This is a genomic window from Sphingomonas sp. GW821-FHT02B09, assembly GCF_059421875.1.
This window is the reverse complement of record NZ_JBWKVV010000002.1, coordinates 109235-165168: the sequence shown is the minus strand read 5'-3', so window position 1 is coordinate 165168 and position 55934 is coordinate 109235. Positions and strand designations below refer to the sequence as shown.

Sequence of the window (55934 nt, the reverse complement as noted above, 5' to 3'; positions counted from 1 at the left end):
AGCCGGCACGCGACCAGGGCGTCGGCGTCTATATCGACGGCGTATATCTGGGCCGCGCGCAGGGGCTCGGTACCGCGCTGTTCGACATCGAGAATATCGAGGTGCTCAAGGGGCCGCAGGGCACCTTGTTCGGCCGCAACACCGAAGGCGGCGCGGTCAACATCATCACCAAGCGGCCGAGCGGCGAATACCACCTCAACACGATCGCCGGCATCGGCAATTACGGCGCCTATAAGGGCGAAGTGCATCTCGACCTGCCCGCGATCCAGGATATCGCGGTCAAGATCGATGCGGTCGTCAGCCACCGCGGCCCGCTGGTGCGCAATCCGCTCACCGGCGCCGACGGCTTCAACGCCTATGACAAGCGCGGTCTGCATTACGAATTGCTGTGGAAGCCGACCGCGGACTTCAGCGCCGATTATTCGTTCGACACCTCCTACGACGCCTCGACCCCGCTTTATCTGCAATTGCTCGCGCCCGGCACCTACAAGCAGGCGCCGCTCGGCACCGTCCAGCCGCAGCGCGCGCGCGACGCCAACGTCGGCGTGCCGCAGCAGCCCAGCGTCGGCAAGGTCCGCGGCAACCAGCTGACGCTCGCCTATCACCCGGCGTCGGCGCTGACCGTCAAGTCGATCACCGCCTATCGCGCGATGACCCAGACCCAATATGACAACGGCTCCGCCGCCAGCACGCTGTCGGCGTCGACCACCACTTTCGTCAGCAAGGATTTCGCCGGCAATACCATTCCGCTGCCGTTCTCACGCTACAGCCTCGCCGATTTCCGCCAGAACCAGTTCAGCCAGGAGGTGCAGCTGATCGGCGACGTGGCGGAGGTGCAGTTCGTCGCCGGCGCGCTCTATTATCAGGAGCATGTCGAGGACAATGCCCGCGCCTTCTACACCAACCAATGCACCACCTCGGCCTGCACCGCCTATACGATCCTGCCGCCCAACTTCCGCACCGATGTGGCGAACTATGCGGCGCTACCGCTCGATTACACCGCGCAGCGGATCGACCGCGCCAGCTATGTGAAGACCAGCAGCGTCGGCGCCTTCGGCCAGGCGACCTGGACGCCCGCCGCGCTCGACGACCGCCTCCACCTGACCGGTGGCCTGCGCTGGAGCCGCGACGCCAAGCAGGGCACGCTGCTGACGGTCAACGGCAAGCTGCCGGTCGACCGTCGCGGCGTGTCGCGCGAACTGCCGCTCGACGCGCGCTGGTCGCGGGTCGATCCGATGGTCAATCTCGCCGTCGACGCCACCCGCGACGTGCATCTCTACGGCAAATGGAGCACCGGCTATAAATCCGGCGGCGCCAATTCGCGCTCGCAGGAATATGACGCGTTCAATCCGGAAACGGTCTCGGTGTTCGAGATCGGCGCCAAGACCGAATTCTTCGATCGCCACGCCCGCTTCAACATCGCGGCCTATGCCGGCACATACAAAGACATCCAGATCGACTTCCAGCGCCCCTATGTCGACGGCAAGAACGGCGCGACGACGCGGACGACGATCTCGACCCTCAACGCGCCCGGCACCGGCGGCATCCACGGCGTCGAGGCCGAACTGACGGTGATGCCGGTGCGCGGAGTAACGCTCCACGGCTCCTACGCGCATACCTATGTCCACATCCCGCCGGCGGTGAATCCCTATCCCAATGCCAAGGGCGATCTGAGCACGCTCGCCGTGCCGATCTACCAGACCTACACGCCGAGCGACTCGGCCAGTGCCGCCGCCGATTTCGAGGTGCCGCTGACCGGTGCGACGCTGCGTGCGCATATCGACGGCAATTACGATTCGGGCTTCTACGCCAGTTCCAACGACCCGGTGTATGTCGGCGCGAACAATCCGGGCAACGTCTACCAGCCGAAGGGCGATGCCGCGTTCATCGTCAACACGTCGCTGGCGCTCGCCGATATCGCGATGGGGCAGGGCGACGCGAAGGTGACGCTATCGGTCTGGGCACGCAATCTGTTCGACGAACAGCACGTCTTCTACAAGGCATTGTATGTCACCACCGGCCTGCAGGGCTTCTACAACGAGCCGCGTACGCTGGGCGGCCAGGTGCAGGTGACCTTCTGATGCGCATCATCCCAACCGCCGTGGCGCTGACGCTGCTCGCCTCGCTGCCGGGCAGCGCCGTCGTCGCCCGGTCTCAGCCCAGCGCGACCGCAACCGCGTCCGCGCACCAACGGCTGCTGCCGTTGCAGGGCGGACGCAACTTCCGCGATCTCGGCGGCTATGCCACCGGTGATGGCCGGCACGTCAAATGGGGGCTGTTGTACCGCTCCGGTTCGATGCACGGGCTTACCGCGGCCGATTACGCCGAATTGCAGCGGCGCGGCCTCCGCGTCGTCTGCGACCTGCGCGACACGCGCGAGCGTGCCGCCGAGCCGGTCGATTGGCCCGCGCAGGGCGCGCCGCGGGTGCTGAGCGACGACTATCTGCTCGACACCCGCGACTTTCTGCCCGCCGGTGCGATGAAAGACTGGACCGCCGCCGCCGCGCAAGCGGCGATGACCGCGAGCTATCCCAAAATGCTCGTCCAGTTCCGCGGTCAGTATCGCCGGATGTTCGCCGAGCTGCTCGCCGGCCATGCTCCGCTCGCGTTCAACTGCTCGGCGGGCAAGGATCGCACCGGCATCGCCGCCGCCTTGCTGCTCACCGCGCTCGGCGTGCCGCGCGCGACGGTGATCGACGATTATCTGCTGACCAACCGCTACCTCGATGCCGCCAAGCTCCTCACCAGCCCGGCGCAGGCCGACACGCCCTGGGCGCATCTGCCGCCCGGCGTCGCCGCGGCGCTGGCGGCGGCGGACCGGCGTTATATCGAGGCGGCGCTGGCGGTGCTCGACCGGCATCCCGGCGGTGCAACCGGCTGGTTGCGCGACGAAATGGGGCTGTCGGCGGCGGACATCGCCCGGCTGCGCACCGCCTATCTGGATTGACCGGGGCGCCGACGGCGTAGAGAAATCGCCCCACTGACGCAGGCCAATCGCCGCCCAACCCCCGCCCGTCACCTATACGGGGCAGGCGGCGCGCGCCGGGCGGCGGGCGGCGAGCAGCAGCACGAGCGCCGCAGCTGCCATCGCCGCGCCGGCGAGCGACACCGCGGGCAGGCCGAGCCCTGCGCCGATCACTCCGCCGCCGAGCGCCGCGCCGATCGCATTGCCAAGGTTGAACGCCCCGATGTTCATCGCCGAGGCGAGGTTGGGCGCGTCCGCGGCCGCCTGCATCACGCGCATCTGCAACGGCGGCACGATCGCGAAGCTCGCCACGCCCCAGATCAGGATCGCGACGGCGGCGGGAAGCGGCCAGTGCATCAGCCCGGCGAAGGCGATCAACACCGCGACGATGGCGACAAAGCTGGCGATCAGCGTCCGCTCGATCGACCGGTCGGCAAGCCGGCCGCCGATCGTATTGCCGATCGTCAGCCCGATCCCGTAGAGAACGAGCATTGCGGTCACGAACCCGGTCGAGCCGTGCGTCACCTCGCGCAGGATCGGGACGATATAGGTGAAGACGGTGAACATCGCGCTCGCCCCCACCACGGTCAGCGCCAGCGCCGCCAGCACCGGTCCGCGCGTCAACACGCGCAGCTCGTCGCGCATGTCGCCGCCGTCCGGGGCGGGCAGCGGCGGCAGCGCGAAGCGCAGCGACACCATCGCCACCGCGCCGATCACCGCGATCCCTGCGAAAGCGGTGCGCCAGCCAAGCACTTCGCCGGCCCAGGTGGCGAGCGGCACGCCGCCGATCGTCGCGATCGTCAGACCGGAGAACATCGCCGCGACCGCCCCGGCACGGCGCTCGGGGGGAACGAGGCTCGCCGCGACGACCGATCCGACGCCGAAGAAGGCGCCATGGTTGAACGAGGTGACGACCCGCGCCGCCATCAGCAGCCAATAGCCGCCGGCCAGCGCCGACAGCGCATTGCCGAGCGTGAAGATGCCCATCAGGCCGATCAGCAGCGTGCGCCGGTCGATCCGCCCGGTGGTCAGCGTCATCAGCGGCGCGCCGATCAGCACGCCCATCGCATAGGCGCTGACCAACATGCCCGCGGCGGGGATCGACACGCCGAGACTGCCGGCGATGACGGGCAGCATGCCCATCGGCGCGAACTCGGTCACGCCGATGCCAAAGGCGCCGACCGCCAGCGCAATCAGTCCGATATCCGGTTTCATGATTGGATGTCCTTCAAACGAGCGGCGGGTTGAGGCGGGCGAAGCCTTCCTGCTGGCGATAGGGGGTGTGCGGATAGGGCGGCAGCACATCGCTCGCCGCATCGAGCGCGGCGATCTGCGCAGGGGTCAGCGCCCCGCCGACCGCACCCAGATTGTCGCGCAACTGCGCCTCGTTGCGCGCGCCGATGATGACGGAGGACACGGTCGGACGCTGCAACAGCCAGTTGATCGCGACCTGCGGCACGCTGCGCCCGGTCTCGGCGGCGACCGCCTCCAGCGCGTCGACGACGCGGTAGAGATGCTCGGGCTCGACCGGCGGCGCGAAGTGCTCGGTGTCGTGCAGGCGGCTGCCCGCGGGGACCGGGCGGTCGCGGCCGATCCTGCCGGTGAGGCGGCCCCAGCCGAGCGGGCTCCAGACGAGCGCGCCGACGCCCTGGTCGCGGCCGAGCGGCATCAGATCGGCCTCATAGGCGCGGCCGATCAGCGAATAATAGACCTGATGCGCGACCAGCCGCGGCCAGCCGTGGCGATCGGCGATCGCCTGCGCCTTCATCAGCTGCCAGCCCGGATAGTTGGAGACGCCGGCATAGCGCACCTTGCCCGCCGCGATCAGCGCGTCGAGCGTCGCCATCAGCTCCTCGGTCGGCGTCGAGGCGTCATAAGCGTGAAGCTGGAGCAGATCGATGCGATCGGTGCCGAGCCGCCGCAGCGACGCCTCGACCGCGCGGATCAGCCGCGCGCGCGACACGCCCCAGTCCTGCGGCCCGTCGCCCATCGGCAGGCCGGTCTTGGTCGAGAGCAGCACCGCGTCGCGCCGGCCCTCGATCGCCGCGCCGAGCACCTCCTCCGACGCACCGTCCGAATAGACGTCGGCGGTGTCGAACAAGGTGACGCCGGCGTCGAGGCAGATGTCAATGAGCCGCCGCGCCTCGGCCGCGTCGGTCTGGCCCCAGGCCGAGAAGAGCGGACCCGTGCCGCCGAAGGTGCCGGTGCCGAGCGCCAGCACCGGCACGCGCAATCCCGATCCACCCAATTGCCGGTATTCCATCATCAACCCTTTCGCGGTTCGGCGTCACGTGCATAGATGCGGGGCGGATCGTCAGGGCGGAACCGCCCGATCAGGCGAAGGATCTGTGCAATGGAAGCAAAGATAGCAGGCAACGGCGATCGCGCACGCTCGCTCGCCCTGTTCGTCGCGGTCATCGACGGCGGCAGTTTCTCCGCCGCCGCGAGGGGCTTGGACCTGACCCCGTCGGCCGTCGCACGGGCGATCGACCGGATTGAGGCGCGGCTCGGCGTCCGGTTGCTGCTGCGCTCCACCCGCGGGCTTGCGCTGACCGCGGAGGGGCAGGCCTATCTGCTCGCCGCCCGGCGCATCCTCGCCGACCTCGACGATGCCGAACAGCAGATCGCCGATCAGGGCAGTCCCCGCGGCCGGTTGCGGGTGAGCGCGGCGCTCGCCCACGGCCGGCTGTGCGTCGTGCCGCTGCTCGGCGATTTCGCGGCGGCCTATCCGCATATTCTCGTTGATATCGCACTGACCGATACGCTGATCGATGTCGCGGGCGGGCAGGCGGATGTCGCGATCCGCTTCGGCCCGCTCGCCGACAGCGCGCTCACCGCGCGCAAGCTGGGCGAGAGCGGCCGGGTGATCGTCGCCTCGCCCGACTATCTCGCGCGCCACGGCACGCCGACGGTGCCGGAGGATCTGCACGCGCACAATTGCCTCAATTTCAGCTTCCGCCGCGCCGAGCCGACCTGGCCGTTCCGTCGCGATGGCCGGGATATCTCGCTCTGCGTCGAAGGCGGCATCGTCGCCAACAACGGCGAGACGCTGGGGCAGCTCGCCACCGCCGGCGTCGGCGTCACCCGCGTCGGTCGGTTCAGCGTCGCCGCCGAGATCGCCGATGGCCGTCTGGTGCCGCTGCTGGAAGCGTATAATCCCGGTGACGTGGAGCTGATCCATGCGGTGTTCGTCGGCGGCGCGCATCTGCCCGCGCGGGTGCGGGTGTTTGTCGATTTCCTCGCCGAGCGGCTCGCCTCGCCCGCGTAACCGCCGCTCCGGCTTGGTTTGGTGCTAAGTCGATGAATTATTTATACCAAATCTGACGCCAATCGATGCATCGCAACGCCATCCGTGCGTTGTTGGCGGATGGACGACCCAGCAACGATCGCCGATCTGCGCCAGCGCCTCGCCCGCGCCGAGGCGGCGCTCGCCGAAAGCGAGGCCCGATTGGCCGCCACGCTCGACAGCGTGCCCGTCGGCGTTGCGATGCTCGACACGGCGGGCCGGATTCTCGTCTCCAACGCGCAATATCAGCGGTTCTGCCCGACCGGGACGATGCCGTCCAACGATCCGGAGCGAGTCTGGCGCTGGCGCGGCTGGGACAAGGATAGAAAGCCGCTCGACCCGACGGATTTCCCCGGTGCCCGCGCGGCGCGTGGCGAAAGCGTCGTTCCCGGTCAGGAGCTGCTCTACTCCAACGACGATGGCGAGGACATCTGGGTCCGGGTGGCGACGACGCCGCTGCGCGATGCCGAGGGCCAGATCATCGGGCAGGCGAGCGTGGTCAGCGACATCGACACGCTCAAACGCACCTCCGAAACGTTGCGCGACGCCGAGCGGCGGCAGACGTTCCTGCTCACCCTCAGCGACGCGATCCAGTCGATCGACGACGCCGCCGGCATCCGCGACCGGGTCACCGCGATGGTCGCGGCGTGGCTGGCGGTCGACCGCTGCCGCTGGACCGACGCCAGCGACGAGAAAGGCATCGGGCGCGACCCCGGGGATGCGGCGGCGCTGCACGCCGGCCGAACAGTCGTCGCGCCCGACGGCGCCGGGGGGCGTGCGCGGATCGTCGTGCCGGTGATGCGCCGCGGCCGGCTGGTCGCGACGCTCGGCGTCGAGGACGACCACGCCCGGACGTGGCAGCCGGCCGAGCTTGCGGTGCTGCACGACGTGGCGGAACGCGCCTGGGTGGCGATCGACCACGCCCGTACCGCCGCCAGCTTCCGTCAACGCGACGCCGAGTTCCGCGAGGTGCAGGCGCGCGCGCAGCAATTGATCGACGGTATCGCGACGACGATCTGGGAAACGCCGCCCGACGGCGCGATCGACACCGACAGTCCGAGCTGGCGCGCCTATACCGGGCAGAGCTACGCCGACTATCGCGGCTTCGGCTGGCTCGACGTGCTGCATCCCGACGATCGCGCCGCCACGATGCAAGTCTGGCTGGAGGCGCTGCGCCGGTGCGAGCCGATCGACCTCGAATATCGCCTGCGCGGGCGCGACGGCGCCTATCGCTGGATGAATGCGCGGGCGATCCCGCTGCGCGATGCGACCGGCGTGGTGCAGAAGTGGCTCGGCATGAACATCGACATCGACGTCCGCAAGCATCTGGAAGAAGCGGTCTTCGATAACGAACGCCGTATGCGTGTGCTGGTCGAGGGCGTGCCGCAGCTGTTGTGGCGGGCGCGGCTGGCGGGCGACTGGTTCTGGGCGAGCCCGCAATGGTCGGCGGTCACCGGGCGGCCGGAGCACGAGGGCCATGGCAGCGGCTGGCTCGACTTCGTCCATCCCGACGATGTCGCCGCGGTCACCGATGCCTGGGCGCTGGCGCAGGACAGCGGCGGATTCGACGTCGAGCATCGCCTGCGCCATCAGGACGGCGCCTATCGCTGGTTCAGCACCCGCGCGCTGCCGATCCGCGACGGGTGCGGGCGGATCGTCGAATGGCTCGGCACCTCCAACGACATCGACGCGCTGCGCCAGGCGCAGGATCGGCAGGAGGTGATGGTCGCCGAGCTGCAGCATCGCACCCGCAACATCATCGCCATCGTCCAGTCGGTCGCCGAGAAGACGCTCGAGGGGGCGGGCTCGCTGGAGGCGTTCGAACAGCGTTTCAACGACCGGCTGCATGCGCTCGCGCGGGTACAGAGCCTGTTGTCGCACGCCGCCGCCGGCCAGCGGGTGACGTTCGGCGACCTGCTCGATTCGGAACTGGCCGCGCTCGGCGCCTTCCATCGCGAAGGCGTCGCCGGGTCGCTGGTCCTCGACGGTCCGCACGACGTGCCGCTCCGGTCGGGGGCGGTGCAGAGCCTCGCGCTGGCGCTGCACGAACTCGCCACCAACGCGGTCAAATATGGCGCGCTGAAGGGACGCGACGGCAAGCTCAGCGTGCTGTGGGACGTCGAGCGCGCCGACGACGGGATCCTGTGGCTGAACGTCGACTGGCGCGAAAGCGGCGTGACGCTGCCGCCGGTCACCGCGAGGGCGCGATCGGGCGGCTACGGCCGGCAATTGATCGAACGCGCCTTGCCCTATCAATTGGGGGCGAAAACGAGCTATGCCTTCACCGATGATGGCGTCCACTGCCGCATCGCGGTGGCGATGGTGTCGGATCGGGCGGGTGGGGAGTTTGGATGATGGCTGAGACGCTGCTGCAAAACCGCCGGGTGCTGGTCGTCGAGGACGAATATATGGTCGCCGATGCGATGGAGCGGAAGCTGCGCCGCGCCGGCGCGGTGGTGCTCGGCCCGGTTCCCTCGGTCGCGCAGGCGCTGGATTTGCTCGCGCTGGAGGGGGATATCGACGGCGCGGTCCTCGATATCAATCTCGGCGACCAGAAGGTCTATCCGGTCGTCGATCTGCTGCTGGCGCGCGGCACGCCCTGCGTCTTCGCCACCGGCAACGATCGCGCCGACGTACCGCCGGCCTATGCGCATCTGATCCGGTGCGAGAAGCCGATCGACGGTGCCTGCCTCGTTTCGGCGCTGGCCGGTGGTGCGCGGCCCGCGCCGGTCGCCGACGTCCGGCCGGCGGCGTTGCGGCAGATGCGCTACCAGTTGCTCGACCACGTCGAGCGCGCCTCCGACCTCGGCCATACGTTGCTCGCGGCGAAATTGTGCGAGGCGCTTGACGCCCTCGATTCGCTCGACGTGGCATCGGAGGCCTGAGTCGATGGCGGCGCGGGATGTGGACGGCCCGGCGGCGACCGGCCATGGCGACCGGCTGAGCGAGGCGGCGCGCGCGATTCTCGTCAACCGGCGGTCGCGACTTGATCTGCTGCCCGCCGAATTGTTCGGCGAATGGCCGTGGGAGGTGCTGCTCGTCTTGTTCGTCGCCGATGCCGAGGGGCGGCGGCTGACCGGGCGGACGATCACCGCCGAGCTTGCCTGCACGCCGCTGACCATGGCGCGCTGGATGCAGCATCTGGCGCGTACCGGCCTGGTCGTCGGCGACACCAGCGACGATCCCGACGCGCCGCTCACCCTGTCGCCGGCGGGGATCACCGCGCTCGAAGCCTATCTCGACACCACCTTGCAGACCGCGCACCTGCTCGGCGTGTGACCGCGGTCAGCGGGCGAAGCGCCAATAGTCGATGTCGAGCAGCGAGCCGGGGCTCCTGCCGCGGAACACCAGATACAGATCGTGTTCCCCGCGCGCGCCGGCGACATCGGTGGTCCGCTGCTGCCATCGTCCGGCCGCGCCGGTCATCCCGACCGGCAGCGTGCCGAGCAGCGGACCGTCGACGGCGTCGGCATGCAGCTCGATCCGGGCCTCCGGCGTGCCCCCGACGACCGTGGCGGTGAAGCGTTTCGCCCCCGCCGTGCCGAAATCGACCCCGGCGACCTTGATGTAGCTGCGATCCGTCGCGCGGGTGACGTAGACGCGCGCCGCGTCCTGCGCGGTGGTGACGCCCGGCGCCCAGTCATAAGCGCGATCGATCGGGCGCTTGATCCGCCCGGTCCAGGCGATCGTCTCCGCCTCGACGCGCGCATAGGGATCGAGCGTGCCGATCTGTGGCGCGCGCGTCCTGTCCCACCAGCCGAGGTTCGGGATCGTCCCGTCGGGATTGTAGGTGAATTTGGCGACCGCGACCGAGCGTCGCTCGTGATGGATCGGGGTGAGCGCGAAGTTCAGTTCGTAATGGAAGCCGAAGACGTAGGAGCCGCCCTTATAGTCGATGATGCCGGGATGGTTGCCGGTCGAGCGCGCATCGTGGCGCATGATCTCGCCCTTGTAGACCCACGGGCCGGTCGGCCGGTCGCTCATCGCATAGCCGATCCCCTCGGAACAGCAGGTCGAGGCGAACGCCATATAATAGCGGCCGTTGCGCCCGTAGAACCACGGTCCCTCCTGATAATCCCTGATCCGCGGCAGCTTGGTGATAGGCCCGCTATAGGACACCATGTCCTCGTTGAGCTTGACGTACCACAAATCGGGGTTGCCCCAGTAGAGATAGGCCTGGCCGTCGCGGTCGATCCACACCGTCGGATCGAAATAGCCTTCGCCGGGTGCGATCAGCGGCTTGCCGAGCGCGTCGCGGAACGGCCCCGCCGGCGTGTCGGCGACCGCCACCGCGATGACGTTGCGCGGCGACCCGGCGACGGTGATCGGCGCATAGAGATAGAATTTGCCGCCGCGCGCGATCACCTGCGGCGCCCAGGCGTCGTTGGTCTGCAACGCCCAGGGAAAGGTTTTGAGCGAGGCGACGACGCCGCGGTCGGTCCAGTTCGCCATGTCGGTGGAACTGTAGAGTCGCCAGTCGAGCATCTTGAAGCCGTCGGCGTCGTCCTCGTCGTGGCTGGTGTAGAGATAGACGACGCCGTCGTGGACCAGCGGCGCGGGATCGGCGGTGAAGCGGGTCTGCACGATCGGCCGTTCGACGCCGGCATCGGGCGCGGCGGCGCCCAGCAGCGCGAGCGGCGCGATGATGCGGAGCAGGGCGGCGGTCGTCGTCATGGCGCGGGTCCTCTCGCTGGCGCCGCTTCGCCGCGGCTCGTCGTGGTATCGGCTTAGCGCAAGGCGGCCGGGTCGCAACCGGCCGATGGTCGCGGTTGCGGAACATCGCCGCGCGCCCATCTTGGCACCATGGAAGATGATCTCATTCGCCTTGGCCTGCTCGACGACGAGGACATCATCCTCGATCACGCGGCGCTCGCGCTCGCCCTGCTCGACCACGAGGCGGGCGACGACGAACCCGGCCGTGCGCTGATCGACGCGATCGCCGACCGGCTCGACGAAGTGGCGCCGGGCGTGACCGGTGCGCGGGCGCAGGCCGAGCGGCTCGCACAGGTGTTCGGCGCCGAGTTCGGCTTCGTCGGCGACGCCGCGACCTATGACGATCCCGCCAACGCCGACCTCATCCGCGTGATCGAGCGCCGCCGCGGCCTGCCGGTCAGCCTGTCGATCCTCTACGTGGCGGCGGCGCGGCGGCTCGGCTGGATCGCGCATGTCCTCGACGTGCCCGGTCATGTGCTGGTGCTGATCGGCGACGACGTCGCGCCGGTGATGATCGACCCGTTCCGCGGCGGCCGTCCGGTCGGCGCCGAGGAACTGGCGACGATGGTGCAGGCGATGACGCCGGGGCAGACGCCCGCGGTCAGCCACGTCGCCGCGATGCCCAATCGCGCGGTGCTGGTGCGGCTGCTGCTCAACCAGGCGACGCGTGCCGAGGCGGCGGGGCACGGCCGGCGCGCGCTGACGCTCTATCAGCGGATGACGGCGATGGCGCCGGCCTATGGCCATGGCTGGTGGGAGCGGGCGCGGCTCGAACTGGTCGACGGCGATGTCGCGGCGGCGCGGCGCAGCCTCACCGCGATGCTGGAGATCACCCGCGAACCGGGCCTGCGCGCGCGCATCTCCGGCCTGTTGTCCTCGCTGGCCGCGGCCGCCTAGGACCGATCGACGTTCAGGCTTGCTAAGAAAACGCTAACCCTTGGGGGCCATTTTGTCGAAGGGCGTATCCGCCTAGCGTTCCCGCCGCGCCGCCATCATCGCCAGCCAGCGGCGGCGCAGCGTCGCCCGATGTTCCGGATAGCGCGTCTCGAGGAAGTCGATCGCGACCAGCCGATCGGTGCGGAACATGCGGAAATCGCCGCGCAGCTCGCACCAGGCGATCAGCATCCGGACGCTGTCGAGATAGCCGACGAGGAGCGGCCACACCGTGCGCTCGCTCTCCCGACCGTCGGCATCGCTATAGCGGATCGTCAGCTTGCGGCCCTGCAGGCTCCAGGCGCGCAACCGGGCGACATCGACGCCGGCATCGCCGCGTTCGTGCCATGCCGGCGGGGTGATCACCGCCGGATCCTCGATCGCGGCGCGGAGGTGCGGCGGGATGACCGTCGCGATCTTGGCGAGCACGTCGGCGGCGGCCCGCGCGAGGCCATCGTCGGCATGGACCAGCACCCATTGCGCGCCGAGCACCACCGCCTCGACCTCGTCCGAGGTCAGCATCAACGGCGGCATGTCGAACCCGCGTTCGAGCACGTAGCCGATCCCCGCCTCGCCGCGGATCGGCACGCGCTGCGCGATCAGCGCGGCGATGTCGCGATATACCGACCGCCGGCTCGTCTCCAGTTCCGCGGCGATCGCCTCCCCGGTCAGCGGACCGCGGGCGCGGCGCAGGAGCTGGACGATCTCAAACAGGCGGTCGGCACGACGCATGGATGCAGCCTAGACGCGGGCGAGCAGCGGGACGAGCAGGATCGGCACCGCGGCGACCACGAAGCCGCTCAGCCCCAGCCACAGGTCGCGCGCGGTCACGCCGCCACCTGCGGTGCCGCATCACGCGCCATGGCCCGCACGAAGGCGGGGCGGGCGGCGAGCCTCTCGCCATAAGCCGCGATCGCGCCGGTATCCGGCAGCACCTGTCGCGCCCAGCCGAGCGTGCCGCCGAGCATCACGTCGGCGGCGCTGAACCGCGACCCGAGCAGGAACGGCCCGCGCGCCAGGGCATCGTCGATCCGGCGCAGCGCTGCGCCGAAAGCGGCGGGCTCGGGCGCGCCGGGCGCCGCGGCGAGACGCTGGAACAGCGCAGGACCGAATTCGCCCTCTACCCAGCTCAGCCACGTCAGATACGGGCCGCGGTCCGCATCGCCGATCGCCGGCGCCAGTCCGGCCTGTGGCGCGAGGTCGGCGAGATACAGTGCGACCGCGGCACTCTCCGTGACCAGAGCGTCGTCGTGGCACAGCGCCGGCACCTTGCGGTCGGGGTGCGGGTTGGCGGGATCGGGGCCGTCGCCGCTGCCGTCGCGATAGCGGATCGAGACATAGCGGAGATCATGCGGCAAGCCGAGTTCCTCGATCAGCCAGAGGATGCGCGTCGAGCGTGAATGCGGGGCGTGGAACAGGGTCAGCATCATCCGTTTCTCCGCGGCCGGAATGGCCGTCGGCACCCGCATTAGCGAGGGGCTGTGGCCACCGTGGTGGCAGCAGTCGAGCCTTGCCTTTTTCGGTATGATGTAACATCGCGCAATGCGAAAGGAGTTCATTCTGCCAGACCCGATGTCTTCGCGCGCTGACGCCACGACGGTACGACTGCCCCGCATTGTGTCGATCGACGCGCTGCGTGGGCTGGTGATCCTGCTGATGCTGGTCGACCACAGCCGCGAATTCTTCTTCCTGCACGCGCAGGTCGCCGATCCCATGGATCTGCGCACGACCGCGCCGGCGCTGGTCGCGACGCGCCTCGCCGCGCATCTCTGCGCGCCGGTGTTCGTCGCGCTGACCGGACTTGCCGCCTGGCTCTATGCCGCACCGCGCGGCGGCCAGAAGGCGGCATCCGCCTTCCTCGCCAAGCGCGGGCTGTTCCTGGTCGCGCTCGAATGGACCGTCGTCAATTTCGCCTGGACCTTCGACGTCACGCCGGCGACCGTCTTCCTGCAGGTGATCTGGGCGATCGGCCTGTCGATGATCGCGCTCGCGGCGCTCGTCCATCTGCCGCGTGCGGCGCTGGTCGCGGTCGGCCTCGTCATCCTGCTCGGCCACAATCTGCTCGATCCGATCACCATCGCGCCGGGCCAGCCGGGGCATGACCTGTGGGCGATCCTGCACGATCGCGGCTTCATCGATCTGCCGTGGGGCGGGCGGGCGCGCACCTCCTATCCGGTGCTGCCGTGGATCGGGGTGATCGCGCTCGGCTATGCGATCGGGCCGTGGTTCGCGCGCGACGTCGCGCCGGCGTGGCGGCGGCGGCGCCTGCTGACGACGGGGCTGGCGATGCTGACCGGCTTCGTCGCGCTGCGGTTGGTCAACGGCTATGGCGAGCCGGTGCCATGGCAGGCGGGCGACGACGCGCTCGTCACCGCGCTGGGCTTCCTCAATCTGACCAAATATCCGCCGTCCGCCGACTTCCTGCTGCTCACGCTCGGCCTCGGCGCGGGGCTGCTCGCCGGGCTGGAGGCGCTGCCGCGGCGACCGGCTGCGATCTTGGCGGTCTTCGGGGGTGCGCCATTGTTCTTCTACCTGCTGCACCTCTACCTGCTCCACGCCGGCAACCGCATCGTCGCGGCCGCGATCGGGCAGGAGGGGCTGGTCAGCGTGCCCGCGGTCGGCTGGCTGTGGCTGATCGCCGCCGCGGTCGCCGTGCCCTGCTGGTTCGCCTGCCGCCGCTTCGCCGCGGCAAAGCGGGCGAGCGACGCCTGGTGGCTGCGCTACCTCTGACCGGTCAGCGCAGCGGACCGTTCGCCACCGGCGGGTCGAACACCGGCGTGCCGTCGCCGCGATAGGTGATCGGCTGGATGCGGGTGTGGCGGTTGGGGTCGAACAAGGGATCGCCCTCGATCGCCGCATAGTCGCGCGCATGGAACACCAGCATGTCGCGGCCCTGCGCGTCGACGGTGAAGCTGTTGTGCCCCGGCCCATAGACGTTGTGCTCGGGCGACGAGGTCATCACCGGCACCGGGCTCTTGCTCCACGCCTTGGCATCCATCAGATCGGCGTCGGCGCGGGCGGTCAACATGCCGAGGCAATAGCGTGCGTCGGTGGCGCTCGCCGAATAGGTCATGAACAGCCGCCCGTGCCGCGCCAGCACCGCCGGTGCCTCGTTGACCTTGTAGCCGCGCGTTTCCCAGTCGAGGTCCGGCACCGACAGGCGCACCGGTTTCGCCGCCAGCGTCAGCGGCGTGGCGAGCGGCGCCAGATAGAGGTTGGAATTGGTCGCGATCCCTGGCTCCTGCTGCGCCCACGCCAGATAACGCGTGCCGCGATGGACGAAGCTGGTCGAATCGAGATTGAACGTATCCCACGGCGTCTCGAGCTGACCCAGCACCGACCAGCCGCCGGTCATCGGATCGGCGCCGTCGCAGACGATCGCATAGGTGCGGATATGGAAGACGTCGGCGCCGCCGCCGCTCGGTCCGGCGGCGAAGTACATGATCCACGTCCCGTCGATCCGATGCAGTTCGGGCGCCCACAGGAAGCCGGAGAGCGCCCCGCTCGCCTGATGCCGCCACAGCACCTTTTCGCTCGCCGTCGACAGGCCCGCCAGCGTGCGCGACCGGCGCAGCACCAGCCGGTCGTATTCGGGTACCGAACCGGTCATGTAATACCAGCCGTCGCTGTGCCGGAAGACCTGTGCATCGGCACGCTGGCGGACGAGCGGGTTGACGATCGGCACCGCCGCCGTCTTCGCCAGCACCGGCGCGGCGACCGCCAGTGCGGCACCGGAGAGGAACAGGCGGCGGGACGGTTCGGTCATCGGTGACGCTCCTGACGGCGGACGGCCCTGACGGCCACGTCCGTTACGGACGGATCGTCGGCACCTGCTCCGTCCAAGTCAAGGCGGGGCACCCGGTCATCCCGCCGCGCGCGTCCAGGCGTCGCGTTCGGCGAAGACGCGTGCCACCTCCGCCATATTCTCCGAACCCCAGACGCATAAGGGCGCCAGCGCCGCCGCCAGGCTGTGGCCGAGCGGGGTCAGCGTATAATCGACGCGCGGCGGCACCTCCTGATGATCGTGGCGAGCGACGATGCCGTCCGCCTCCAGTTCCTTGAGATGCTGGATCAGCATCTTGTCGCTGACCCCGCGGACCGCGCGGCGCAACTCGCCGTAGCGGCTCGGCGACAGGCACAGGAAATAGACGATCAGCGGCTTCCACTTGCCGGCGATGATACGCAGCGTCGCGTCGAGGCCGCAGGAAAACACAGGGGGTGAAGCAATATCGTCCATATTCCGGTACTTACCAAAAGGTGCATACTTGTCGATAGGTTTGCACGCCGCCAGCTCTGCCGCTCCTCGAATGGAGATAGGCTATGAACAGATTGCAGGGCAGGACGGCAGTGGTGACCGGTGGCGGCAGCGGCATCGGTCTGGCATCCGCCAAACGGTTCATCGACGAAGGCGCGTTCGTCTATATCTTCGGGCGGCGGCAGGCGGCGCTCGATGCCGCACTGGCGACGCTCGGCGACAAGGCGCGCGCGGTGCGCGGGTCGGTCGACGACCTCGCCGATCTCGACACGCTTTACGACACGGTCCGGGCGGAGCGCGGCCAGCTCGACATCCTGCTCGCCAATGCCGGCACCGGTGCCTTCGCCGCGCTCGGCACCATCACCCCGGAGCATTACGACCAGATTTTCGACGTCAACGTGAAGGGCCTGCTGTTCACCGTGCAGAAGGGCCTGCCGCTGATGCGGGCCGGCGGGTCGATCATCCTGACCGGATCGACCACCGGGGTGATGGGGACGCCGCAGTTCAGCGTCTACAGCGCCACCAAGGCGGCGGTGCGTAATTTCGCCCGCAGCTGGGCGCAGGACCTGCGCGGCACCGGCATCCGCGTCAACGTGCTCTCGCCGGGACCGACGCGCACCGACCTCGCGCTCGAGGTCGTCGGCACGGAGGCGTTCGAGGCGATGGGCGCGACGACCCCGCTCGGCCGGCTCGGCGACCCCGCCGAGACCGCGGGTGCTGCGGCGTTCCTGGCGTCGGACGACAGCAGCTTCATGACCGGCAGCGAGCTGTTCGTCGACGGCGGCATGGCGCAGATCTAACGGCACGCGGCCCGGAGGCGCCGCGTCCGGGCCGCGACAGCCGTGCGATCGAAGGGCGGGCGGCATGTCACACCTGCCGCGCCTGTCTCGTCTTCTCGCCGGGCGCGATCCTGCGCCGAGGGAGATCGACGATGACGCCACGTATCCGCAATCCCCATGCGCTCGCCCCCGAAGCCGTCAGGGCGATGGCCGCGCTGGAACAGAGTTTCATGCACAGCGGGCTCGACCATAATCTGCTCGAGCTGGTCAAATTCCGGGTGTCGCAGATCAATGGCTGCGCCTTTTGCCTCCACATGCACTCGGGCGATCTGCGCCGCCACGGCGAAACCGAATTGCGCCTCTCCATGCTGACGGCCTGGCGGGAGTCGACGCTCTACACCGATCGCGAACGCGCGGCGCTTGGCTGGGCGGAGGCGTTGACGCGCTTGCCCGAGACGCAGGCGCCCGATGTCGACTATGACGCGCTGGCGGCGGCATTCACGCCCGGCGAGCAGGTCTGGCTGACGATGGCGATCGGGGCGATCAATATCTGGAACCGCGTACAGGTCGGCTTCCGCGTGCCGCATCCGGTGGACGATGGCTGACGCGGCGGCGTTCGAGGCGGAGCGGCCGCGGCTGCTCCGCCTCGCCTATCGGATGACCGGCTCGTTCGCCGAGGCGGAGGACGTGGTGCAGGACGCCTGGCTGCGCTGGGCGCGGGCGGACGCGGTGGCGTCGCCGGCGGCATGGCTGACGCGGGTCGTCACGCGCCTGTGCCTCGATCATCTCAAATCGGCGCGGGTACGCCGCGAGACCTATGTCGGCGCGTGGCTGCCCGAGCCGCTGCTCGTCATCGACGGGGCGGAGGAGATGGCGGACGATCTCACGCTGACGCTGATGCTGGCGCTCGAACGCCTGTCACCGCTGGAGCGCGCCGCCTTCCTGCTCCACGACGTGTTCGACGTCGCTTTGCCCGAGGTGGCGGCGGCGCTCGACCGTGCGCCGGCCGCGGTGCGGCAACTCGCGGCGCGGGCGCGTCGTCACGTCGGCGAGGCGCGGCAACGCTATCCGGTGGGGCGCAGCGAGGCGGCGCGGATCGCCGGTGCCTTCTTCACGGCGGCGCGCGACGGCGACGCGACGGCGCTGTCGGCCTTGCTCGCCGAGGATGTGGTGATCCATGCCGACGGTGGCGGCCGCGTCCTCGCCTTCCGCAATGCGATCCGCGGCTTGGACCGCGTCCTGCGGCTGTTCGCCGGCCTGCACCGCAAATATCGCGGCGAGCCGGCCAGGCTGCTGCATGTCGGATCGATCGACGGCCTGCCGGGCTATGTCAGCCGCGAACGCGGCGACGTGCTCCAGACCACGGCGCTGGCGGTGCGCGATGGGCGCATCACCGCGATCTACATCGTCCGCAATCCCGACAAGCTGCGCCATGTCGCCGAGCTGCTCCGCCAAGCGGCGGGAATGTCAGGAAAAAGTGGTGCTGCCGGTGAGGATTGAGCTCACGACCTCAGCCTTACCAATTTGGGAAATATAGTTCGCTAGTCTACGCTATATTTCGATAAAATGCGGACATTAAACAGTTTTCCCGAATTGCACCTACGCCATTGATCTCTACAAAACGCTGCGTTTTTATCGAATCTGCTGACAATATGCTTACAATTTCGGCCATCCGCGCTATTGTCAGCAGAACACGCGGAGGTTTTGCTTATGGCGAGGCTCACCAGAACCCGGATCGAGGCGTTGCCCGTTCCGGCATCCGGACAGGAAACACACTGGGACAGCGAGTTGCGCGGCTTCGGCGTGCGCGTCCTCCCGTCCGGGCTCAAGACGTTCGTCCTCCAATATCGCAATGCCGATGGCCGCAGCCGCCGCCTGACGCTCGCCCGCTATGGCGTGCTGACGGTCGAGCAGGCACGGGTCGAGGCGAAGAAGCGGCTGGGGGACGTAGCGCGCGGCGACGATCCGATCGAGACGCGCGATGCTGCGCGGGCAGCCCCCACCGTGGCAGACATCTGCGACTGGTATCTGGAGGAGGCGGAGAGCGGTCGGTTGCTGGGGCGGCGCCGGCGGCCGATCAAGATGTCGACGCTGCGGATGGATCGCAGCCGGATCGAACGGCACATCAAGCCGCTGATCGGCACCCGCAAGGTAAAGTCGCTGGCACCTCCCGATATCGTGGCCTTCCAGGCTGATGTGGCGCAGGGCAAATCGTCCCGGTCACGCGGGGCCGGGCGCGGTCGCGATACGATCGGCGGCGTTGGCGCCGGATCAAGGAGCATCTCGACGCTTCATGCCGTGTTCGAGCACGCGCTGCGGCTCGGCAAGATCGACAACAATCCGGCACGGGGCGTCCGTCGGCTGGCCAGTGGCCAGCGGACGCGCCGCCTGTCAGTCGCAGAGCTGGCCGCGCTGGGCCAGGCGATGCGTACTGCCGCAGAGCAGGGCGAGCATCCCGTGGGCCTCGCTGCGGTGCGGCTGATCCTGTTGACCGGCTTCCGCCGCAACGAGGCGCAGGCGCTCCAGCGCGGCTGGGTCGACTTCGACGCCGACTGCGTCATGTTTCCTGACACCAAGAGCGGCGCGCAGGTCCGCGTCGTCGGCGCGGCGGCGATGGAGCTGATCGAGGCGCAGGCGGAGCAGCCGGGCAATCCTTACGTCTTCCCCTCGGACTGGACGGGCACCTGGTACAAGCAGGTGCCCGATCTGGTCGAACGCCTCTGCAAGGCCGCGCAGATCGAGGGCGTCACCCCCCACGTCTTCCGCCACACCTTCGCAAGCATCGCAGGCGAGCTGGGCTATTCCGAGCTGACGATCGCGGGTCTGCTCGGGCACGGCAAGCGCGGTGTGACGCAAGGCTACATCCATATCGATGATCTGCTCCGCTCGGCAGCAGATGCGGTCGCGGCGAAGATCGCGGCCGTGCTGGATGGCAAAGAGCGGCGGATCGCGCCGAGGCGGCGGACTGTGTCCCAAGTGCCAGCTCGGCCGGTAAGCCGGCCAATGCCGGCCGAGGTGGATGACAACATGCTGATCGCCACGTTGGCCGCGCAGTTCGCGAACGGCGGCATAGACGCGGATCAACTCCGGACTGCCGTTGCGCGACTTTCCACCGGGTAGCGCGATATCTTTCCCGAGCGGGAAAGATTGGGTCTGGAGTTCCCCAGTCGGCACCAATCTTTCCCGAACGGGAAAAGACCACTTGATTTTGCAATCCTGTTGGGGGACCTTTCCCGCTCGGGAAAGGTCGCTTCGATGGATCAGGCTGACACGGAAAACGACGCTGCTTGGTTTTCGCGCCGCTTCGGTGCGCTCGTCCGCGCCCGCCGACAGCAGATGGGGCTCAGCCTCGAGGATCTGGCCACCGTCGCAGGCGTGGGTATCCGGTTCGTCCACGAGTTGGAGAAGGGCAAGCCGACTTGCCAGATCGGCCGTGCCTTGGTCGTCGCAGGGCTGGTCGGGCTGGACCCGGTCACCCTGCTTGAACAGCATAGCGCCTCATGACCCTTCCGGTCTATTTCGAGGAGCATCTGGTCGGCGACGTCCATGGAAGCCCGGCCCACGCGACAGCTACTGGCCGCCGCATAGCACGGGCATGGATCCGGAAGATGTCGTGCGGGTGAAGTCGCGCGACTTCCACTGATCGGTGTCGCGCCATCAGCGGATCATCATCGACCTGTCGCTTCATATCCTCCGCGCCGCTGCCGCGCGGTCGGACAAGGGGAAGGTCGACACGATCGAGGTTCGCCTCGCGCTGCGTTGCCTCGTCACGCATTGCCCCGAACGCTGGCCACTCGACATGTTCTGGAATTCGGCCGGGACGGATCGCGATATCGGGCGGGCGCAGGGCTGTACCGCGGCACTGAATGGGATAGTTCGTCAGATCGAAGGCGGCAGTCGCCTGTCTTGACCCAGATCCGGTCACTTAATGACCTGCGACCCGCTCCCTGCTCCGGACATTCGTTCACCAAGGCGATCGGCCATAGGTAGCTTGGATGATCACGATCCAGTTGCCAGTGATCGGACGCAGGTTCGGATCATCTCGGATCACGTGCGCGATCTCCACCGCATATGGGTTTGAGGCGCCGGATCATGATCCAGCGCCTCAGATCTGCGCTCAATCGATCGTCATGCCCTGAGCTGGCAAATCGCCAATCGTCCGAAGCTCGTGAACCGGACAGCCCTTTCGCTCGCCCCTGAACTGCACTGAGCGCTCGTAGGTCGGTTTGCGAGCCCGGTTGACGCCGCCGATCGGCTGATGAGCCGTCAGGCCGTGCCACGGGCTATATGCGACCGCCTGCTCCTGATGCTCGCTAAGGCCCCGCTCCCAGCCGAGCTGCGCCAACACAGTGAGCCGTGCGACGGCCACGTAAGGGCTCACCTTCTCGTCCCAGACCACCGAGGTATCCTCAACCGGCATCTTCTCTAGATCAGTGCAGAGCTGGACGCGCACCTCCCAGACGCTGTCCTGCTCGATCAGCACCTCTCCCATGTCCTCGCGCAGGGCATCGGGACGGCCGGAAGTATCGACCTTGCTGCCGGCGAGCTCGGTCAGGTTGATCGAGATGGGCGCGACCGACAGCTTGGCGATGTAGCCACCATGCCGCAACGGCACCTGTGTGTAGTAGGTCTCGCCGAGCGGATGGGTGTTAGGTGCGCCGCCCAGCGTTTGGATCGTCGGGCTCTGGATGCCAACCGTCTCCAATGCCGCATCAAGCGTCTGCATCGTCGCCGACAGCCCCTTCTTCAGGCCCTCGCCAACATCAGTGGTCTTAGCGAGCATCTTGAGGTTGGCGAGGAACGCCTTGGGCGTCGGCGACGCGAATGCCGGGCCGTTGACCAGGATGAAATCCTGGGTGGTGTCGTTCTCCGATCCAGGCAGCCGCTCGCCGGGTACATCGAACAGCTTGATGGCAAGACCCCGCGGCACGCTGACGCTGTCGTCGAGGATGTCGCCGGGCAAAGTCGAGAAGCGCAGCAGGGCGTCATAGCTGCCGGGCGTCGAGAACAGCCCCTGGGCGAGTTCCGGCGCAATTCCTGGCAGCACCTCAAGCTTGCCTTTTACGATTGCGTGGCCCTTGGCATGAACGCCGCGAACCGCGGTGCCATAATCCTTGGCGGTCGTTTCCTGGATAAGGCGGATCTGCTCGTTCAACCCCTGGATCGTCTCGGCCTCGTCTTCAGCGCGGACTTCGACATTGGGGGTAAATGGAACAGGCGCGTGTTTGATGTCGTCAGGCATGGCGGAATCTCCAATTTTAAAACGGAGCTGATGGGGGAGGTCTCCTCCGGCGAAGAGGAGACCGGTCTTCTCGTCAGACGCGGAGTTCGTGCGCGATACGCTGCGTGATCATCGTATGCTCCTTGAACGTCGCCAGCGCGAGCGTCGCGAGATGGCGTCCGTGCATCTCCATCATGTCGCTCGTATTCGCCGCGCTGGCCAGGTAGGCGGTGGCGAGATCGCGCAGAAACACGTGGTTTTCGTACTGGGCGTCGATGTACGCGCGGTCGAACGCCGCACCGGGTGCCGCCGAGCGAATCTTGTCCAGCGTCGCCTGCGCCTTGGCGTCCAACGGCGGCGGCGTATTGCCTAGCTGCTTCAGCACGGTCGTGACGGCGACCGCCTCGGTCAGCTCGAAACCGGCAAACTCGCGCGCGTCGGCCTTCCGCGCCCGGTCAACTGCGATCTGGCTGGTCGCCAGTGACAGCATTGCGGGGCCGAACACGCCCATTTCGAATTGAGTGTGCGTGCGCGTGCCGGAGACATCAGGCATCGGCATCATGGCCGGGTCCGTTTCCACTCGGCGCTGCTGCGCCATCGCCATGACGGGAGCGGCGACTAGGGCAGCGGCGGCCCCGGTCAGAATGGTGCGGCGATCGGTAATCATGGGCAATCCTCTCATGGTGACCAAAGGCACACATGCGCGAGGGTCTCTGGCAGGACGGCTCGTCGATTGACCCGTTCCCTAGTCGCTCAAGGATTGGACAGCGAGGCGGTCAATCTGGACGATCGGTGACTTGCAGACGATTGATCTGCGTCGTCTGGATGTATCGGCGACGGGAGCGGTGCCAGCCGGTACGCCGATGGCAACATGGCATAGGTCGCTTCGAACGCGCGAGAGAACGGCCGCGATCCGCCATAGCCTACGCTTTGAGCAATGGCCTTGATCGGAAGGTCGGTAACCCTGAGCAACCGCGCCGCCACCCGCAACCGCGCCTTTTGCACGAAGTCGATCGGGCCCTGGCCGAAGGTGCGCGAGAAATGATCGGAGAACGACGCCCGGCTCATGCCGGCGAGATCGGCAAGGCTGCCCACACTGTGGTTTGCCCCGGGTTGCTCGATGATGGCGGCGATCGCGCGGGCAAGCCGGGGGTGATGGAGCGCATCGAGGACGCTGGACCTGTCCGCCTGCGACCAGTGCCGGCGCAGAAGCGTGATGAGCGCCTGCTTCATCAGCGCCTGACACATCGCCTGAGTCCCCAGCCCGGCGTTGGTGACCTCGTGGCGCATGGCATCGATGATCGCAGCCGGCACGCCGCTTGCCGCGCGGTCGTCGGCCACCGGCCAGCGCATCAGGTCGAACAGACCGAGCGCCGCCTGGTCCGGCGCGGACAGCGCGGCGCACAGCAGCAGTGTGTCGTCGGCGCCGTTGCCCGCGGTGAACTCGACAAGGCCGTCACCGATCAGCTCGCACTTGTCGGCCGCAGCGCCGGTCGCGGCGGTTACATCAGCGTCCCCGACCCAGTGTGGCTGCAACGCCGGCACGACCAGGACACTCGATGGAGCAAATGGAACCGGCGCCCTCTCGCCAGCCTGGACATGTCCCGATCCGCGCAGCACGAAATGGACCGTGACCGCCTTGAACACCGGAAAGCTCATTCGCCAACCGGACTGGATCCGGCACACTGAAAAGGCATGCGGCGCCACCTCGAGGGCGGTCAGCAGACGATTGAGGGTCGGATCGATTGGCATGGACCCTCAAGACGCTTCAGCACACCGCAACGTTGCCGCGACAAAGGCTGACCGGTCCGATCGAAGCGGCACATCTGCCGTAGTCGAGATTTCCACACGGCATCTAACTCGATTTATCAGGCCAAAGAAATCCAGAGGCGACGTCCAGGTCACCTCCAGCGCCTTCGAGCAGTGAACGCTTGTAATTGGACATTTCAAAGGGGCGATCTCGCCGCTGCGAAAACTTCTCCCTTGAGTCAGCAGTTTCGTGATGGCCGCTGGCCCCACGCACCGGCCGTGATCGTTGAGCTGTTTCAATAAGACAGGTGATCCGAGATGAACCATATCCAGCGCGGCACCGGTCGCAAGCTGTTACTGATCCACGGCTTGGGAGGTAGCTGGCAATCGTGGAGCACCGTTCTGGATGGGCTCAGCGTCAGCCGCACAGTAATCGCGGTCGACCTCCCTGGGCATGGCGCGACGCCGGTCGAGCACGATAGCGGTACCTTTGACGGCTTGGTCAGCAGCGTGCAGCGTTACATTGAGAGCAACGAGCTGACGGGGATCGATGTCGTCGGCAGTTCGATGGGCGCGCGATTGGTGCTCGAACTCGCTCGGCGCGGTGTCGTCGGAAACGTCGTCGCGCTCGATCCGGGCGGGTTCTGGCGCGGCTGGGAGCGTGCCTTCTTCAAAATCACCATAGGCCTTTCGGGCCGCTTGTTGCGGGCGATCCGGCCCGGTCTGCCGATGCTCAGCCAGAATGCTGCGTCACGCACCGCACTGCTGGCCCAGCTGTCCGCGCATCCGTGGGCGCTCGATCCGGAGATTGTGGGAACTGAGCTGAAGGGTCTTAGCCTGACCCCGACGTTCGATGCGCTGGTCGATAGCCTTGCGTCAGGTCCCGAGCAGATCGGACCCGCGGCCGATAGCACTGGCCATATCGTGATCGGGTGGGGCAAGCATGACAGGCTCTGCCTGCCAAGGCAGGCGGCGCGGGCAATGGCGGCGTTTCCCTCCGCGCAACTGCACTGGTTTGAGTCAAGCGGCCACTTTCCCATGTGGGACATGCCCGCAGAAACCATCCGAGTTATCCTTGCCGCTACACAAGCAACAACGAATGACGATGCCGCCAAATGATCGGCTCGCATGACCCACTTCCAGCCGCTCAGGGACTACCAACGCCACCCGAAACCGGCCGCTTGTTCAGCATCACCGACGGCCGACGAACCGCATTTACGAACCGCAGGTTTACCGCGCCTGCGTACGCTCGATCGGCCGATCCGGCCCGATTAAGACGATCGATGGGTCACTCGCCGATGGACCCCGCCTTTCACGAACTTCGACCTTAGAACGAAGGCCGGCTTATCGGTGCGAAGCAAGCGCTCAAACAGCAACAGGTCTGGGCCATTCGCTTCTGGCTCGACAAGCATAGACGACTGCGCGACCGAGCGCTGTTCGATCTTGCCATCGACAGCAAGCTGCGCGGCTGTGATGTGGTCAGGGTACGGATCGGCGATGTAGTTTCCGGCGGGCGCGTTCGTGACCGCGCCGTTGTGGTTCAGCAGAAGACCAAACGTCCGGTGCAGTTCGAGCTGATGGATACGGCACGAAAGACGATGCGGGCATGGTTGGAGCGACGCCGCGGGACGTTGAACGACTTCATCTTCCCGAGCCGAAACGACTACATGGCTCACATGAGTACGCGGCAATATGCCCGCCTCGTGCACGAGTGGGTGGTCGGTATCGGCCTTCCGGCTCAGGATTATGGGACGCACTAGCTTCGGCGCACGAAAGCATCGATCATCTACAAAGCAACTGGCAATCTCCGCGCCGTTCAGATCCTTCTCGGCCATGCCAACATCGACAGCAGGGTCCGCTATTTAGGCGTAGACGTGGAGGACGCTCTGGAATTGACCGAACGCACAGAGGTCTGAGCGGACCAGTTGCGGGCGCTCCGGCGTCGCTGATCGCTGCTCAAACCGGAAGTTTGTTAACATGGAAGAATGGGTACGAGCCCGTTCCGTGCTCAGAGACGTTGAGTCGGTTCAGTCGCTTTTCCAATCCTGGTGGAGCTCCTGCCTCGACGGAGAAGACACATGCGCGCACTATGCTGGCACGGTAAGGGCGACGTCCGCGTCGACACGGTCGCGGATCCCGAGATCAAGCATCCGCGCGATGCGATCATCAAGGTTACCGCCTGCGCGATCTGCGGGTCGGACCTCCATCTGCTCGACGGCTACCAGCCCACGATGGAGGCCGGCGACATTCTCGGTCACGAGAATATGGGCGAGGTCGTGGCGCTCGGCTCCGAGATTACCAACCTGCAAATCGGCGACCGTGTGGTCGTGCCGTTCACGATTAGCTGCGGTGACTGCTGGTTCTGCCGGAAAGGCCTGTTTGCGGCCTGCGACCGGACCAACCCGAACGCCGAGATGGCGGCCAAGGCGATGGGCCACTCGCCCGCCGGCCTGTTCGGCTTCAGTCACATGCTGGGCGGCTATTGTGGCGGTCAGGCGGAATACCTGCGCGTACCGATGGCCGACATCGGCCCGATCAAGATCCCCGACAGCGTCACCGACGATCAGGCGCTGTTCCTCTCGGACATCTTCCCGACCGGCTACATGGCCGCGGAGAACGCGCAGATCGAACCGGGCGACACGGTTGCGATCTGGGGCTGCGGCCCGGTCGGGCAGTTCGCCATCCGCTCCGCGCTGATGATGGGTGCCGGCCGCGTGATCGCGATCGATGAGGTACCCGAGCGTCTCGCCATGGCGGAAGCCGGCGGTGCCGAGACGATCAACTTCGCCGAGACGGACGTGTTCGACGAGCTGCAGTCGCGGACCAAGGGGCGCGGGCCCGACAGCTGCATCGATGCGGTAGGTTGCGAGGCATCCGGACATGGCGCGGCGGACGCCGTCATGGACAAGGTCAAGGCAAGCATGATGCTCGCTACCGACCGGGTTCACGTGCTGCGGCAGGCGATAATGAGCTGCCGCAAGGGCGGCACTGTCTCGGTACCCGGCGTCTACGTCGGCATGGGCGACAAGCTGCCGATCGGCGCGGCGATGAACAAGGGGCTGACCATCAAGCTCGGCCAGACCCACGTCCAGCGCTACACCAAGCCGCTGCTAGAAAAGATCGTGGCCGGGGAAATCGACCCCAGCTTCGTCATCACCCATCCTGCCAGCCTCGAGGACGCTCCCGAAATGTACGCTAGGTTCCGCGATAAGGAGGACGGCGTCATCAAGGTGGTCATGCGCCCGCACGGCTGAGCTGCGCATCCCTCATCGTCGTGGCGGCGTGCGATCCCCTTTTTGAGGATCGAGCGCCGCGATGACCGGCGCACGGCAGCTTGCCGATCAACCGGTGCCATGCACGAACGATGCTCGTTGAGCCGTTCCAGATAACCGAAATGAAATGAGATGCACCAGATCAACCGCGGCTCCGGCCGCAAACTGCTGTTTGTCCACGGTCTGGGCGGAAGCTCGCGATCATGGAGCCCCATTCTAGACTCACTCGGCGCCAGTCGAACGATGATCGCGATCGACCTGCCCGGACATGGCGCGACCCCGGCGGAACACGATAGCGGAACGTTCGACGGCCTAGTCGGCAGCATGCAGCGCTACATCGTGGAGAACGAGCTGACCGGGATCGACGTCGTCGGCAGCTCGATGGGTGCGCGGATAGTGCTCGAACTTGCCAGGCGTGGCGTCGTCGGCAACGTCGTCGCACTTGACCCGGGCGGGTTCTGGCGTGGTTGGGAACGCACCTTCTTCAAGACTACGATCGGCGTGTCGGGCCGCTTGTTGCGGGCGATCCGGCCCGCCCTGCCGACGTTGAGCCGTAACGCAGCCTCGCGCACTGCCCTGCTCGCCCAATTGTCCGCGCATCCTTGGGCGCTTGATCCCCAGATGGTGGCGACTGAGCTCACCGATCTTAGTACGACACAGACGTTCGACGCGCTGGTCCATGACCTCGCGACCGGACCTGAGCAGACCGGCCCTGCCGCCAAAAGCACCGGCCGGATCGTGATCGGATGGGGCAGGCATGACAGGCTCTGCCTGCCGCGGCAGGCGGCGCGCGCAAAAGCTGCGTTCCCGTCCGCAGAGCTGCACTGGTTCGAGTCCAGCGGTCACTTTCCAATGTGGGACATGCCGGAGGAGACGGTCGAGGTCATCCTCAAAGCTACGCAGTGAAAATAGCGGGCTGTAACGCCGAACCAGAAGGCGACATTCATGGCGGTTTATTAGTCCCCAACTCCCGCTATTAATTAATTCATCTCAGCGAGGCGGTGACGCTCGGCGGAGCGAAAGTGCACTGTTCCGGCAGACACACGGAGACAGGAACGTGGGCACCGGAAGCGCGGCATCCAGCTTGCTTTCGGTCTTCGGGCGTGCAGCTATCCGTTTGTGCGATCCAAGGGGGAACACTGGATGAAACTGAGCCGATCGATAATGGTGGCTGCTGCGGGTATGTTGGCCTGCGCGGCACCTTGCGCCGCAAACCCAACGGCGGAAGTCACCCTACAAGTCACCGCACAGCGCACCACGTTGATGGACACGTGGGTGCCGGACAAGGTGAAGGGCGTGGTGCTGTTCTCGACCGGGCATGGATAATGGCCGGAGAAGTATGACGCCATTGCTTCGGCATGGAAGGCGGCGGGCTTCGCGGTCATCGCGCCGGTCCACGTCGACTCCTTACACTACCCCGATCGCAACAAGTTTACCCGTGAGGCGAGCTTCGGCGAGCGCATTGCCGACATGAAGGCAGCGAGCGCCTATGCTGCCCGCATTTGGCCGGGTAAGCCAGTAATTGTAGCTGGGCACAGCTTCGGAACGCTGACTGCGCTCTGCCTTGGTGGCGGTTTGGCGAACCTCGGCAACTTCAAAGACCCGACTGTGAAAGCGGTGCTGGGCTTCTCCTCGCCCGGACGCATCCCCGGCCTGATCGGCCCGGATGCCTACGCCGGCGACACCCTCCCGGTGATCATCGTGACGGGCGATCAGGACACCGTGCCCGGTCTGGTGACCGACTGGCACGATCACCTTCTACCAATTCAAACCTCACCTGCGGGCAACAAGCTCGCGGTCACCTACTCTGGTGCCGCACACGAGCTGATCGGGCACCCAGAGGATGCAAACTATGCTTCCGCCGTTGCGGTCAGCACCCACTTTCTGAAAGCGTACGGACTCGGCGATCGGAAGGCGATCGAAACACTGTCTCAAAGCAAAGATGCGCAAGGCGTAGTCTGGCTGAAACGCTGATTGCGTTGCCGCGAGTGACCCAAACCCGGCCGTTCCGGCGCATCTGGTGGTTCACCTACTCCAGACATTCGTTCAGCCGCAGAGCGGTGCTTCAGGTGCTGGCCCGGTTGCCGGCACTGGATCGCTTCGGTTTAAACAACCCGCCAACGTCATCATGCGATTGACTCGCGTTAGCCGCACGGCCAAAGGCGCGCGCATCGTGGGGGACACAATGCGTCACATTCATTTCTCGGTGCTGGCATGCGCAATGGTCTGGTCCAATGCGGCGAGCGCGCAGCAGGTGACGGACGAGCAGCCGGGCGCCGACATCATTGTCACCGGTGAAAAGTCGAACCGTACCTTACAGGACACGCCGACCAGCGTTGCGGTAACCACGCCCGAGCGGATCCAGCAGGAGAATATCCTGACGATCCAGGACATCTACAGTCGCACCGCCAATGTTGCAGAGACGTATGGCGCGGCCGGCTTCACGATCCGCGGCATCAACAACCAAGGCGTGGGTGCCGGCGGCAGCGCCGATACCGCGACAGTCTATGTCGACGGCGCGCCGATCCCGCGCGAGGCGCTGTTTGGCGGCCCGACCGATCTGTGGGACATTCAGCAAGTCGAGATCCTGCGCGGCCCGCAGTCAACGATCCAGGGCCTGAATGCCCTCGCCGGCGCGATTGTCCTGACGACGCGCGATGCCTCGACCACCGCATACAGCGGCGACGCGCGCGTGCTGTGGAGCGAGTATAACGACCGCACTTTCTCCGCGGCGGTCGGTGGTCCGTTGGTGAAGGACGAACTGGGCATCCGCATCTCGGCCGAGCGGCGCAACGACCGCGGGCTGATCCGCAACGTCACGCGCGGCGGCTATGACGATGCGCTGGAGTCGCTCAACCTGCGTGGCAAGCTGAAATGGACCCCAAGCGCGCTGCCGGGGCTGGTGGTGCAGGCGAGCTACAATCGCGTGCGGCGAGACGGCGGCTATCTCTACGAATACACCCGCACCGACACCCCGGATTTCTACAACAATCGCATCTCGACCGGCGACGCGCCGAGCCGCGGGCATATCAAGACCGACATCGCCGTGCTCAATGCCGGCTACGAGATCACGCCGCAGTTGCGCCTTTCGAGCATCACCTCGTTCAACAAGACGCACACGCGCGCGGTGATCGATACCGATGGCACCGCGGCGAATTTGCAGATCGTCGACAACACCAACGACTTCCGCACCTGGACGCAGGAATTGCGCCTTAATTACGACGGCGAGCGTCTGAGCGGCGTGCTAGGCGCGTGGGCCTATCGTCGCTCGGGCGGGCTGATCGCGGCCAACCGGCTCAATATCAACACGCCGACCGGCACGATTGCCGCACTGCTGCAGGGCGGCGGCTTCCCGGCCGCGGCAGCGACGCAGATCGCCAATCTCTATACCGCGGCACTGCCGGTGATCCCGGTGGCGTATGCGGCGGATTTCCCGCAACGCGTCCGCACCGCCGCCTTGTTCGGCGATGCGCGCTACAAGTTGACCGACCGGCTCTCGCTGATCGGCGGGTTCCGTTACGATCACGAAGCGAACCGCTACACGGCAGAGACGGTTGCGAGCTTCACCGGCACGTTGCCCAGCCCCACCGCATTCGGCGCGCCGGGGACGCCGCTGTTCCTCGCCGTCTCGGCGGTGAACCAGGGCGTGCTAGGGCTGGTGCAGGGCGCTAACTCCGCCCGTGCGACGAACGCACGCAGCTTCGAGGCCTTCCTGCCCAAGGCGGGGATCAGCATGGAATGGACGCCCGACGTCACCACCGCTGTCACCGTGCAGCGCGCCTATCGCTCGGGCGGATCGAGCCAGAACCCGGCGCGCGCGCTGCTGGTCCCCTATGACCCGGAATATAGCTGGAATTACGAGGGGTCACTGCGCTCGCGCTGGCTCGACGGCAGGCTGACACTGAACGCCAACGTCTTCTACATCGACTGGAAGAACCAGCAGACCAACGCGTTCTTCGGGCTGAACGAATTCGACTATAACACCGTCAACGCTGGCAAATCGCACCTCTACGGGTTCGAGGTGGAGGCTCAGGGGCGGATCAGCCGCGCGGTCGACGCTTATGCCTCGGTCGGCCACGTCCGCACGAAGTTCGACGATTTCACGCTGCCGAACGGCTCAACCAGCGCGATCGACCTCGCCGGGTCGGAATTTCCTTATGCCGCGCGCTGGACGATCTCCGGCGGCGTGAACGCGCGGGTAGGGCCAGTGGTCGGCAATCTCAATGCGAATTATCGTGGTCCGGTGTTCAGCGACGTCGGCGTGACGCAGGCGCAGGGGCGGCTGCCGGGGCGCACCGTCGTAAACGCGCGGTTAGGCTGGGAGATGGAGCGCTTCACAATCTTCGCGTTCGCGCGCAACCTGCTGAACGAAGAATACAAGCAATATGATTTCGCGAGCAGCAGCCGTGCGATCCTCGGCGATCCGCAGACGTTCGGCGGCGGCGTTGAAGTGCATTTCTGATGCTGGCGATGTCCTTGGCCGGCGTGGCGGGCGGTGCCGGCGGCGCCGTGCTGCTGCGCCGCGCCTGGGCCGATCGCGCGCGGACGCGCCCGGCGCTGGTCGCGGCGGGCTGGGGAATACTTCTCGCGTCCGTCCTGCTCGGCGCATATTGGGTCGGACCGGTGAAGGGCGTGGCGATCGGCATCGCGGCAGTCGGCGTCGGTTCGCTCGCCGTGATTGCGCAGGGCCGCGTCATGCGCGCGGCGCGGGTCGCGCGAGACAGCCTTGCGCCCGAGCCGCTGGAGGGGCCGTCGAAGGCGTGGCGCGGATGGCTCAAGTTCCTGCTTGCCGGGCCGCTCGGCATGACCGCGGCGATGGGGGTCGCCTTCTGCTACGCCGCCTGGTCGCCGGGTGACCCGCGCACGCGGATCATCATCGGCGGGCTCCTGATGCCGGTCGCATGGGCGCTGGCGATGACGTGGACGCTGGCCGACCAGCGCCTGCTGCGCGCGTTTGCGGTGCTGGTGGGAACGACGGTCGCCGGCTTCGCGCTGGCGGCGATGCGGGGGCTGGCGTGAAAGCGACGACGAAAGCGAAAGGCCGCTGGCCGCTGTCGCCGGCGACGGTGCGCGCGGTGCTCAGCGGGCATGGCTTTCTCGGCCTGGCGTTCGCGGCGGTGATCTATCTGGTCTGCCTGTCGGGCACGCTGGCAGTGTTCGTCCACGATCTCGAACGCTGGGAGCAGCCCGCCGCGCCGGTCGTGTCCCAGATCAACGATGCGGCGATGACGCGCGCGCTCGATGCAGCGCGAACGCAGGCACCAGCCGGCACGACGCTCTACGCCTCGCTGCCGTCAGCCGACGAACCCGGCGCGGCGATCATCGCGTATTCGCCTACGTTCGAACGCGAATGGTCGATCGATACGCAGGGCGCGCTGGTTGAAAAGGCGACCGCGTTTTCAGAGTTTATCCTCAATCTCCACATCGCGCTGCATCTGCCGCGCAGCTGGGGTGAGTTCATCGTCGGGCTGACGGGCGTGGCGCTGCTGTCCTCGTTGGTATCGGGCACACTTGCGCATCCGCGCGTGATCAAGGACGCCTTTCACCTGCGGCTCGGCGGATCGCGGCGGTTGCAGGAGGCGGACCTGCACAACCGGCTCGGCATCTGGGCGCTCCCGTTCCACGTCGTCATCGCGCTGACCGGGGCATTGCTCGGGCTCAGCACGCTGATCGTCGGCGTGCTGGCGATGCTGCTGTACCGTGGCGACACTACAAAAGTGTATGGCCTGTTCATCGACGCGCCGCCCGTGGTGAATGCCGCGCCTGCGCCGCTGCCACCGCTCGCCTCCCTGCTCGCCGAGGCACGCCATCTTGCCCCGGGGGCCGAGCCGCACCAATTGATCATCGAGAATGCCGGGCGTGCCGACGCGCGCATCACCGTCACCTCGGAGCGCGATCGCCTGCTCGTGCCGCAGGACACGACCAGCTTCGATGCGAACGGCCGAGTGCTGAAGGACCAGCATCCGCGCGACCTCGTCGCCGGCACGCGCATTCTCGGCGGGATCGGTCAATTACATTTCGGCTGGTATGGCGGATTGCCGGTGCGGATCATCTACGGCCTGCTCGGCCTCGCGCTGTGCGTGCTCACGTCGAGTGGCGTGACGATCTGGCTCGCGCGCCGACGCGACAAGGGTCGCGCGGTGCCGCAATGGGAACGGCTATGGGCGGCGGTCGCTTGGGGCCAGCCGCTCGCCCTCGCACTAGCCGCGCTCGCAGCGATCGTCATACCGGCCGGCGGGGCGGTGCTATGGGTGTGGCTCGGGATGACCGTTGCTCTGCTGCTGGGTTTTGGCATAGCGCAGTTTCCCGCGACTTCGGGCGGGAAGGCGCTTCGACACGCATTGGGCGTTGCGCTGGTAGTGCTGTCGGGGTGCCGTCTGGCGAATTCAACGATCACCGCGACCGGCGTCACCATAGATGCCATAATACTTGTGGTCGCCGCCGGAAGCCTGTTGTCGAAACGATACGCTCGCCTTTTGGCCTGACGCCGCCTTCCAGACCGAAGCCGGCGGGGGTATCGTGGCAATCGTTGCGCAGAAAGACCAATTGCGGACGTTCAGCGCCGCTTGGTTGCTCCTCCAGAACAGACGCTCGTTCCTGTGAGCGCGGATAGCTAAACGACTTGCTGAAGCGGTCGCTCGTAGCGGGGAACCGAGACACCTGCCCTCCTATTAATAAACGACCCAGGGGCAGGGGCAGTCATCGGGATGTCAGAGGTCAGGCGCGCAGCATCTCCACAAGCGCGCGTAGGCCCGCCGACATGTGCTTTCGCGTCGGATAATAGATGTAGAGCCAGTCCTCAGGCACAATCCACTCTTCGAGGCAGGCGACCAAGCGTCCGTCCGCGAGGTAGGGCAGCGCCCGGTTCTCCCAGACATAGGCAAGCGCAATGCCTGCCAAGGCAGCCTCGATCATCAGCTCGTGGTCATGGAGCGCAAGCGGCCCGTTCGGCTCGAACTCGACCTCCTCCTCATTGTGGCTGAAGAACCATGGATAGCGGGTCATGTTGGGGTACATATTCTGGATACAGACATGGTCCTTCAGGTCGGCCGGGATCTGCGGAATACGCCGCCGGGTGAAATAGTCAGGCGAACCGACAACCAATAGTCGCAGCCGCGGCTTGATCTTCACCGCCGTCATGCCCTCGCGCAGGCTTTCGCCCAGCCGGATGCCGGCATCGAACCCTTCCTCGACGATGTCGACAAGCCGATCGGTCGCGACGATCTCGATCGCAAGGTTCGGGTTGCGCTGGAGTAGCGGCCCCAGGATCGGCCCGAGCACGAACGGCGCGATCGAGTTGGGCGCGTTGATCCGCACCGTGCCGAACGGCGTGTCGCGAAACTGGTTGAGCGCGTCCAGCGCCGAGCCGATCTCGCCGAACGCCGGCGAGAGCTGCGAAAGCAGCATGGCGCCAGCGTCGGTCAGCGATACGCTTCGTGTCGTCCGGTTGAGCAGGCGGATACCGACCCGCGCTTCCAGGTTGCTCACCGCATGGCTGATCGCGGAAGCCGTCACGCCGCGCTCCTCGCTGGCACGCCGAAAGCTGCGATGGCGCGCGACTGCATCGAAGGCGGCAAGCTCAGACAGGTCGGTCGTGCGCATTGCTGATCCTCACTCAGCATTGACGCGAAAACAAGTCGGCTAATCCGAACAAACGATCGCGCGCACAACGTCCCCGGCAGCCGATCACCGGCTCCTGGAAAGGACGGACGATGACCATCACCGCAGACAGTATCAGCAGCGCGTCGGCGGCGACCGCGATTGCCGCCGCACAGGACAAGGCGGCGGAGATCGGCGTCGCCGCGACCATCGCGGTGATCGACGCCGGCACGCATCTCAAAGGCCTCGTACGGATGGATGGCACCGTGCTCGGCACGATCGACGTCGCGACGGCGAAGGCGCGCACGTCCGTTCTGTTCGGCATCGGCAGCGCCGACGTCTGGGCCTACTGCCAGCCCGGCGCCGCTGCGCCCAACCTTCAGGCGAGCAACGGCGGGCTCATGCCCTTCCCCGGCGGCCTGCCGATCATCGCTCACGGCACGCTGATCGGCGCCGTCGGCGTCTCGGGCGGCGCCCCCTCCCAGGATCTCGAGATCGCCGAAGCCGCCGTCGCCGCGCTCGTCGACTGATCCCTCTCAACCACCCCCAGCACGAAAGGACATCATCATGACCAAGACCATTCTCATCACCGGCGCCGGCTCCGGTTTCGCCGAGGCCGCCGCGATCGGCATGGCGCAGGCCGGCCACACTATCATCGCCACCGCGCAGATCAGCCCGCAGGTCGCCGCGTTGCGCAACAAGGTCGCCGAACTCGGCCTCGACAACATTCGCGTCGAGAAGTTCGACCTCACCGACCCTTACGACATGGCGTTCATCCAGACGCTCGACGCCGACGTGCTGTGGAACAACGCCGGCTATGGGGAGAGCGGCCCGGTGAGCGAGATCCCGCTCGACCTCGTCCGCCGCAACTACGAGATCAACGTCTTCAAGCCGCTGGAGCTGACGCAAGGCTTCATCGCCAAGTGGGTGAAGCAGGGGACGAAGGGCAAGATCGTCTTCACCTCCTCGATGGGTGGCCTGTTCACCCCGGCCGGCTGGGGCACCTATGTCTCCACAAAGCACGCGCTGGAGTCGGTCGCCGAGGCGATCGCGCAGGAAGTCGCAGCCTTCGGCATCAAGGTGCAGACGATCAACCCGGGCGCGTACCTGACCGGCTATAACGAAACCATGGCGGACACCGCGTTCCGCTGGCTCGACGACACAAAGAACTTCACCAGGCGCGACGAACTGCGCGCCACGTTCGACGCGCTGCTCGCCTCGCCACAGGGCCATCTCGATCCGCAGGAGATGATCGACCGCATGATTGCGATCGTACCCGCCGACACCGGCCGTGTCCGCAACGTCTGCCCGCAGTTCGTCGAGGACATGCTGAAGGAGGCGCAGGCCGCCGCCTGGACCGCCGAGATCTGATCCCCCGAGCGGCGGTAGCCCCTGCCGCTCCCCTCATCACCGGAGACTAGCCATGACCAGCAACCGATCCTGGGCACCTTTTGCCGCGCGCGCCGGCCTCGCCTTCGCCGCAACCAGCCTCAGCTTCCTGGCAGTTGCCGCCAGCGCCAGCGCACAGACGCCGGCGCAGAACAAGGCGGCCGTCACCGCCAAGTTCGACGCGTGGAAGGCCGGCACTGGCAACCCGTTTGAACTGCTTGCCGACCAGGCGAGCTGGACAATCGAGGGCAGGTCCGTCTCATCCCGGACCTACCCCACCAAGGAAGCCTTCCTGCGCGAGGTAATCCGCCCTTTCAACGCCCGCATGAGTGTCGGCATCAAGCCGACGGTGAAGAGCATCACCGCGGAAGCCGATCGCGTCGTCATCCACTTCGACGCCGCCGGCACCGCCCGCGACGGCAAGCCCTACGTCAACACCTACGCCTGGTTCTTCCAGATGAAGAACGGCCGCGTGATCCGCGCCGCCGCTTTCTTCGACGCGCTCACCTTCAACGATCTGTGGGCGCGCGTCTCGCCCGCCGAGTGAGCTTCTCCCACTTCGCTACAAAAGGACTGTTCCCATGAAGACCTGGTTCATCACTGGCGCCTCGCGCGGGTTTGGCGCACTGGTGGTCGAGCGCGCGCTTGCACGGGGCGACGCCGTGGTCGCCACTGCCCGCAATCCGCAGGCCGTGACCGATCGCTTCGGAGCGCACCCCAATCTGCTGGCGGTGGCACTCGACGTTATCGACGAAGAACAGGCTCAAGCGGCAGCGCAGGCGACGATCGACCGCTTCGGCCGCATCGACGTGCTCCTCAACAACGCCGGCTATGGCCTGATGGGCGCTGTCGAGGAGGCGAGCGCAGCCGAGATCGAGGCGGTCTATCGGACCAACGTCTTCGGCCTGCTCACCGTCACGCGTGCGGTGCTGCCGCACATGCGCCGCCAGCGCGCCGGCCGCATCCTCAACATCTCGTCGATCGGCGGCTACCGCGGCGCGGCCGGGTTCGGAATCTATTCCTCCACCAAGTTCGCCGTTGAGGGGCTCAGTGAGGCATTGCACGCCGAACTCGCGCCGCTTGGCATCCATGTGACGGTGGTCGAGCCCGGGTATTTCCGCACCGACTTCCTCGACGCCTCGTCGCTGAGCGTAAGCCCCACGATCATCGAGGACTATGCGACCACGGCCGGCAAGGTCCGTTCGGTCGCGACCCGGCTCAACCATGCCCAGCCCGGGGATCCGACGAAGCTGGCCGAGGTGCTGGTCGGCCTGGCAGACGCACCTAACCCACCCGTCCGCCTACCGCTCGGGAGCGACACCGTCGCCGCGATCAGGGCCAAGCACGCCGCTGACGCCGCAATCCTTGCGCAGTGGGACACGGTATCCGTGTCGACAGATTTTTAGATCAGGCGGGATGCCGCTGTCGTGTCCGCGCTCGGCGCGTGCACCCAACAGACGCGCTTCGGCAGAAGCTGTCGCCAAGGTTCATGCAGGAAGACCCAATAGTCGACATTCAGCGGCGTTGAATGGCCTCCTGAAAGCAGCCGTTCATTCAGGTGATTTGGGCCAATTCGAGTCCTTGCGGCTCGCTGTGTTCCCGCATGCCCGCGACGATGCTGGCCCCGCGACTGACGGCGCAAGCGTCGCTGGCGGTACTGATAGGAGCTATGTTCGCCTTCGCGCCGAAACGCCCGCTCCGACGTTGTGCCGGTAATCGCCGTCGCGGCCATGGAGATCCGATGAAGACAGTCACGCTGAAGGATGGGGAAAGCGTGCCGGCCATGGGTCAGGGCACGTGGATGATGGGTGAGCGCCCCGACCAACGCGCCGACGAAATCGCGGCCCTCCGTCTTGGTATGGAGCTCGGCATGACGCTCATCGACACCGCAGAGATGTATGGCGACGGGGCGGCGGAGAGACTCATCGGCGACGCACTGGGTGATGTGCGCAACGAGGTGTTCCTCGTCAGCAAGGCCTATCCGCAGAACGCGTCGCGTAGGCGGCTGGCGGAGGCTTGCGAGGCGAGCCTGAGGCGGCTCAGGACCGACCGGCTCGACCTCTATCTACTCCACTGGCGCGGATCAGTCCCGCTCGCCGAGACGGTCGAGGCGATGGAGGCGCTGAGGTCGGCGGGCAAGATCCGCCATTGGGGCGTGAGCAACCTGGACACGGCCGACATGGCTGAACTTGTCGGCGCCGGCGGTGATGGCTGCGTCACCGACCAGATCCTCTACAACCTCACCCGCCGCGGGCCGGAGCACGACCTGCTGCCATGGCTGGCGGATCATGCCATGCCCGTGATGGCCTATAGCCCGGTCGAGCAGGGCCGGCTGATCGCCTACCCCGCGCTCGCCCGTGTCGCGGAGACGATCGGCGCCACGCCGGCGCAGGTGGCGCTCGCCTGGGCCCTGCGCCGCGATGGCACGATCGCGATCCCGAAGGCCGGCACGGAGGCGCACGTCCGCGAGAATCGCGCCACCGCCGACCTGATCCTGTCCGACGCCGATCTCGCGGCGCTTGACGCCGCGTTCCCGCGCCCGCGCGGTCGCGGTCCGCTCGAGATGCTGTGACGGGCCGCAATGACGCTGTTCTTCACCGCAGACACGCACTTCGGCGACCACCGCACGATCAACATCCAGCGTCGTCCGTTCGCGAGCGTCGCCGAAATGGACGAGATGCTCGTCGCCGGTTGGAACGAGGCGGTGGCGCCAACCGACGAGGTCTGGCACCTCGGCGACGTCGCGCGCCGATCGTCCGACGTGGCGAGCCTGCTCACGAGGCTGAACGGCACCAAGCACCTGGTGCGCGGCAACAACGACGAGCCCGCGACGGGGGAAGCGGCGGGCTGGTCGAGCGTTCGGGATTATGCCGAGCTGACGGTCGACGGGACCCTGCTAGTGCTCTGCCACTATCCGTTCAGGAGCTGGAACGGCCAGCACCGGCGCTCGATCAATCTGCATGGTCACAGCCATGGCAAGCTCAAGCCGATGCCGCGCCAGTTCGACGTTGGCGTAGACGCGCGGGGCTTTCGCCCGACGACGCTGGAGGCACTGCTTCCGTCCGGCACGGGATCGTCGAGCATTAGGGGTGGCGCATGAACATAGACCCGCTCCCCGAGCTGCCGGCTGGCGCCTTTGCCAAGCAGGACGCAGACGACGATCTCGCCTTCTACGCGCCGCCGCGGCTCGTAACGCACATCGATGAGGTCGCGGTCGCCGCGCTGACCGCGCGATATGGTGACGTGATCCCGCAACGCGCTCGCGTGCTGGACCTGATGTCGAGCTGGATCAGCCATCTGCCGTCCGACCGCGTGTATGCCGAAGTCGTGGGCCAAGGGATGAACGCCGAGGAGCTCGCCGCCAATGCGCAGCTCGACCGATGGTTTGTGCAGGACCTGAACCGCGATGCCGGGTTGCCACTGACCGACGGATCGTTCGACGCGGCGCTGTGCTGCGTCGGCGTGCAGTATCTCCAGCAGCCCGTAGCTGTATTTGCCGAGGTACGCCGCGTGCTGGTAGCCGACGCTCCGTTCGTCGTCAGCTTCTCCAATCGCTGCTTTCCGACCAAGGCGGTCGCGATCTGGCGCTCCCTCGACACGGCAGGACACGCCGCCCTAGTACGGCTCTATCTCGAGCGGGCGGGCTTCGGAAGCGTAGCGGTCGAGATGCTCGCGGACGGCAGAACGGGTGATCCGTTGATCGCCGTCATCGGCCGGGCCTAGTCGGACGCGCGGCGCGTCACAGCGCGATCTGGTCGAGCGCCTTCGCGAGTTCGTCCGACATCGCAGGTCCGTCATCCTTCGGCGTGTACCGGTTCAGGACGGTCCGCACCCGCGTCTGCGCGACCTGCAGCGTCTTGTGCCGCACCTCGCGGGTCGCATTGGTGCGCCACGACGGGCTCTCGCCGAGTAGCGCCGTCCACTTCGCCTCTTCCGCCGCCAGGACCGCGAGCGCGAGCCGCAAGCCGTCTCGCCGGCCATGCGCATAGTCCTCCGCCATCAAGCTGCCTTCACACGATGCGGCAGTCGCCAATTCGGTCGCACGAAATGGCAGGTGTAGCCGTTCGGCCTGCGCTCGAGATAGTCCTGATGCTCCGGCTCCGCTTCCCAGAAGTCGCCGACCGGGGAGAGTTCGGTGACGACCTTGCCGGGCCACAGTCCCGATGCCTCGACGTCGGCGATCGTGTCCTCTGCGACGGCCTTCTGCGCTTCGTTGGTGTAGAAGATCGCCGATCGGTAGCTCTTGCCGCGATCGTTGCCCTGCCGGTCCCGCGTCGTCGGATCGTGAATCTGGAAGAAGAACTCGAGGAGCACGCGGAAATCGGTGCGCGCTGGATCGAACACGATCTCGATGGCCTCCGCATGGGTGCCGTGGTTGCGGTAGGTGGCGTTCGCGTTGGTCCCACCCGAATAGCCGACGCGCGTGGAGACGACGCCCGGCAGCTTGCGGATCAGGTCCTGCATTCCCCAGAAGCAGCCGCCGGCGAGGACGGCCCGCTCTGTGCGGGCTGGAACGGCGACCTCCTCGATCTGATGGAGATAGGCGCCATACCCCTGATCGGCCATGTCCGCACGGGCGACGAAGCGAAGCGACGCCGAGTTGATGCAGTAGCGCAGACCCCCGCGATCGCGCGGTCCGTCCTTGAACACGTGGCCGAGATGGCTGTCACCGTGTGCGGATCGCACCTCGGTGCGGGGGATCAGCATCGACCAGTCGCGCGTCGCCTTCACGTTCGCTGGCTCGATCGGCCTGGTGAAGCTCGGCCAGCCGCAGCCGGACTCGTACTTATCGGTGCTGGCGAACAGCGGCTCGCCGGACACCACGTCCACATAGATGCCGGCGTCCTTGTTTCGCAGCAGCGGACCGGTACCGGGACGCTCGGTCCCATTCTTCTGCGTCACGCGGAACTGCTCCGGCGTGAGCGCGGCAATCGCGTCCTCGGTCTTGCGGTAGGTGATCATGTCGAAACCCTCGTGGTCACCAGCCGATATGGTGTCTACCGCCGTCGACTTCGAGATGATGACCGAGTGCTTCCCTGTTTGGCTCGGCCGCGCGACGAATTATCGACGTGACGAACGGCGGCGACCAAGCTGTGGAAACCAAAGCACGGTCATACCGGAGATGACTCAGATACCGACGGTGGCAGGCCTAACTACAAGTATCGGGATTACGACTGATCATTTTCCGCATTGCCGCGCTGCGGTTAATCGACCGCTGGGCGGCCGTGTAGACCCACATCCGGTCATTCAGCGCTGCGTTACGATTTCCCGTTTTCTGCCGTTCGTTCAGCTTATAAAAGGCGCATCGTTCACAGCCCACCCAGATAACTGAACCTCCGGCACTGGGAGGTAAGCGGACCGGCTGCTTAATGACGCCCAAGTTCGGTAAGAAGAAAATTATTCAAGAAAACGCTCGTCGGCAGTCATGCGCCCCTATTTTAGTCAGTCCATCTAGGTGTCAGATGCTTCAAAACTGCCGTTCGTTTCTCCTGCCGGAGTACGTCTTCACCTCCACCGCCAATGACTTAGGCTTTGGGTTTTCGCAGAATATGGCGGCGGCTATCTGTTTTAAATTTACGCCTGGCGGTCCAAGGCCGGACGGTACGTTGAACCACGATATTCATGGGCTTTTACATAGTTCAAAGTCGTCGATGCCGACACCAAATTGGGCTTTGAACGTTCGCTTCACCCAATCGGTTAGTTCATCATGCGAACTTCGGCCCGTAAGCCAACGGTACTCAAACTGAAAGGTGCCGTCCCGCAGAGCCCACTGATGCGCGAGGTCGTAGAGCATCAATGATCCGAAGAATCCATCAAGCGTTGCTTTGATTGCGCCTGGTGACTTCCCCGGGAAATCACGCGGAAAAACTTGTTCTGTATCACCCCGATCTGAGAACAGCGAGAGGTGATTGGTGAAGAAACGCTGATGCTGGGGCGCGATATCGCCTCCTGCTGCGTAGACGCCTGGCCAACAGGCAAATTCTGGCGTCGATAGCTTGTCCTCCGAGAATGCCAGAAAGCCAGCCATCATAACTCGAACTGGCATATTTTGTTGACTGAACTCGAAAGTACTCCGCTCTTTCAAAAGAAGTCGAGCGCCCGGATCATTTTCGGCAAGATCGCGAATAGCCTTCAGCCCGGCCAGCGGTGTGATGTAACCACAGGACGTAGCGAGGCGTCCGGAGACGTCCCAATATTCATCGGCTGAGAAGCTTTTTATCGTAACGAATAACTCCGGCTCGGCTGCAGCAGCTTCGGAAAGGTATGTAAAACGCGCACCGGGGTCGAGGTCGCGAATTAGGTTCTCGTGGTAGTCAATATCGAAAGGCAGACCGCCGTACGGATTGATGGACATATCGCAAATCAGCAGGAAGAGTGCGACGACCGAGTCATTGACTTTAGAGGGTCTCGATACCCCTGTGAGGCGGGCAAATTCATCGAATGCCGTAATGTACGGTCCGGCGAAGAATCCTTCCTTTTCGTAGCTTTCCCATTCCGAGGGACCGCCGGATGCCGCAAGAAATTGGACCTGCGTTAGTCGAGCTTGCCCTTCAAAGATGTCGCGAAGGCCCACTCGAGCACGGCGGATTGGCGACTCCGGGTAGAACCCCTCATGTCGTGCGTCGCGTAGCGCTTCGTAACGATCGTTCCATTTGCTCAAATCCGCGAGCGCGTTGCTAGCCAGCCCGCAGGAATCCTTGATCGCTTCCAGCACCGTCATGTAGGCAATATGATATATGTGGCCGACCGACTCAAAATAAGGACTTTGGTAAAGGGACTGCACCTTCAGCGGATTAAACTGAAATTTCTTGTAGAAGTCGAGGTCGACCATGTTGTTGATCGCCTCGTTGGCTGCCCCCAAGGCAATGATGTCGCCTTTTTCTATACCGGACTCTACCCTAACAGCCCAGTGCTTTAGCGGCTTTCGCGCGCCTAAGCGTTCCAAAGTCGTCTTAAGTGCACCCATGCTGGACAAGCATTGTGTCGGCAGAGCTAGGCTGAGAATAAGGCCTGACGTCGAACCAACATGCTGCCACCAATGAATTGTTTCGTGGAGATAGGTTGAATAAGCGCGGACGAGATCAGCGCGGTCGTAGCCATCGGTTTCGCCACAGGTGATCGCATCAACTAATTCGTGAACGCGCGGGCTAAGCCTGAGCACGAACTCCTCGGTTGTGTAGAGCCCGTGCGCATTGAGCGTTGCCTCGAACGATAAATTTTCCGGCTGAAAATCCCCCAGTGGCGTCAGGAGTTCAGGCGCATCAATCGAAAATTTCGCCAAATCAATTACTCCGCTACATCGAGCTACGCGCGCTATCGTAGCCGCCGTCACTACCCTGTATCAATTTCTTTGGACGGATAGCGCAGCTTTGCGCGGGCGTGCATCTGGCACAGGTTTTTCTGATTGAGCCAACGAAGTCGCCTCGACAGGCACCTGAACCAACGGTCGTTTGAGGAAAGCGTATAAATGTCCTGAGTGACCAGCTCTGGGCGGATGCGGACTGTCCCACCCTTCCGTCACGACAAGACCCACTACCGGTCATTCAGAGCGCCTCGTCGGCTTCCCACCTTTTGCCGTTCGTTCATCTCGATCTCCGAGGCCGCTGGCAGTTAGAATAGGCTCCCTCGGCGGGGTGGAGGGCGGATTGCGCCCACCCCCTCGACATTTAAGGGCCTGCCCGCTCAAAGTTCACGGCCAGCAGCTTGGATAGCGGGTCGCGATTGCACCGCTCGAGAATTGTCGCGCGACACCGCTGAAACGCGTTACTGACCATGGGTGGCCACCGAACAGCAGGAGAACACTTCCCTTCGATGGTCCGCATGCTAGCCTGCCATTCCTCCCCACCAGTCGCAGGACATCTGATCATCGTCGACACGCCAGCACCCGCAACGCCGCGAACCACCATCTTGATCACGCACGCAAATCCGGAGGACAACCGGTTCGCGCGGTGGCTCGCCGCGCGGCTCACGAGCGCAGGTTACAGGACCTGGGTCGATGTGCGGGCACTCCGTGGAGGGGAGGACTTCTGGGACAGCATCGAACACGTTCTGCGTCATGAGGCGGTCAAGCAGATCGTGCTGGTGTCCCAGCATATCGGAAAGCAGGGCGTTAAGAAGGAGCTCGCGCTTGGCGACCTGATGGGCCGGAAACTCGGCGATGCCGGATTCATGATCCCCGTTCGAGTTGCCGACGTCGACTTCGGCGACTTCCCGACCGAGATTTTGAGACTTAACGCGATCAATGCCCACCCGAACTGGGCTGCATCCCTTGCTCCGCTCTTCGAAACCCTCGAGGACGCCAACGTCCCACGGGTCGCCACTGCCGACGCCGCTTCGCTGGAAGCCATCATCACGGCACAGGAGGAGGGCCGTAAGCGCATCGTCGAGGAGCCGGAGGACCTGTTCAGCAACTGGTTCGAACTCGCCGCACGGCCTGATGTTTGGGTTCTCGACGGCAAGGGGACCAGCGGGCAAGTGGCCGCGTGGAGCGAGTTCACTCGAGTCCCGCACGTGCTTCATGAGGGCGGTGTCATCGCGTTCTGCGGAACCGACGCAATTACCGCGCTCGACAATATGGCTCCGCCGCTGAAGGCACGCGCCTGTTTTCCCTTCAACTCTGTGGTCGACGGCAACTACGGCCGCAGCTTTGGCACGAACCGTGACGCGCGACGCATCGTTGTCAACCTACTGCGCCAGCATTGGGACATGGCGATGCACCGTCGCGGCCTGCTTCCCGTCACGTTCGCGTCCGGCGCGAGGGGCTGGTTCTTCCCTGACGGCCTCATCGACGGACAGGTCAAGATAACCCTACCCGAAGGCACTCGCGTTCAACGCATGCTGAGTGGCAAGTTCAAGGATCGCCGCTGGCACCTATGCCTAGTGGCGCAACCGAAGCTGTGGCCCAGCCCGCTATTCCGCGTCCACGCCAACGTCGCGGTCACCACGGACGGCCGCGCACCGCTTCCGGGAGAGCAGCTACAGCGGATCCGGCTGCGGCTGACTAGATCCTGGTTCAACGACAAGTGGCGAGACATGCTCCTGGCCGCGATGGGCTGGCTAGCGGAGTCAGTTGGCGAGCTTGACCTGGGCGCGGCTGGCGAGCGACTCGGTGTCGCTAGCATGCCGATTAGGTTCACTTCTCCAGTGAGCTTCGCAGCTGAGGAGGAGCGCCCCGCAGAGGAGGATGCGTCAGGACGGATCGAGCTTTCGGAGGAATACGACTCCGACTTCGACGAGGTCGAGGACCGGATCGAGGAGGTCCAGGAATGACCATGCAAAGTCTTCGGATCCCCGAGCCACTGCTCGAGTTCGGCCACGGCCAACGGATGGAGGCACCAAAGGACGGGCTCTTCCTCTTCGGCCCGCTGGAGGGGACGGAGGGACGCTCGCAGGTGCGGATCGGCGTCGTGGGCACGGACAGCGGCGCCGGTCTTTCCCGGCGTTGGCTCGAGCGGATCGGCGTGCACATCCCCGGGAAGGCGAACCGGCAGGGTCACCCGACGACCTGGGCCCCGGACTGGCCGGGGTTCGAGACGACGTTCGACGTCGCGATGCCGAAGCATGCGATGGTCGAGATCGGTTTGACCGGAAGCGAAATCGAACGTTGCATCAAGAAGAGCAACCGCTCCGACGCGGTGCGTTCCACCGTTCTCCTGTTCGCTGAGGCGATACGCGCGCACCTGCGCAACGAGGAGCGGCGGCCGGATGTCTGGCTCGTCGTGGTGCCCGACGTGGTCTACCGATACGGGCGGCCGCAGGTGGCACCGCCTCCACGGGACGAGCGGACGCAATCTGCAATCCTATCCTCAAGGGAAGCGAAGCGCTTCTTCCAACAGGGCGGGGACCTCTTCCCCGACACCATGCGCGACGCGGAAACCTATCTTTTCTCGAGCAACTTCCACCACCAGCTCAAGGCGGAGCTGCTGCAGGACGGCGTTGTGCTCCAGCTCGTCCTAGAGAGCACCCTGGTCGATCGCAGCCTCGCCCTTGCGAGCGACCGGCGACGCGGCCTTCAGGATGAAGCTACCGTCGCCTGGAACTTCTGCACGACGCTCTACTTTAAATTGGACGCAAAGCCGTGGGCACTCGCCGACGTGCGAGCGGGCGTCTGCTACGTCGGCCTCGTCTTCAAGAATGACGACACGCCGGCGGCCACCGGAGAAGCCTGCTGCGCAGCGCAGATGTTCCTCAACTCGGGCGATGGGCTCGTCTTCCGTGGCGCACTCGGTCCTTGGTACTCCGACAAGACCAGAGAATATCATCTCTCCGAAAGCGCGGCCGGCGCCCTGATGATATCTGTAGTCGAGGGTTACCGACTCAAGCACGGAAAGCCGCCGAGCCAATTGTTCATCCACGGACGCCACAGGTTTTCCGACGCGGAATGGGCTGGTTTCGCCGGGGCCGTACCCAGCGAGACCGAACTGGTCGGCGTGCGGATAAAGCAGCAGGACGACGTCCGCCTGTTCCGGCCGTCCGCCTCGACCCCGGTGCTGAGAGGCACAGCGCTCGTCGTCGATCGCCGAAACGGCTTTCTCTGGACCCGCGGCTATGTTCCTAGACTCGCCGCCTATCAGGGTTTCGAGACCCCCAAGCCACTCACCGTCGAGATCACACACGGCGACGGGGACATCACGCAGGTCCTTACCGACGTGCTCGGCCTTACCAAGGTGAACTACAACGCGTGCGACTTCTCGAGCGCGCTGCCGGTTACGCTGAAATTCGCCGACCGAGTGGGGGAAATCCTGATGGCGTCGCCGCGCACCGTTACGGCGCCTCCGCTGCCGTTTCGCCACTACATTTAGCCGGGGGATGCGCCGCCGCTTAGACCACGGAGGTACTCACCCCGGTATGGCGCTGTGGTCCCTATCACGGGACAGCGCACCGCAAACCCCCACAACCGGTCGTTTAGCCCACCCTTATCGCTTCCCAGCTTCGGACGTTCGTCAATGTAGATTGAATTGTACGTCGTCAGAGGGTTGTCGAGCGTCCGGGTCCGCGTAAATTGGGACTTTGCTCCTGTTCGCAGGCGACATTCGCACAGTAGCTCCTGTCGGGAACGGACGTTCGGCGTTTGTCCTACCGACATCGCAGAAGGACGCAAGCCGGGCCCCTTGCTGACCGACGGGCCTTGGACAAAGAATGCTGGAAGCCGTCGTTCGATCGTGAAACAAGTTCGCGAGCTCTGAGGTCGCTTCGCGTTGATTTCCATCGCAAGTGTGATCGCGCGTGTGATCGGCGTGAGTGGGGGTGGTCAGACATATGGCTCGTAGCATCAAAGGGTTGCGCACGGCGCCGGTAGATCTGCCGGTGACGCTGCGGGAAGTGGTCGAGTATCGAAAGTCGGGTCTTAGCCTAAACCATGTGGTCGGCTGTCCGCTCGACTGCGCCTATTGCGTTCGTCACCTGTTCGACAACTACGACATGAAGAAGCCTCACCTCGTCATGGACGACGAAGCCGCGGTCGTCGCCCTCACCAAACACTGGGCGTTCCGACCGCACCAGACACCGATTCAGATCTTCAACAGGGCGACCGATCCCTTCCTGCCGCGCGTGAAGGAGCATCTCCAAAGGACGCTCGAGCTTCTTGATGGCCAAGGCCTCACGAATCCCGTTCTCGTCATCAGCCGTTGGCGTGTTGACGCCGACGATGTCGAGCGCATGGAGAGCCTGACCAACCTCAAGTTGACCGTTCTGGTAACCTGGTCGGGTATAGACGACGCTCGCATCGAGCCGATAGACGGCACCGTCGCGGAGAAGTCGCTCGCGACGCTCGCCGCCCACGCAGTCAGGACGAAGCGGATCCTCTACTGGCGCCCGATCATCGCCGGCATCAATGATGGCGACGACGTGATCGGACGGGCCCGCAAGCTCGCCCGGCTTGCCGATGCCACCGTCTTCACCGGCCTCTTCCACCGGGACCAGATAAGGGCGCACATGCGTTCGATCGGTGTGCCCGACCTCTACGACAGCGCCCCCAGGCGCAAGATCATGCCGCGCCTCGTCGAGCGAAATATCCTCGACGCGTTCAGCGATCAGCCGATCTTCCGAAAGACGTCGTGCGCCGTCGCCTATGCGCACGGCATCGCCGACTACAACGGCCACCTCGGGATCGAGAGCGTCTGCGACATCTGTCCGGCGAGACAGGTCGACATCTGCGCGGCCGCACATGCAGAGCCGTCACGAGAGCTGATCGCCGCTCTGGCGGGCGAAGCCGGGCTCGCCACCGGAACGATCGAGATCGCAAACGGGCGCATCCTCGTCGACGACAGCACCGAGCAGCAGCGCTACTTCATCCAGCACGCCACCGGCTTCCAAGTACACGACAGGTTGCACCCGCACCTGCCGGGGCGGCATGGACGCGCCGAGGAGGGATGGGAATGAACCAGCGCATGTGGGCGGTCGACGTAGAGGGCAACGGCGGATCGCCGCCCGAAATCGTCGAACTCGCCATCGTCGAGATGGAGGCGCTGCAGCTGACCGGCCGCCAGAAGCACTGGCGATTCAGGCCCAAGGGTGGGATCACCCCCATCGTGTCGCGGATCCACGGAATCTGGGAGCGCGACGTCGCTGACGCACCCGAAATCGAAGACGTCATCGACGACGTTCTAGAATGGCTGGAGGATGCCCCGATCGTTGGACACAACGTCCGCGTCGAACTCGAGATCATCGGACGAGCGATGGAGGACTGGAAACCTTCCGCCGCGTTCGACACGCTCCGCATCGCGCGCCGGCTGCTGCCCAACGAGAAGAAGCACGGCTTGGAGCACCTCGGAAGCACGCTCGGTCTGCTCGACGCGGCAGGCGCCGCGACGGGTGGAGGCTCCCACTCCGCCCCGTTCGACGCAGCCCTCTCAGCAATCCTGCTCGAACATCTCCTCGCACCGCTATCCGAGGCCGAGCGCCAGGCCGTCATGGATGACGCCGACATCCTCCGCGTCCAGCAGGGCTCGCTCCTGTGACGTCCCGCCCATGCAAGATCGCTGTCGCCGGCACGCACTCGACGGGCAAGACGACCTTCCTACGCCGGCTTGAGGACGAACTCACCCGCCGGAAATTCTTGCCCAAATACGTCCACGACAGCGCGGTAAACGCCCGTAACTTGGGCTTTCCCATTCTCAGGGATCACACCTTCGAAAGCACCGCATGGATCATGGCAGAGGCGATCCGGCTGGAGACGGTGGCCTCACTCTCCGCCGACGTCATCCTCGTCGACAGGCCGGTGCCTGACGCGCTGGGCTATCTCGTTGCCGCACTTGAGGTGACCGGTCGAAGCCTGACGCCCGGACGCCTGGAGCGTCTTGAGGCCATCTGTACAGGCTGGATGGGCGAGTACGACCTCACGTTCGTGACTCAGCTGGACCAGGACATTCCGATAGGCCCCGGCCGCGATGACGATCACGAGTTCCGCATCGCGGCAGGCGTCGCCGTCTCCCGCATCCTGAGCCGGGTCGCACCGCACGCCAAGGTGCTCGAGGCACACGATGCAGACGACGCCCTCGCGCTCGCGATATCGTTCGCCGAACGGCACCGGAGCGGTGCTTGAATCCGTACAGTAAAGGCACCGACGTGGCCGTATCCGCAGCCGGCCCTGCCAGGATCGGCTTGGGCTGCATGGCACTCACCGGCATCTACGGCGCCATCGACGGGGATGTGGCTCAGGCCACCATCCACGCGGCGCTCGATTGGGGCATACGGGTCTTCGACACCGCGGCCCTCTATGCCGACGGTACCAATGAGGAGTTGCTGGGACGAACGATCGGAGACCGCGACGACGTCTTCGTCGTCACGAAATTCGGACTATCCGCCGGCGGCGATGGCACCCTCGTCCGCGACAGCAGCCCGGCAACGGTGCGCGCATCCGTGGATGCATCGCTGCAGAGACTTCGCAAGGAGCGGATCGACCTTCTTCTCCAGCATCGACCGGATCCGAGGACAGACGATGCAGTCGTCGCTGGTATAGCAACTGATCTAATGCGCGAAGGCAAGATCGCCGCATTCGGTCTCTCGGGAAGCGCGCCGGAGCGCGCAGAGAAATTCAGACGGACCGTTCCCGTGGCGGCGATGCAGAACGAACTCTCCTTGGCGAGTCCGGAGCGGCAGAACGAGCCCGCGATCCTCGATCAAGCTGGCGCAATGTTCATGGCGTATGCACCGCTGGGACGCGGGCTGCTCACCGGCAAGTCCGGAAACGTCTCGGTGCCGGGCGACCTGCGCGAACGGATGCCCCAGTTCCAAGACGATGCAAAGAAGGCGAACTTGGAGCGTCTTGCCGTCGTGGACGAGATCGCCGCGACGCATGCGACATCGCGGGCGGCCGTCGCCCTGGCATGGACACTTCTTGCCGGCAGTAACGTCGTGCCCATCCCTGGCGCGCGAAGTCCGGAGCAGGTCAGGACGGCCATCATGGCCGCCGACTTGGCACTCACCTCAGATGAAATGCTTCGCCTCTCCGCAAGCGTGCAGCAGATAGCACCCTAGCAGCCTGCGATTACGGACCTTGTCCTGACCAGCGCGCTGCGGCAGCAAGGCGGCATGACCTACGTCGCCGCATCAGGCACTGCACGCATCCAGCATGCCGACACCGGCGAAGTGTTCGAGATCGATGCCGACGAGCTCGACTTCGAGGCGATCGGTGCCGACGAACGGAACATGGGTCCCGAGATCCATCACCAGGCGGAACTGGAGCATCCGGAGCTAGGCACGTTGACCTGGGGCCTTTGGGAATATCCAGTCGGCATCGAGAACATGACCGAAACCGAGATCGGTCCCCACACCATCCTCGAAGACATCGACTACGGGCTGCGTCACGAGCCCGACGAGGAGGAGCCACCCGAAGACGACGAGCCGGATCTTCCTGCTCTGCTCAGTCGGCTGCCTGCGCAGATCGATACGCTCGATCACATCCTCGCCCAAATCGCGGACCTGCAGCCTCGGATCGGCCACAACCAGCCCCCGGATGAGCATCGGCTCACCCTCACCGATCTGGAGATAAGCGAGATCCGGGCAAGTCTCGACGAACTGCGCGCGCAGGCCGCGAGGCCGAACGCGATCACATCCGCAGACCCGGCGACAATCCAATTGGCGCAGACCCGATTGTCGAAGCTGTCCTCGACGCTCGGCAAATGGGGCAAGATGTCCACCGGCGCTCTGGTGCTCGGTGCCCTTGGAGGTTTGGGAAAGGGCGCCGGCGATCATGTCTGGCAGCAAACGCCGATGCTGCACCATCTCGTCGACGCCATTCAGCACACGCTGGCCGTGTGGATCGACGTGCTGATGACACTGTTCTGAGCGGAAGCCCTACGACGACGGGCGGAAGTGGTGACGGCTGAGCGCTTGACCAGGTAGCTTTCGTCACCGGAGTCAATCACGTCAGCCATCCTCGTCTCCAGTCCGGCTCGTGTCGGCTATCCGTACTACGGGTCCGACGCGATCGAGTGCTCGGGAGACAAAACATTCGAGCACGACCCCGCTTGGGATATGAACCAACGGCGGCTCTAAACCCGGCGCTTAGCCTGCTGAGCGGCATAAAAGAGCACTTGTGCCGACGTCCGCACCGACCAGCATGATCGGCCTCTTTCGGCGGGATCGAACCTTTCTCAAAACAAATGCGAACGACCAAGTCTGGTCGACACCAGTCGGGCAGGTTCGGAGCCGCGCGGACCTAGAGGGCAGCCGTTCAGTCAGGATCCATGCCGCCCGCAAGCGGACGCCTCGATGACTGCCCTCAGGCTCCGTTGCTTGTTGCGGGCGCGACAATCGCCAGCGAGGGCGCGACCTTCGTGTATTTGCGGCCGACCACGAGGTCACTGTTCTCCAGTTCCGGCGCGATTTTTGACGTAGTGAAGATGATTTGATGAAGATGCTCGGTTTCCGCTGATCTGGAAACAAGCACTCGCTGAAAATTCCACGACCGCTCCTCGACCATCCCTTTGTCTTCAATATTGTCGAACAGCATCCATCGCGGCAGGCAGAAGCGTGCGTCGGCGATCGACGAAAAAAGATTTGCTGCGGCGAAGCTATTTTTCAGCACAACCATCCCGCTGGCGCTGCCCGACCGGTTTTTGTCTTTGTTAATTGCGATCCAGTCCTCGGCAAAGCTAAAGTCGACATGGTCTACCTGACCGAAATCAGAGTGCTCATCGAGATCACGATCCAGGATTGCCTTGGCCTCGCTGGAAATCAGCGTATAGGCCGAGCGCTTCCGTTGATCTTGTGACCGGCTGATGGCTTCAACCTCTTTGCGCAGGCGAGTGACGTCGTTATTAAGGTCTTCCTTCTGCTGCGACAGAATCCGAATGTTGCGGCCAAGCTCAAGCCGCTTTTGAAGCACCTCAAGCTGGCTATCGATGAAGCCTACCTTACGACTGAGTTCGGCAACGCTGGCTTCCCTTTTCGTGGCTGGTCCCGTGCGTGACACCTCGATCGTGGTCGTCGCGCGGCGCAGTTCGAGCTTCGCGACGCGCAGATTGGCCGTCATGATCGAAAGTTCGGCACGACGTTCTTCCTGAAGGGTGGTGGACTCCCGAAGCTGCATCTGCAGATCCAGACGGACAGCCAGCGTGCGGGAGTCGTCGGCGCCGTGAACGTGCGGTTCGTTGCACAGCTGACAGTGGTCCGAGGCCTTTTCCCTCACGACGGCAAAGCAGGACGGACAAAACTCGAAGTCAAGGCGTCCCAGCGCCGCGAAGGTCAGGGCTGCGTCGTCGAAATCGCGCAGTGATTCGCGGAGGTGCTCGAGAAACGCGTCGGCGTCCTCGATTTCATAGCCCAGCGTCTCGATCGCATCGGTCAGGTCGACGACCCGGCGCCGGCTGGTCCTAAACGCCTTCAGCGCCTCGGCTCGCGCAGTCTTCAGCTCCTGCGTCGCTGCGCCGTCATCATCCTCATCGCTCAAGGCGTCGATGGCCGCAAGCAGCCGTGTGCGTTCCTGGCTTGCGTTGGCGATGCCGGTCTCGATGTGTTCGACGAGAATCTGTTCGCCGTACCCGGATGCCACTGCCATCAAGTTCGTCAAGGCGGTGGAGACGTCCTTGTACTTCTTCTCGGTTTCCCGAGGTAAGATCTGCCGGTCGTACAACTCATACCCGCCGATGCCCGCGAGCAACTCGCCGATTGCCTGCCGTGTTTGCCATGTGTCCCAACGGTCGACGCGGAAGATGCGCTGGATCGGCGTCAGCTGATCGACGTAGATCAGCCGCAGGATCTGGTGCATGGTCAGATTGCTGGCGCCGTCGCTGATCGCCTCGGGCAGTCCGATTGCGCGAAACAAGATCTGGCTGAAGCTGTAGCCGCGCTCCTGTCGGCTGTACGGATAGCTTTGCCAAAGATCGGAACCGGCGCTCAGCGCCTGCTCCATCGGACCAAAAAAGATATCCATCGGTCGGCCGATATCGCTCGACACGAAGCGGCGGGTGGTCAAGACGCCCTGCGGCGTGGTGATCTGCACCATGACGGCCTCTGCGCGTGACGCATAAGGCTTCCATTCACGAAGGTCGCCGCCAAGGCCGAAGAAAATGAAATCGGCGAGTGTCGACTTTCCCGACCCGTTCGAGCCGTGGATGATGTTGACGCCGCGGTGAAAGCGCTCGTCGTACAGGACATTGCTTGCCTGATAGACGAGCATGCGCTCAACGATCAGCTGGCTTCTCATGCGACCGGCCCCCGGGTCGGCACACCCGCTCGCTTGAAGATGTTATCTGGACCGCTGGCGGGAAGGTTGGCGATGTCGGTGATCAAGAAGGTCATCAACGCGGACTGCGCAGCGTTTTGCGCGCTTGCCCGATCGTGGAGGGAGGCGGGCATGTTGCTCTGATCCAAGGAGGCGTATCGATCACGAAGGGCGTCTCGCTTTAGGAGGCTCCGACCAGCCAACTGCTTGAGCGCCGCCGACTGGTAGAGCTGCAGATCCTGCCAAATCGACGCAGTGCCGGGGAGATTGACGAACAGGTCTTTGACAGGTGGAAGGCGGAGCGCTCGCAGATTCTCTCGGACGGTCGCCGGAAGCTTCATCCGCAGGGCCAAGGATGGGTACATCAGGAGCATGTCGAGCACCCGCAACTGGTCGATGGGGATGCCCTCTCCCTTCCATGTCAGCAAACGGACAATACGGAACGCGCAGTGATAGGGATCTCGCGCCGAATACCAAATGCGGAGATCGGTCATGCATCCCAGCTCACGTGGCAATTGCCTGCTAGATAGTAGAGGGCGTTGTCGACGAGCGCCGATGTAATCTCGCTGCCCGGGTGAGAGAACTGGCGGACGCAGGGGTCGAGCACGTCCGACTGAATAGCATGATCGACCTGCGCAAGCGTTGCACCCTCGCTGATCGGCCGTCGAATGTGCCGTGCGAACCGGCTTTCTACGTCACCCAATAGCTGCGTGTACCGCGTGACAGCCGAAGGTTGGGCGATATGGCGGCGAAGCGCCATGGCAAACCGTTCCTTGCGCCGCGTGGCATCCTTGATCTGGTAGCCGCGGCCCGCCTCGCGCAACTTTTGGTCGAGCGGTCGGCGATCATCAGCTGCGATGGTTGTGAAATAGGCGAAATCTTCCAAGATGTCAGAGGTCACGCCCTGGGGTGCGGCAATGTCGGTCGAGGGCGCGAGAGCGATTTCGGCGCTTACCGCCGTTACGTTCTGGATAGCCGGTGGCACCGCGACAGGCATCAGATTTTGACCGGTCGAACTCGATGCTCCACTTGTCGCCGAGCTAGCGACGACCAAACTGCGCCCCGCGAGAGGCAGCGTCCGCAATAGCTCACATACAGACAGATAAACGGGCGCCTGAACGTTGTTTGGTTTACAGATGTCAATATGGTTGGTCTGGACCGCGATCGGCTCGGCACCGTAGACATTCGGGTTTGCGGTCACCCGGTCCACGATGTGTATACCGTAGGTCTTTTCGGTTTCGTAGAACGGACGAACGATAACCTTTTCGCGCACTGCAAAGTTCGAGAAGAAGTTGCTGAGGTCGAGGAGGTCAGCGCCGCTGTATGCGAGTTGCTGGGATGTCTTGCTTTTAAACGGCCTGAGAATGATGTCGCACGCGTTCGCCAGTTGCGCACCTTGATGCGGCGTGCCGAGAAAAACGACCGCGCGGATTTTATCGGCAAGGTTCTGGAACCGGACGTCCGCAGAGTCGGCACATCGGCGCAGCATCTGCTTAACGATGAGACCACCCAAACTATGGGTGATGAGAACGATGTTGTCGGCTTGGCGCGGCCGGCTGATTAATCCGTCGGCAAGCGTCGTTGCGAGATCCTGGATTGATGCGCCACTACCGAGCAATATACCCGCGAACGCACTCGAGTCATATCCGGCAAGATAGACGTTGATGTCGGCAAACTTATCCGCGAGCCATTGCGGCCAAAAGTCGCCCTCCTTCGCGGTCCAGGTAGTGCGACGATCACCAGACAGGCCATGGACGAACACGACATCGACGGTCGGCTCTGAAACGCAGTTTTGTGACCCGGTTGCAAATACCGGTGTAGGCCCTTCTCCCGTCACGACTTCCTGTGCCCCCTTGATGAGTGGGTTTCGCCGCTGCAGTGCCCCGCGTCAAGCTGAGGCCACCGGATTATGAACGAAGGTAAGGTCTAATGGGGGTGCCGCCTCAAAGCGGCCGTTCTGCTAACCACCAGTTTCCTTCAAAATGGCGACCGTCTGCCTCGCCGCGAGATCAGCTCTTGAAACAATGCTCGCGATGCCAGCGTGTAAATTGCGGATGGGGTCGATCGGCTTCCCGGGGAGGCAGGAGAATGCGTCCGCTCGTATT

General features: G+C 65.2%; 53 protein-coding genes and 2 pseudogenes (2 of these 55 running past the window's edge). 36 read left to right on the top strand and 19 right to left on the bottom strand.

Going from position 1 to position 55934, the window contains the following annotated elements:
- Both AC07U4_RS08650 and AC07U4_RS08645 read left to right on the top strand, forming a co-directional pair.
- Positions 1-2081: the 3' portion of a TonB-dependent receptor gene (locus tag AC07U4_RS08650; protein WP_495195148.1), read on the top strand. It extends 373 nt beyond the left edge of the window; only the last 2081 of its 2454 coding nucleotides appear in the window; its start codon lies beyond the left edge, outside the window; the stop codon is at positions 2079-2081.
- Entirely contained in the window at positions 2081-2947 is an 867-nt protein-coding gene (locus AC07U4_RS08645; protein WP_495195147.1) for a tyrosine-protein phosphatase, read from the top strand. Before AC07U4_RS08650 ends, AC07U4_RS08645 begins: the two co-directional genes overlap by 1 nt.
- Before the next feature lie 72 nt (positions 2948-3019).
- On the opposite strand, the gene AC07U4_RS08640 is transcribed toward AC07U4_RS08645, so the two are convergent.
- Together AC07U4_RS08640 and AC07U4_RS08635 are read right to left on the bottom strand one after the other, a co-directional pair.
- Positions 3020-4180 carry an MFS transporter gene (locus AC07U4_RS08640; RefSeq protein WP_495195146.1) on the bottom strand — a complete coding sequence of 387 codons (1161 nt, stop codon included), beginning with the start codon at positions 4178-4180 and terminating at the stop codon, positions 3020-3022.
- A 13-nt stretch (positions 4181-4193) separates the two neighbouring features.
- On the bottom strand, positions 4194-5228 hold the full coding sequence (locus AC07U4_RS08635; protein WP_495195837.1) for an aldo/keto reductase: 1035 nt from the start codon (positions 5226-5228) through the stop codon (positions 4194-4196).
- A gap of 90 nt (positions 5229-5318) precedes the next feature.
- Between AC07U4_RS08635 and AC07U4_RS08630 the strand changes: the two genes are divergently transcribed.
- The 4 genes from AC07U4_RS08630 (at position 5319) to AC07U4_RS08615 (ending at position 9530) form a co-directional block, all read left to right on the top strand.
- A complete protein-coding gene (locus tag AC07U4_RS08630; protein WP_495195145.1) occupies positions 5319-6233 on the top strand; it encodes a LysR family transcriptional regulator in 915 nt (304 codons plus the stop codon).
- A gap of 99 nt (positions 6234-6332) precedes the next feature.
- Positions 6333-8606 (top strand): PAS domain-containing sensor histidine kinase, encoded by a 2274-nt coding sequence (locus tag AC07U4_RS08625; protein ID WP_495195144.1) that lies wholly within the window; start codon positions 6333-6335, stop codon positions 8604-8606.
- Positions 8606-9136 (top strand): response regulator, encoded by a 531-nt coding sequence (locus AC07U4_RS08620; RefSeq protein ID WP_137898218.1) that lies wholly within the window; start codon positions 8606-8608, stop codon positions 9134-9136. Before AC07U4_RS08625 ends, AC07U4_RS08620 begins: the two co-directional genes overlap by 1 nt.
- 4 nt (positions 9137-9140) lie before the next feature.
- The gene (locus AC07U4_RS08615; protein ID WP_137898173.1) at positions 9141-9530 is read left to right on the top strand and encodes a hypothetical protein; all 390 of its coding nucleotides are present in this window, start codon (positions 9141-9143) and stop codon (positions 9528-9530) included.
- A gap of 6 nt (positions 9531-9536) precedes the next feature.
- Here the strand turns inward: AC07U4_RS08615 and AC07U4_RS08610 are convergent, their stop codons facing one another.
- Positions 9537-10925 (bottom strand): glycoside hydrolase family 43 protein, encoded by a 1389-nt coding sequence (locus AC07U4_RS08610; RefSeq protein ID WP_495195143.1) that lies wholly within the window; start codon positions 10923-10925, stop codon positions 9537-9539.
- A gap of 129 nt (positions 10926-11054) precedes the next feature.
- Here AC07U4_RS08610 and AC07U4_RS08605 point away from each other — a divergent pair, with 129 nt between their 5' ends.
- On the top strand, positions 11055-11861 hold the full coding sequence (locus tag AC07U4_RS08605) for a transglutaminase family protein (RefSeq protein ID WP_495195142.1): 807 nt from the start codon (positions 11055-11057) through the stop codon (positions 11859-11861).
- 72 nt (positions 11862-11933) lie between these two features.
- Here AC07U4_RS08605 and AC07U4_RS08600 read toward each other — a convergent pair whose 3' ends face one another.
- The gene (locus AC07U4_RS08600) at positions 11934-12629 is read right to left on the bottom strand and encodes a helix-turn-helix transcriptional regulator (RefSeq protein ID WP_495195141.1); all 696 of its coding nucleotides are present in this window, start codon (positions 12627-12629) and stop codon (positions 11934-11936) included.
- Between the two features lie 95 nt (positions 12630-12724).
- Positions 12725-13327: a glutathione S-transferase family protein gene (locus AC07U4_RS08595; RefSeq protein WP_495195140.1), complete on the bottom strand. Its 603-nt coding sequence runs from the start codon at positions 13325-13327 to the stop codon at positions 12725-12727.
- 142 nt (positions 13328-13469) lie between these two features.
- Here AC07U4_RS08595 and AC07U4_RS08590 point away from each other — a divergent pair, with 142 nt between their 5' ends.
- A complete protein-coding gene (locus AC07U4_RS08590; RefSeq protein ID WP_495195139.1) occupies positions 13470-14627 on the top strand; it encodes an acetyltransferase domain-containing protein in 1158 nt (385 codons plus the stop codon).
- Positions 14628-14637: 10 nt separating this feature from the next.
- On the opposite strand, the pseudogene AC07U4_RS08585 reads toward AC07U4_RS08590, so the two are convergent.
- Together AC07U4_RS08585 and AC07U4_RS08580 are read right to left on the bottom strand one after the other, a co-directional pair.
- Positions 14638-15663, bottom strand: a pseudogene (locus tag AC07U4_RS08585) (glycoside hydrolase family 43 protein); the annotation flags it as partial.
- Positions 15664-15759: 96 nt separating this feature from the next.
- A complete protein-coding gene (locus AC07U4_RS08580; protein ID WP_495195138.1) occupies positions 15760-16134 on the bottom strand; it encodes a winged helix-turn-helix transcriptional regulator in 375 nt (124 codons plus the stop codon).
- Positions 16135-16217: 83 nt separating this feature from the next.
- Here AC07U4_RS08580 and AC07U4_RS08575 point away from each other — a divergent pair, with 83 nt between their 5' ends.
- The 6 genes from AC07U4_RS08575 to AC07U4_RS08550 all read left to right on the top strand — a co-directional run bounded on the left by AC07U4_RS08575 (position 16218) and on the right by AC07U4_RS08550 (position 20841).
- Positions 16218-16952: an SDR family NAD(P)-dependent oxidoreductase gene (locus tag AC07U4_RS08575; RefSeq protein ID WP_495195137.1), complete on the top strand. Its 735-nt coding sequence runs from the start codon at positions 16218-16220 to the stop codon at positions 16950-16952.
- A 131-nt stretch (positions 16953-17083) separates the two neighbouring features.
- Positions 17084-17536, top strand: a complete 453-nt coding sequence (locus tag AC07U4_RS08570; protein ID WP_495195136.1) for a carboxymuconolactone decarboxylase family protein — start codon at positions 17084-17086, stop codon at positions 17534-17536.
- Complete coding sequence (locus AC07U4_RS08565) at positions 17529-18431, top strand: sigma-70 family RNA polymerase sigma factor (RefSeq protein WP_495195135.1); 903 nt, start codon at positions 17529-17531, stop codon at positions 18429-18431. Before AC07U4_RS08570 ends, AC07U4_RS08565 begins: the two co-directional genes overlap by 8 nt.
- Positions 18432-18641: 210 nt before the next feature.
- Positions 18642-20051, top strand: coding sequence for a tyrosine-type recombinase/integrase (locus tag AC07U4_RS08560; RefSeq protein ID WP_495195134.1), 1410 nt, complete (start codon positions 18642-18644; stop codon positions 20049-20051).
- Between the two features lie 135 nt (positions 20052-20186).
- Entirely contained in the window at positions 20187-20435 is a 249-nt protein-coding gene (locus AC07U4_RS08555) for a helix-turn-helix domain-containing protein (protein ID WP_495195133.1), read from the top strand.
- Between the two features lie 142 nt (positions 20436-20577).
- A complete protein-coding gene (locus AC07U4_RS08550) occupies positions 20578-20841 on the top strand; it encodes a hypothetical protein (protein WP_495195132.1) in 264 nt (87 codons plus the stop codon).
- Positions 20842-21048: 207 nt separating this feature from the next.
- Here AC07U4_RS08550 and AC07U4_RS08545 read toward each other — a convergent pair whose 3' ends face one another.
- From AC07U4_RS08545 to AC07U4_RS08535, 3 genes are all read right to left on the bottom strand, one after another.
- A complete protein-coding gene (locus AC07U4_RS08545) occupies positions 21049-22173 on the bottom strand; it encodes a catalase family protein (RefSeq protein ID WP_495195131.1) in 1125 nt (374 codons plus the stop codon).
- 73 nt (positions 22174-22246) lie between these two features.
- Positions 22247-22819: a DUF4142 domain-containing protein gene (locus AC07U4_RS08540; RefSeq protein ID WP_169742578.1), complete on the bottom strand. Its 573-nt coding sequence runs from the start codon at positions 22817-22819 to the stop codon at positions 22247-22249.
- A gap of 86 nt (positions 22820-22905) precedes the next feature.
- Positions 22906-23904, bottom strand: a complete 999-nt coding sequence (locus AC07U4_RS08535) for an AraC family transcriptional regulator (RefSeq protein ID WP_137897709.1) — start codon at positions 23902-23904, stop codon at positions 22906-22908.
- 315 nt (positions 23905-24219) lie between these two features.
- On the opposite strand from AC07U4_RS08535, the gene AC07U4_RS08530 reads away from it, so the two are divergent.
- The 4 genes and pseudogenes from AC07U4_RS08530 to AC07U4_RS08515 all read left to right on the top strand — a co-directional run bounded on the left by AC07U4_RS08530 (position 24220) and on the right by AC07U4_RS08515 (position 28079).
- A complete protein-coding gene (locus AC07U4_RS08530) occupies positions 24220-25020 on the top strand; it encodes an alpha/beta fold hydrolase (RefSeq protein WP_137897708.1) in 801 nt (266 codons plus the stop codon).
- Positions 25021-25247: 227 nt separating this feature from the next.
- Positions 25248-25817: pseudogene (locus tag AC07U4_RS08525) on the top strand (tyrosine-type recombinase/integrase).
- Between the two features lie 162 nt (positions 25818-25979).
- The gene (locus tag AC07U4_RS08520; protein ID WP_495195130.1) at positions 25980-27155 is read left to right on the top strand and encodes a zinc-dependent alcohol dehydrogenase; all 1176 of its coding nucleotides are present in this window, start codon (positions 25980-25982) and stop codon (positions 27153-27155) included.
- A 150-nt stretch (positions 27156-27305) separates the two neighbouring features.
- On the top strand, positions 27306-28079 hold the full coding sequence (locus AC07U4_RS08515; RefSeq protein WP_495195129.1) for an alpha/beta fold hydrolase: 774 nt from the start codon (positions 27306-27308) through the stop codon (positions 28077-28079).
- A 203-nt stretch (positions 28080-28282) separates the two neighbouring features.
- Here the strand turns inward: AC07U4_RS08515 and AC07U4_RS08510 are convergent, their stop codons facing one another.
- A complete protein-coding gene (locus tag AC07U4_RS08510; protein ID WP_495195128.1) occupies positions 28283-28558 on the bottom strand; it encodes a hypothetical protein in 276 nt (91 codons plus the stop codon).
- An 85-nt stretch (positions 28559-28643) separates the two neighbouring features.
- Between AC07U4_RS08510 and AC07U4_RS08505 the strand changes: the two genes are divergently transcribed.
- From AC07U4_RS08505 to AC07U4_RS08490, 4 genes are all read left to right on the top strand, one after another.
- On the top strand, positions 28644-29147 hold the full coding sequence (locus tag AC07U4_RS08505; RefSeq protein WP_495195127.1) for an alpha/beta hydrolase: 504 nt from the start codon (positions 28644-28646) through the stop codon (positions 29145-29147).
- A 211-nt stretch (positions 29148-29358) separates the two neighbouring features.
- Complete coding sequence (locus tag AC07U4_RS08500; protein ID WP_495195126.1) at positions 29359-31635, top strand: TonB-dependent receptor; 2277 nt, start codon at positions 29359-29361, stop codon at positions 31633-31635.
- Entirely contained in the window at positions 31635-32192 is a 558-nt protein-coding gene (locus AC07U4_RS08495) for a hypothetical protein (RefSeq protein WP_495195125.1), read from the top strand. Before AC07U4_RS08500 ends, AC07U4_RS08495 begins: the two co-directional genes overlap by 1 nt.
- Positions 32189-33658 (top strand): PepSY-associated TM helix domain-containing protein, encoded by a 1470-nt coding sequence (locus AC07U4_RS08490; RefSeq protein ID WP_495195124.1) that lies wholly within the window; start codon positions 32189-32191, stop codon positions 33656-33658. The genes AC07U4_RS08495 and AC07U4_RS08490 overlap by 4 nt, the downstream gene beginning before the upstream one ends.
- A 232-nt stretch (positions 33659-33890) precedes the next feature.
- On the opposite strand, the gene AC07U4_RS08485 is transcribed toward AC07U4_RS08490, so the two are convergent.
- Positions 33891-34775: a LysR substrate-binding domain-containing protein gene (locus tag AC07U4_RS08485; protein WP_495195123.1), complete on the bottom strand. Its 885-nt coding sequence runs from the start codon at positions 34773-34775 to the stop codon at positions 33891-33893.
- A 110-nt stretch (positions 34776-34885) separates the two neighbouring features.
- Here AC07U4_RS08485 and AC07U4_RS08480 point away from each other — a divergent pair, with 110 nt between their 5' ends.
- The 7 genes from AC07U4_RS08480 (at position 34886) to AC07U4_RS08450 (ending at position 39884) form a co-directional block, all read left to right on the top strand.
- Entirely contained in the window at positions 34886-35302 is a 417-nt protein-coding gene (locus AC07U4_RS08480) for a GlcG/HbpS family heme-binding protein (RefSeq protein WP_495195122.1), read from the top strand.
- Between the two features lie 37 nt (positions 35303-35339).
- Positions 35340-36143: an SDR family oxidoreductase gene (locus tag AC07U4_RS08475; RefSeq protein ID WP_495195121.1), complete on the top strand. Its 804-nt coding sequence runs from the start codon at positions 35340-35342 to the stop codon at positions 36141-36143.
- A gap of 52 nt (positions 36144-36195) precedes the next feature.
- Entirely contained in the window at positions 36196-36708 is a 513-nt protein-coding gene (locus AC07U4_RS08470; RefSeq protein WP_495195120.1) for a nuclear transport factor 2 family protein, read from the top strand.
- A gap of 34 nt (positions 36709-36742) precedes the next feature.
- A complete protein-coding gene (locus tag AC07U4_RS08465; RefSeq protein WP_495195119.1) occupies positions 36743-37567 on the top strand; it encodes an oxidoreductase in 825 nt (274 codons plus the stop codon).
- A gap of 335 nt (positions 37568-37902) precedes the next feature.
- A complete protein-coding gene (locus AC07U4_RS08460; protein ID WP_495195118.1) occupies positions 37903-38733 on the top strand; it encodes an aldo/keto reductase in 831 nt (276 codons plus the stop codon).
- 9 nt (positions 38734-38742) lie between these two features.
- Positions 38743-39261: a metallophosphoesterase family protein gene (locus tag AC07U4_RS08455; protein WP_495195117.1), complete on the top strand. Its 519-nt coding sequence runs from the start codon at positions 38743-38745 to the stop codon at positions 39259-39261.
- Complete coding sequence (locus AC07U4_RS08450) at positions 39258-39884, top strand: class I SAM-dependent methyltransferase (RefSeq protein WP_495195116.1); 627 nt, start codon at positions 39258-39260, stop codon at positions 39882-39884. Before AC07U4_RS08455 ends, AC07U4_RS08450 begins: the two co-directional genes overlap by 4 nt.
- Before the next feature lie 16 nt (positions 39885-39900).
- Here AC07U4_RS08450 and AC07U4_RS08445 read toward each other — a convergent pair whose 3' ends face one another.
- From AC07U4_RS08445 to AC07U4_RS08435, 3 genes are all read right to left on the bottom strand, one after another.
- Positions 39901-40161, bottom strand: a complete 261-nt coding sequence (locus tag AC07U4_RS08445; RefSeq protein WP_495195115.1) for a hypothetical protein — start codon at positions 40159-40161, stop codon at positions 39901-39903.
- Positions 40161-41120: a bifunctional methionine sulfoxide reductase B/A protein gene (locus tag AC07U4_RS08440; RefSeq protein WP_495195836.1), complete on the bottom strand. Its 960-nt coding sequence runs from the start codon at positions 41118-41120 to the stop codon at positions 40161-40163. The genes AC07U4_RS08445 and AC07U4_RS08440 overlap by 1 nt, the downstream gene beginning before the upstream one ends.
- A 661-nt stretch (positions 41121-41781) precedes the next feature.
- Positions 41782-43443 (bottom strand): hypothetical protein, encoded by a 1662-nt coding sequence (locus tag AC07U4_RS08435; protein WP_495195114.1) that lies wholly within the window; start codon positions 43441-43443, stop codon positions 41782-41784.
- Between the two features lie 530 nt (positions 43444-43973).
- Between AC07U4_RS08435 and AC07U4_RS08430 the strand changes: the two genes are divergently transcribed.
- The 7 genes from AC07U4_RS08430 to AC07U4_RS08400 all read left to right on the top strand — a co-directional run bounded on the left by AC07U4_RS08430 (position 43974) and on the right by AC07U4_RS08400 (position 51449).
- The gene (locus AC07U4_RS08430; RefSeq protein WP_495195113.1) at positions 43974-45431 is read left to right on the top strand and encodes a toll/interleukin-1 receptor domain-containing protein; all 1458 of its coding nucleotides are present in this window, start codon (positions 43974-43976) and stop codon (positions 45429-45431) included.
- On the top strand, positions 45428-46963 hold the full coding sequence (locus AC07U4_RS08425; protein ID WP_495195112.1) for an argonaute/piwi family protein: 1536 nt from the start codon (positions 45428-45430) through the stop codon (positions 46961-46963). The genes AC07U4_RS08430 and AC07U4_RS08425 overlap by 4 nt, the downstream gene beginning before the upstream one ends.
- 457 nt (positions 46964-47420) lie before the next feature.
- On the top strand, positions 47421-48542 hold the full coding sequence (locus AC07U4_RS08420; RefSeq protein ID WP_495195111.1) for a hypothetical protein: 1122 nt from the start codon (positions 47421-47423) through the stop codon (positions 48540-48542).
- Positions 48539-49120, top strand: coding sequence for a 3'-5' exonuclease (locus AC07U4_RS08415; RefSeq protein WP_495195110.1), 582 nt, complete (start codon positions 48539-48541; stop codon positions 49118-49120). Before AC07U4_RS08420 ends, AC07U4_RS08415 begins: the two co-directional genes overlap by 4 nt.
- Positions 49117-49704, top strand: a complete 588-nt coding sequence (locus tag AC07U4_RS08410; RefSeq protein ID WP_495195109.1) for an AAA family ATPase — start codon at positions 49117-49119, stop codon at positions 49702-49704. The genes AC07U4_RS08415 and AC07U4_RS08410 overlap by 4 nt, the downstream gene beginning before the upstream one ends.
- A 23-nt stretch (positions 49705-49727) precedes the next feature.
- Entirely contained in the window at positions 49728-50639 is a 912-nt protein-coding gene (locus AC07U4_RS08405) for an aldo/keto reductase (RefSeq protein ID WP_495195108.1), read from the top strand.
- Positions 50640-50693: 54 nt separating this feature from the next.
- On the top strand, positions 50694-51449 hold the full coding sequence (locus AC07U4_RS08400) for a hypothetical protein (protein WP_495195107.1): 756 nt from the start codon (positions 50694-50696) through the stop codon (positions 51447-51449).
- Between the two features lie 436 nt (positions 51450-51885).
- On the opposite strand, the gene AC07U4_RS08395 is transcribed toward AC07U4_RS08400, so the two are convergent.
- The 4 genes from AC07U4_RS08395 to AC07U4_RS08380 form a co-directional block, all read right to left on the bottom strand.
- Entirely contained in the window at positions 51886-53811 is a 1926-nt protein-coding gene (locus AC07U4_RS08395) for an ATP-binding protein (protein ID WP_495195106.1), read from the bottom strand.
- The gene (locus AC07U4_RS08390) at positions 53808-54323 is read right to left on the bottom strand and encodes an ABC-three component system middle component 5 (RefSeq protein ID WP_495195105.1); all 516 of its coding nucleotides are present in this window, start codon (positions 54321-54323) and stop codon (positions 53808-53810) included. The genes AC07U4_RS08395 and AC07U4_RS08390 overlap by 4 nt, the downstream gene beginning before the upstream one ends.
- Positions 54320-55666 carry an ABC-three component system protein gene (locus AC07U4_RS08385; protein WP_495195104.1) on the bottom strand — a complete coding sequence of 449 codons (1347 nt, stop codon included), beginning with the start codon at positions 55664-55666 and terminating at the stop codon, positions 54320-54322. The genes AC07U4_RS08390 and AC07U4_RS08385 overlap by 4 nt, the downstream gene beginning before the upstream one ends.
- A 172-nt stretch (positions 55667-55838) precedes the next feature.
- Positions 55839-55934, bottom strand: the end of a protein-coding gene (locus AC07U4_RS08380; protein ID WP_495195103.1) for an HNH endonuclease. It continues 804 nt past the right edge of the window; the window shows 96 of its 900 coding nt (coding positions 805-900); its start codon lies beyond the right edge, outside the window; its stop codon occupies positions 55839-55841.

What these genes read in the sequence shown, in the direction of transcription:
- AC07U4_RS08520 (WP_495195130.1), top strand. Translation starts at nt 25,980, where the DNA reads ATGCGCGCACTATGCTGGCACGGTAAGGGCGACGTCCGCGTCGACACG.
- AC07U4_RS08615 (WP_137898173.1), top strand. Translation starts at nt 9,141, where the DNA reads ATGGCGGCGCGGGATGTGGACGGCCCGGCGGCGACCGGCCATGGCGAC.
- AC07U4_RS08400 (WP_495195107.1), top strand. Translation starts at nt 50,694, where the DNA reads ATGACCTACGTCGCCGCATCAGGCACTGCACGCATCCAGCATGCCGAC.
- AC07U4_RS08420 (WP_495195111.1), top strand. Translation starts at nt 47,421, where the DNA reads ATGGCTCGTAGCATCAAAGGGTTGCGCACGGCGCCGGTAGATCTGCCG.
- AC07U4_RS08530 (WP_137897708.1), top strand. Translation starts at nt 24,220, where the DNA reads ATGAACCATATCCAGCGCGGCACCGGTCGCAAGCTGTTACTGATCCAC.
- AC07U4_RS08565 (WP_495195135.1), top strand. Translation starts at nt 17,529, where the DNA reads ATGGCTGACGCGGCGGCGTTCGAGGCGGAGCGGCCGCGGCTGCTCCGC.
- AC07U4_RS08415 (WP_495195110.1), top strand. Translation starts at nt 48,539, where the DNA reads ATGAACCAGCGCATGTGGGCGGTCGACGTAGAGGGCAACGGCGGATCG.
- AC07U4_RS08445 (WP_495195115.1), bottom strand. Translation starts at nt 40,161, where the DNA reads ATGGCGGAGGACTATGCGCATGGCCGGCGAGACGGCTTGCGGCTCGCG.
- AC07U4_RS08470 (WP_495195120.1), top strand. Translation starts at nt 36,196, where the DNA reads ATGACCAGCAACCGATCCTGGGCACCTTTTGCCGCGCGCGCCGGCCTC.
- AC07U4_RS08610 (WP_495195143.1), bottom strand. Translation starts at nt 10,925, where the DNA reads ATGACGACGACCGCCGCCCTGCTCCGCATCATCGCGCCGCTCGCGCTG.
- AC07U4_RS08560 (WP_495195134.1), top strand. Translation starts at nt 18,642, where the DNA reads ATGGCGAGGCTCACCAGAACCCGGATCGAGGCGTTGCCCGTTCCGGCA.
- AC07U4_RS08575 (WP_495195137.1), top strand. Translation starts at nt 16,218, where the DNA reads ATGAACAGATTGCAGGGCAGGACGGCAGTGGTGACCGGTGGCGGCAGC.
- AC07U4_RS08600 (WP_495195141.1), bottom strand. Translation starts at nt 12,629, where the DNA reads ATGCGTCGTGCCGACCGCCTGTTTGAGATCGTCCAGCTCCTGCGCCGC.
- AC07U4_RS08555 (WP_495195133.1), top strand. Translation starts at nt 20,187, where the DNA reads ATGGATCAGGCTGACACGGAAAACGACGCTGCTTGGTTTTCGCGCCGC.
- AC07U4_RS08625 (WP_495195144.1), top strand. Translation starts at nt 6,333, where the DNA reads ATGGACGACCCAGCAACGATCGCCGATCTGCGCCAGCGCCTCGCCCGC.
- AC07U4_RS08495 (WP_495195125.1), top strand. Translation starts at nt 31,635, where the DNA reads ATGCTGGCGATGTCCTTGGCCGGCGTGGCGGGCGGTGCCGGCGGCGCC.
- AC07U4_RS08395 (WP_495195106.1), bottom strand. Translation starts at nt 53,811, where the DNA reads ATGAGAAGCCAGCTGATCGTTGAGCGCATGCTCGTCTATCAGGCAAGC.
- AC07U4_RS08645 (WP_495195147.1), top strand. Translation starts at nt 2,081, where the DNA reads ATGCGCATCATCCCAACCGCCGTGGCGCTGACGCTGCTCGCCTCGCTG.
- AC07U4_RS08390 (WP_495195105.1), bottom strand. Translation starts at nt 54,323, where the DNA reads ATGACCGATCTCCGCATTTGGTATTCGGCGCGAGATCCCTATCACTGC.
- AC07U4_RS08465 (WP_495195119.1), top strand. Translation starts at nt 36,743, where the DNA reads ATGAAGACCTGGTTCATCACTGGCGCCTCGCGCGGGTTTGGCGCACTG.
- AC07U4_RS08510 (WP_495195128.1), bottom strand. Translation starts at nt 28,558, where the DNA reads ATGACCGCGAAGCCCGCCGCCTTCCATGCCGAAGCAATGGCGTCATAC.
- AC07U4_RS08515 (WP_495195129.1), top strand. Translation starts at nt 27,306, where the DNA reads ATGCACCAGATCAACCGCGGCTCCGGCCGCAAACTGCTGTTTGTCCAC.
- AC07U4_RS08460 (WP_495195118.1), top strand. Translation starts at nt 37,903, where the DNA reads ATGAAGACAGTCACGCTGAAGGATGGGGAAAGCGTGCCGGCCATGGGT.
- AC07U4_RS08475 (WP_495195121.1), top strand. Translation starts at nt 35,340, where the DNA reads ATGACCAAGACCATTCTCATCACCGGCGCCGGCTCCGGTTTCGCCGAG.
- AC07U4_RS08605 (WP_495195142.1), top strand. Translation starts at nt 11,055, where the DNA reads ATGGAAGATGATCTCATTCGCCTTGGCCTGCTCGACGACGAGGACATC.
- AC07U4_RS08580 (WP_495195138.1), bottom strand. Translation starts at nt 16,134, where the DNA reads ATGGACGATATTGCTTCACCCCCTGTGTTTTCCTGCGGCCTCGACGCG.
- AC07U4_RS08570 (WP_495195136.1), top strand. Translation starts at nt 17,084, where the DNA reads ATGACGCCACGTATCCGCAATCCCCATGCGCTCGCCCCCGAAGCCGTC.
- AC07U4_RS08500 (WP_495195126.1), top strand. Translation starts at nt 29,359, where the DNA reads ATGCGTCACATTCATTTCTCGGTGCTGGCATGCGCAATGGTCTGGTCC.
- AC07U4_RS08505 (WP_495195127.1), top strand. Translation starts at nt 28,644, where the DNA reads ATGAAGGCAGCGAGCGCCTATGCTGCCCGCATTTGGCCGGGTAAGCCA.
- AC07U4_RS08450 (WP_495195116.1), top strand. Translation starts at nt 39,258, where the DNA reads ATGAACATAGACCCGCTCCCCGAGCTGCCGGCTGGCGCCTTTGCCAAG.
- AC07U4_RS08480 (WP_495195122.1), top strand. Translation starts at nt 34,886, where the DNA reads ATGACCATCACCGCAGACAGTATCAGCAGCGCGTCGGCGGCGACCGCG.
- AC07U4_RS08485 (WP_495195123.1), bottom strand. Translation starts at nt 34,775, where the DNA reads ATGCGCACGACCGACCTGTCTGAGCTTGCCGCCTTCGATGCAGTCGCG.
- AC07U4_RS08590 (WP_495195139.1), top strand. Translation starts at nt 13,470, where the DNA reads ATGTCTTCGCGCGCTGACGCCACGACGGTACGACTGCCCCGCATTGTG.
- AC07U4_RS08425 (WP_495195112.1), top strand. Translation starts at nt 45,428, where the DNA reads ATGACCATGCAAAGTCTTCGGATCCCCGAGCCACTGCTCGAGTTCGGC.
- AC07U4_RS08535 (WP_137897709.1), bottom strand. Translation starts at nt 23,904, where the DNA reads ATGCCAATCGATCCGACCCTCAATCGTCTGCTGACCGCCCTCGAGGTG.
- AC07U4_RS08595 (WP_495195140.1), bottom strand. Translation starts at nt 13,327, where the DNA reads ATGATGCTGACCCTGTTCCACGCCCCGCATTCACGCTCGACGCGCATC.
- AC07U4_RS08455 (WP_495195117.1), top strand. Translation starts at nt 38,743, where the DNA reads ATGACGCTGTTCTTCACCGCAGACACGCACTTCGGCGACCACCGCACG.
- AC07U4_RS08545 (WP_495195131.1), bottom strand. Translation starts at nt 22,173, where the DNA reads ATGCCTGACGACATCAAACACGCGCCTGTTCCATTTACCCCCAATGTC.
- AC07U4_RS08640 (WP_495195146.1), bottom strand. Translation starts at nt 4,180, where the DNA reads ATGAAACCGGATATCGGACTGATTGCGCTGGCGGTCGGCGCCTTTGGC.
- AC07U4_RS08630 (WP_495195145.1), top strand. Translation starts at nt 5,319, where the DNA reads ATGGAAGCAAAGATAGCAGGCAACGGCGATCGCGCACGCTCGCTCGCC.
- AC07U4_RS08635 (WP_495195837.1), bottom strand. Translation starts at nt 5,228, where the DNA reads ATGGAATACCGGCAATTGGGTGGATCGGGATTGCGCGTGCCGGTGCTG.
- AC07U4_RS08620 (WP_137898218.1), top strand. Translation starts at nt 8,606, where the DNA reads ATGGCTGAGACGCTGCTGCAAAACCGCCGGGTGCTGGTCGTCGAGGAC.
- AC07U4_RS08540 (WP_169742578.1), bottom strand. Translation starts at nt 22,819, where the DNA reads ATGATTACCGATCGCCGCACCATTCTGACCGGGGCCGCCGCTGCCCTA.
- AC07U4_RS08430 (WP_495195113.1), top strand. Translation starts at nt 43,974, where the DNA reads ATGGTCCGCATGCTAGCCTGCCATTCCTCCCCACCAGTCGCAGGACAT.